Origin of the sequence: Rhizobium sp. 10PS4 (assembly GCF_032464805.1) — a bacterium.
In the GTDB taxonomy this organism is placed as follows: Bacteria; Pseudomonadota; Alphaproteobacteria; order Rhizobiales; family Rhizobiaceae; genus Rhizobium; species Rhizobium laguerreae.
Genome location: NZ_JAWDIW010000014.1, coordinates 1 through 56,296, shown reverse-complemented (window position 1 = coordinate 56,296; position 56,296 = coordinate 1). Strand labels below are relative to the sequence as shown.

Here is a 56,296-nt window from a genome sequence, read left to right as displayed (position 1 = left end):
CAAATGCTGATCGGTTCCCGCTTCGAAAAAGGCACGGAGACGGAAGAGCACATCTTGAACCCGAAGACTGGCGAGACGGTGATCGACCTTGCCGAAGCCTCGCTCTCCCAGGTTGACGCCGCCGTCGATGCCGCCGAAAAAGCCTTCACAAGCTGGTCGCAGACGACGCCGGGCGAACGTTCCGGCTACCTATTGAAGATCGCCGATGCGATCGAGAAGGATGCCGCCGGCTTCGCCACACTGGAGGCTTTGAATTGCGGCAAGCCTATCAATGCCGTGCTGAACGACGAGATCCCGGCGATCGTCGATTGTTATCGCTTCTTCGCCGGCGCCGTGCGCAACCTGCACGCACCGGCGGCCGGCGAATATCTGCCCGGCCACACCTCGATGATCCGCCGCGATCCGATCGGCATCGTCGGCTCGATCGCGCCGTGGAACTATCCGCTGATGATGATGGCCTGGAAGCTGGCGCCGGCCATTGCCGGCGGCAATACCGTCGTCTTCAAGCCTTCTGAGCAGACGCCGCTGACGGCGCTGAAGATGGCGAAGCTGCTCTCCGAAATCCTTCCTGAGGGCGTCGTCAACGTCATCCTCGGCCGTGGTGAAAGTGTCGGCAACGCCCTGATCAATCACGCCAAGATCGGCATGGTCTCGATCACCGGCGATATCGCAACTGGCAAGAAGGTGCTGCAGGCCGCGGCCAAGACGGTCAAGCGCACCCACCTGGAACTCGGCGGCAAGGCCCCGGTCATCGTCTTCGACGATGCCGATATTGATGCGGTCGTCGCCGGCATCCGCACCTTCGGCTACTACAATGCCGGTCAGGACTGCACCGCTGCCTGCCGCATCTATGCCGATGCCAGGGTTTACGACAATTTCGTCGCCGATCTCTCCTCGGCCGTATCGAGCATCCGCTTCAACCAGACCGACGATACCGAAAACGAGATCGGTCCGCTGATCTCCAAGCGCCAGCGCGACCGCGTCGAAAGCTTCGTCGCCCGCGCTTCCGAGCACAAGCACATGGAAATCACTGCCGGTGGCAAGGTCTCCGGCGACAAGGGCTTCTTCTTCACGCCGACTGTCATTGCAGGCGCCACACAGGACGACGAGATCGTCCGGCGCGAGGTCTTCGGCCCGGTCGTCTCGGTCACCCGCTTTTCCGATGCCGACGAAGCCGTTGCCTGGGCAAACGACAGCGACTACGGCCTGGCCTCCTCCGTCTGGACCAAGGATATCGGCCGCGGCATGAAGACCGCCGCCCGCCTGCAATATGGCTGCACCTGGATCAACACACATTTCATGCTCACCAACGAGATGCCGCATGGCGGCCTCAAACAGTCAGGCTACGGCAAGGACATGTCGGTCTACGCGCTGGAGGACTACACCGCCGTACGCCACGTGATGATCAATCACGGCTAACCGGCAAAAGGGCAGGATATTCCGTGGATATAAGGCGCGCCGATAGCAACCAGACAACTTTTGTTGAAACGGAACATTCAGCCGATAAATATCGCCTGCTATTGTCTTATTTTGTTGTTGCGGCAATACGGGCACTCCATAGTCGACCTCCGGCTCGAAAGCCGGGTCGGCAATAGCTTCGGTCAGGCAGTCTTTGTTCATGGCGACGCGCATCGATATCCCTGAGCTCGAAAAGGCCATGGACGGATTGCTGGAATCCGCCCTCGTCCCGGAAAGATGGGCCGGCACGCTGGAAGCGATCTCTCGGGCGACCGGCTCAGTGGGCGCCCACATCATGCCGGCGGTCGGCAAGTTTTCTCCGGGGTTCCTGACAACGCCAAACCTGCTCGAAGCCTTCGACGTCTATTTCGCCGAAGACTGGTACAAGCGGGATTTCCGCGAGCGCGGGCTTTCGGTCGCGCTTGCCAAGGGCATCGTCATCGAGCACGACATCGCCTCGGAAGACGAGTTCCGGCGCCAGGAATTCTACACCGAATTCCTCGCTCGCTTCGGTCTGCGTTATTCCGCGATGATCGGCTTTGCCTCGGGTGATACGCTGCTCAGCCTCAACCTGCAGCGCCGCGTCGACGATCATCCTTTCGACCGGGAGGAGGAGCGGATCCTACTTGCCATGCGATCGAAGCTGACCGCCTCGGCCGAGATCATCCGCTCGCTGCAAGCTGCAAAGATCGAAAGCATGAGCGAGGCCTTCGAGCTCAGCGGCACCGCCTCGGTCTTCTTCGACCGCACCGGCCGCGTCAGCCATCTGAACAGTCGCGCCGAACGGCTGCTCGACGGCGATATCCGCATCGTCGATCGCGAACTCACGTCCGGCAGCCAGGAGGAGACCGGCCTGCTGCGACGACATCTGAAGGCGGTTCTCGGCGGCGACACCTTCCTCAGTCCTGCCGTGTCGACGCCGGTGCTGTTCTCACGCCCCGGCAAGGCACCGCTTGTCATTCGTGCCCAGCTCCTGCGAGGCCTGCCGGCGGATCTCTTCGCCCATTCGCACGCTGTTGCAATCGTTACCGACCTTTCCGAACGCGCAAGAGCGGACGGCGATCTTCTGCGGCGGCTCTTCGCCCTGACGCCGCAGGAGGCGACCGTCGCACGCCTGCTGATGGAAGGTTCCTCCCCTCGCCAAATCGCCGAGATCTGCGGCCTAACCTATGAAACGGGGCGCGGCTACGTCAAGAAGGTGCTCTCCAAGACCGGAACGCAGCGCCAGTCGCAGTTGATCTCGCTTCTCTTCGGCCTGAAGATCTAATGGGAATATCTCAGACCGTGTGGCCGGAAATCGTATGCTGGTCCAGAAAGGCTAGCATGATGACGGAGCTTTCATCGATGGGGCAAATCGATAGTTCCTTGAAACAGATCATGCGGGTTTTGAAGACCTGCACTTCTTCCGCATTTCTCCGAATTGAACGCCATCCCGTTTCAAACGATCTGGAACAATTTCCCGGTTGCCGCGTCTTTCTCAGGCAACGCAAAGGATGACGTCATGCTGAAATGGGCTCTGATATTTTTCGTGATTTCGATCATCGCCGGCTTCTTCGGTTTCTCCGGCGTCTCCGCCGCCACCGCGACGATCGCCCGCGTTCTCTTCGGCATCGCCCTGGTGATCTTCCTAATCTTCCTCGTCCTTGCGCTGATGGCCGGCCAGGCGATCTTGTAGTGGTCGCGCGGCCGCTTGAAAATATTGAGGCGCATCTTGCACTTGCGGCTTCGCCGTCTGGTATGGCCAGCCCTTTTGAGCCTGCAGCCTATTTCAGCTCGGCAAGGAGAGCGTCGGCACCGTTGCGGACGCCCACCATGGAAGCATCCATCGCCGTGAAGCTTGCGCCGATATTCATCGCATTGGGATATTGCTTGGTGACATAGGAAGACAGGAGACGATTGCTCGCAGCATCATAGATCTCCACGGCATAATTCACCGAGCCGGTCATCGAACCTTCTCGGCCGAGCTCGAGCCCGGAACCGCCTTTCGCGCCGATCTGGCGAGATTTATCCACTTTGAAGAACGGCTCCAGAACTTTCGCCTTGGCCTCATCGGTCAAACCGGGGCCGTTGTCGCCCACCGATATTCTGATCCCGCCATCGCCGTTCTCTTGCAGATCGATTTCGACTTGCTTTGCATAACGAGACGCATTGTCGATCAGATTGGTAATTGCGCGCGTAAGGGCCTGAGGTTTGCAGACAAACGCCAGTCGCCGCGGGCCGGTGAAACTCACATCGACGCCCATGTCGGAGAAGTCTGTCGCAATCGTCTGCAACAGGCTTGAGATATCGACCTTTCGATCGGTCTCCGCAGTGGTTGCAGGATTTCCGACACCGGGTCCGGCGTCAAAACTGGCTTTCGGGATCGCCACTGATTTCCACCTTGTCACCTTGGATGGCGCTGTCGATGATGACGGTGGCGATGAAACACATCCGGACGACCAGCAGGCAAAAAAACACCAGAGAGACGATCGCCGTCGTATAAAACTTCAACGCCGAGCGCTTCGGGAGCCGTGCGGTGAGTCTATCGAGACCGTTTCTGGCGAGACGACCAATCGCCACGAGCAGGAGCAATAGCGTGATGATATATCCGCTTGCCGATGCTGCACCGAGCAACTGAAACATGAGAAGACACCCGCACCAAGTAAAAAGCTCTGGTCTCGGAATGATGCTTTCAAGCCGCCGAAACCCGGTAGAAATATGCTCATAGGAATCGTTCGGAACGAGGCGCAGCGTGGCCGACCGGAGAGACGGGACCGGGTCATCGGGATCTGAATCAGGCGAAGACCGGTCCGTCGGCGACGGGAATTCGGCCACCTCTAATCGGCCCGTTCTGCGCTGGGCGCGGAGCGGCGGCTTAAAAGAAGGGATATGGCGGCACGCCAACGGGATGCCTTCGCCGTGCCTGCAATCAGCGTCTCGTTCGCAGCAGGGGCTCTCTGGACCGCAGCAATTCTGCCTGTCCTTGACCCGGTAAGGGCCGCGATCCTTCTTAGAAATGCGTCGCTGTCGAACTCCTTCGAGGAGCGGACGGACTTCGTGGCCGAGTGGACAGTATGGAAAAACACCTCGAGATTGATGACCGGTATCGGCTTGATGTTTCGGACCATGTCGATATCCGATCGCATCGTTACGGCCAGAAAATATCGGTCCGAACGCAAGGCGTCGAAGAGTTCCGGCACCGAGGATACAGCCGCCGCGACATATCCGTTCTCATTCAATTTCGAGACGATATCGCAGGCTGCGTCTTTTCCGAGAAAGACGAGAATTGGCTTTTGCTGATTGTTTTGCGCGGAAGACATTACTGGCACACTCCTGACCTGTCGCCAAAAGTGTAGCCCGCATCGACGCTTCTGTTTGTTCGGTTTTATTCGGTTTTATTGCGCCAGGGCGCGCCCGCGAAATTCATCAAATTCAGCGCCGAAGACCTTCGAATTTCGGGGGCATTCACGACAACACCGCCCTGAGCCAGGGAGGCATTTTGTTCGTTCGCTTTCTCAGCAGCTTGTCGATCGATATCGATCCCGCACCCGAAGCAGCCAGGACGAACATGCCGCCGGCAATCGCCAGGTCCTTCTCGAAATGCAGCAGTTCGTTCTGGCTCGCCAAATTTGTGTGAAAGAGCAAGGCGGTCGCCAGGCAGAAGAGTGCCAGCGCCGATGCGCCAAGCCGGCTGAGGAAGCCTGCCGCAACGGAAAGGCCGGCGCCGATCTGAAGGGCAATGGTGGCAAGCGCCACCGGCGCCGATAGCCCCAGTTTTGCGAAAATGTCGACGGTCGCCGTGATATCTGCCGCGAGCGACCAACCTTCGTGCAGGAAGATCAGCGACAGCAGAAGCCTGCCGAGGAGAAGAATGAGATCGGCAAGTCGGGGCCGGCTTGAGGCGCTTTCCATCATATCCTCCGGTTTGAAAAGCAGGCAGTTAGCCGCTCATGACAAGATGCATTATAGCAGGCTCGCCCCGACATTGATCGCCAGCGCCAGGATCGTCGTATTGAACAGGAACGACAGCACGGCATGCAACAGCGTCAGCTTGCGCATGCTGGTCGAACTGACCGCGACATCCGCCGTCTGTGCGGCAACGCCGATGGTGAAGGAGAAATAGAGGAAATCCCAGTAGCCGGGCTCTTCGATCCCGTCCGGAAACTTCAGCCCACCCTCCTCGTCCGCCCCGCCGTAGAAATAATGGGCATAGTGGATGGTGAAAAGCGTGTGCAGGAAGATCCAGGAGATCAGGATCGTCAGAACCGCAACACCTGCCCGCGCCAGCGCGACATCAGGTGCAGCCTCCTTGATCGAATGAAGCTCGAGGCCGATCCCGGCAATGCTGGCAAGTGCGGCACCGATCGACAGAGCCAGCAGGACGGTATCGGAGAAATCGAGATCCTCGGAACGTTTCCGGATGCTTTCAACCGTCGCCCGCAGCATCTTGCGCCAACTGAGCGCGACAAAAACGCCGGCGCTGACATTCCAGCCGAACAGGATATTGCCGGCGCTGACTTCGCGTGAGGTCAGCGCCAAGAAGACCACCAGTCCGGCAATAACGGCGATGATGAAGCTCGCATGCTTGTAGGCAAATACCGCAAGCGAATTTGCCCGTTCCTCATCCGCCATATCGGTCTCCGACAGCATATGCCCTTGATAACAGCATGAAAAAGGCGCGCCTGCCAGCCGGCAGCCGCGCCTCCGATTGTGGCCGGGCCTTATCAGGCGGCGGCGAGCTGCAGTTCTTTCTGCACCATGGTGCGCAGCGTTCCGAGATCCTTGGCGAAGGCGCGGATGCCTTCGGCGAGTTTTTCCGTCGCCATCGCGTCTTCGTTCATCATCCAGCGGAAGGTCTTCTCGTCGACGGAGACCTTCGGATCCGGCTTGCGGCTCTCCGGCGAGAGCTTGCGCTCCAGCTTGCCTTCATCCTTGGCCAGCTCGTCGAGCAGGTTCGGGCTGATGGTCAGGCGGTCGCAGCCGGCAAGGGCTTCGATTTCGCCGGCGCTGCGGAAGGAGGCGCCCATGACGATCGTCTTGATGTCGTTCACCTTGTAATAGTTGTAGATTTCACGGACGGAGATGACGCCCGGATCTTCCTCGGCAGTGTAGTCCTTGCCGGTCGACTTCTTGTACCAGTCGAGGATGCGGCCGACGAAGGGCGAGATCAGGAACACTTTGGCGTCGGCGCAAGCGATCGCCTGGGCCTTGCTGAAGAGAAGTGTCAGGTTGCAGTCGATGCCTTCCTTCTGCAGCACTTCCGCAGCACGGATGCCTTCCCAGGTGGAAGCGAGCTTGATGAGGATGCGGTCCTGGTCGATACCGCGATCCTTGTAGGCGGCGATGATTGCGCGGGCCTTGGCTAGCGAAGCCTCGGTATCGAAGGAAAGATCGGCGTCGACTTCGGTCGAGACGCGGCCCGGGACGAGTTTCACCAGGGCTGCACCGACGGAGATGGCGAGGCGATCGGCGACGGCGGAAGAAACGGCTTCGGGATTGCCGCCCTGCTTCTTGCCCCAGGCGACGGCTTCCTTGATGGCGTCGGCAAACATCGGCGTGCCGAGAGCCTTGAGCACGATGCTCGGGTTCGTCGTGCAATCGACCGGCTTCAGGCGGGCGACGGCTTCGATGTCGCCAGTATCGGCGACCACGGTGGTAATCTCGCGAAGTTGGTCAAGCTTGGATGTCATGGTCAATAATCCTTGTTGAACTTGGGCTGCGACCGGCGCGAGTTCCGCCGGGCAAAGGTGATCTACCGACAGGTTGTTTGCATGCTGCAGGCGAAAATGCGCGCATCCGTCACGGATGATTCATAAACGTGAAGGACAGTGGCCGTGTTCCGGCCGCGAACGAACGGCTGCTCGCACGCAAGCGATACCGCTTGCGGCTGGAAGGCCGGTCGTGATTTTCGGCATGCCCGCACTATGTCCTCCTCGGACGGACAAGAACGACGTGTGTCACCCGGACTATCGCCATTCGCCTTACGAAAAGTCAAGGACATTTGTGCATTTCAATTGACATAAGTGTCACACTCGTCATTATCCCCGGCAACAAAAGCGTCGCTAAGGCCTTTCATCCCATCAGGGATCTAGGGCAGGAAATCGTGCGGAGGAGATGTGGTCAAGCTCAAACGCGGCACGCACACGGCCTATTCGGAGGCATCCTCGCTGCGGCTAAGGGCGGCGTGGCTCTATTACAACGAGGGTCTGACTCAGAAGGACGTCGCCGAACAGCTCGGCATCAGCCGCACCACGGTGATCCGTCTGCTTGACGAGGCGATGAAGCGCAGCGAAGTCCAGATCTGGATCAACGATTCCATCGGCGACTGCGTTGAACTTTCGGTGAAGCTGGAGCACGCCTACGGCCTCGACGAGGCGATCGTCGTCCCTGCGCCGGTCAATGGCGACGTCAATTCGCTTGCTAAAAATGTCGGTCTGGCGCTTGGCCAGTTCCTGTCCGAAGCCATCCCCGACGATTACACCATCGGCGTCGGCTGGGGCCGCACCATGACCGCCTCGCTGTCGAGCTTCCGGCCGCCGCGCCGCGCCAACTGCAAGGTCGTCTCGCTGCTGGGCGGCATCGTTGCAGTGCACCAGACGAACCCGATCGATTACACATGGCGGCTGGCAAACCAGCTCGGCGCCGAATGCTACATGTTCCTGGCGCCGCTTCTGGTCGATTCCATCGAGACCAAGCGCAATCTGATCGAGAAATGCGGGCTGGATACGATTTATCGTCTCGCCGAAAACCTCGATCTGGCGATCGTCAGCTGCGGCGATATCGGCCCGCATTCGACCTCGCTGTCGGAGGGCTGGATCTCGAAGGCCGAGCTGCAGGAACTGATCGATGCCGGCTGCGTCTGCGACACGATGTTCAACTTCCTCGACAAGGACGGCAATTCGGTCGACCATTCGATCAATCGGCGCGTGATGTCCGTCGATCTCGACACGCTGAAAGAGGCAAAACACATCGTGCTCTCCTCCGGCGGCGCCCATCGGGCAGTGGCAATCCGTGCGACGATCAAGCGCATCGGCTGCAACACGCTGATCACCGATGAAAGCGCTGCACGCGCGTTGCTGGAATTGGCAGAAGCCTCGCCGCCCGTCTCTTCTCCCCAGCGAGGAGAAGTGCCGGAGCGATAGCGAGGCGATGAGGGGGTGAGCGACGCAAGGAGCGAACGGTCGGAGCGTCAAGCGACGAAACGAGCTACGTCACCGCCCTCGTCCATCCCTTCTCGTTACCTTTGCCGCCCGAGGAGGCGGCACGCTATCAGGCGTGCGCCGATTCCCAGCCGAGCATCGCCCGCTTGCGGGTGAGGCCCCAATGGTAGCCCGTCAGTGCGCCGTTCTTGCCGAGCGCCCGATGGCAGGGCACCACGAAGGAGATCGGGTTTGCCCCGACCGCCGCACCCACGGCGCGCTGCGCCGTCGGCCGGCCGATATCGTTGGCAATATCGGAATAGGTGACGGCCTTGCCGAACGGGATTTTCAGCAGGCTCTGCCAGACGCGCACCTGAAAATCCGTGCCGATCAGCACGACACGCAGCGGCTGGTCGGAGGACCATTTGCCGGGCTCGAAGATGCGGGCAGCGTAGGGAACCGTCGCCTGCAGGTCTTCGACATAACAGGCGTTCGGCCAGCGGCAGGTCATATCCTCGAGGCAGGCCCTCTCGTCGCCGGAATCGCTGAAGGCAAGGCCGGCAAGGCCGCGGTCGGTCACCATGATCAGCGCCACGCCGAAGGGGCAGATGTGGAAGCCGTAGCGGATGATGAGACCACCGCCCTTGGCCTTCCATTCGCCGGGCGACATCGCCTCATGGGTGACGAAAAGATCGTGCAGGCGGCTCGGCCCGGAAAGGCCGACCTCGATCGAGGTCTCGAGCAGCGGCATGTCTTCCTTGCGCAGCAGCCGCTTGGCGTGGTCGAGCGTCACCGCTTGCAGGAAGCCCTTGGGCGACAGCCCGGCCCAGCGGGTGAAGGTCTTCTGCAGCTGGGTCGGCGACTGGTTGAGCCGCGCCGCGATCGTCTCCAGCGAAGGCTGGTCGCGGTAATCCTCAGTGATGAGTTCGATCACCCGACGGACAATGTCATAATCAGGGCCGTCAGGCGTGATGTCTGTCTGCAGGTTGGCAATCATATTCATCGTCTTTCTCCTTGTAACTAGGAGATAGTCAAGTGGGGGTGAGCAAACCACCCGATTCTTGCGTAGTCGCTGGATAGAGCAATGCCCGGAAAAGTGCGAAGCGGTTTTCCGTCCGGAATTGCGTAAAAACAAAAGCTAGAGCGGTTCTGCGCTTCTGTGAAAAGCTGAAACCGCTCTAGCTCAGATCCGCTGCTTGACCGTCGCCAGCGCTCCCTTGAAGGCCTTGGCGAAGCTTTCGCGATCATCGGGATTGAGGAAGGAGCCGATATCCGTGCGCCGGCCTTCGCCGAAGATATGCATGGAAAGAATACCGATCTCCTGGTGCCGGCGAACGAGGAAGCGCGTCCAGAACGGATTGAAATGATGCTCCACCATCCGTCCCGATGGCGCAAACTTGCGCACCGACACGTCCGTGCGCGATACCGTCACCAGTTCGCGCGCTTTCCCGGAGCGGTAATTCAGCCAGAAGGCGCCGTAGAGAAGCAGAAAATCCACTCCGAAGAACAAGCCGATCGGCCAGGCCCCCGTCGCGATGAAGAACGTGCCGTAAAGCAAGCAGACGGCACCGGATAGGGCAAGCAGCACCTTGAAGCCCCGGCGGCCGAGCGACCGGTGGGGAAAGAGCTCGGCGGCGAAAACAGGCTGCTCGTTGAAGCTGTCGGCGTTGCTTTCCATCATGGCTGCTGAGTATAGAGTTTCCATGGCAAATCCGAAACTCAAATCCGTTACCAAGATGCCTCAGGACACGAATGTGATCGTCCGCCGCAAACCGGCGGCTGCGGTGCGCACGGCCTATTCCCTGGCCGAGCGCGAGGAGATCTTCCGCCGCTTCTCGGTGCAGCGGCCGGAACCGAGGGGCGAGCTCGAGCACACCAACCCCTTCACGCTCGTCGTTGCCGTCGCACTTTCGGCGCAAGCGACCGATGTTGGTGTCAACAAGGCGACGCGCGCGCTCTTCAAGGTTGCCGATACGCCGGAAAAGATGCTCGATCTCGGCGAGGAGCGGCTGCGCGATTACATCAGGACGATCGGCCTCTACCGCAACAAGGCGAAAAACGTCATCGCGCTCTCACAGATGCTGGTCGACCAATTCGGCGGCAAGGTGCCGGAGACGCGCGACGAACTGGTGAGGTTGCCGGGCGTCGGCCGCAAGACCGCCAATGTCGTGCTTTCCATGGCCTTCGGCCAGGCGACGATGGCCGTCGACACGCACATCTTCCGAATCGCCAATCGCATCAGGCTTGCCCCCGGCAAGACGCCCGACGAGGTCGAGGCGCGGCTGATGAAGGTGATCCCCAGCCATTACCTCTATCACGCCCATCACTGGCTGATCCTGCATGGCCGCTACACCTGCAAGGCGCGCCGCCCCGAATGCGAGCGCTGTGTCATCGCCGATCTCTGCAAATCGCCGGAGAAGAGTTGGGATATGCCGGCACCGCTCGTCGAGCTACCGCCGCAGGTGATCGGCGAGGCCGTTGAATAGGTCGATCGCATGGACGACGTCTCCGCCCTGCCCGGTGTAGCTCAGGCTCGAAGACCGGGATCCTTAGCGGAAATCAGCTTGTGTAGATGCACCATCATGCCGGCGGCAAAAAGCGGCGTTAGAAGATTGACGATCGGGATCGCCAGGAAAAGGGCGATCATCAGCCCGCCGAGAAAGACGGTGGAGGCGTGCTTGGCGCGAAAGAGCCGCGCCTCACCCGGCGAGCGGAAGCGCATGGCGGCGAATTCGAAGAATTCCCGTCCGAGCAGATAGCCGTTCACCAGAAAGAACGCGACCAGATTGACGCCGGGGATGAACAGCAGCAGCAATGCCACAATGTTGCCGAGGATCACCACACCGAGGAACTTGATCGAGCTTGCCATCGCCGGACCGAGCGGCATGGCCGTGCCCGGAGTGTCCTTGGGATAGTCGCGCTTTTCGATGACATCGGCGACGTCGTCGAGAAACAGGCCGGCGATCAGCGCCGTCACCGGCGACAGCAGCAACGCCAGCATGAGGGCAAGGCCGATACCGGCAAGAATTGCGAAGATGAGAGCGAACCACCCCGCCCAATCCGGCATATCGGGAAAGAAGCTCGTGAGCCAGGGAAAGAGAAAGGTCATGAAGGCTCCGCGCAGCGCGAACCAGAGGCCGACAAGCACGAGGATCGTCAGGCCGAGCACCTTCCAGAAGACAGAACGCGTTTCCGATGCGAACAGATTGGCGAGCGAAAGTCGAGCGGCGTCAAGAATCATGTCTCAGGCGTCTCCGGTTGCGCCGAAGATGTAGGAAAGATGCAGGCCACCGACAAGAGAGAATAAAATTGCATTCAGTAATAGAAAACTTGTCGAAAACTAAATACTAATATAATATTGTGACATACATGAAATACGCACGGGCCTGAGAAGCAGCTTCCGAAATAGTTGCAAAGACAAGGGGTCGCAACAGCGCATCCACGGAACGCCTCTGAGGAAGACGGGGAGGCTGACGTGGAAGACTTTGTGCAAAAACTCAGGCAATACGCAAAAACCGGCACACCGGCCGAGCGACGTATCGCGAAATATTTCACCGAACATCTGAACGACCTGCCGTTCGAGACGGCTGCGTCCGTTGCCGACAGACTGGATCTCTCGCCGATGACCGTCGGACGCTTCCTGCGCTCGCTCGGTTATCAGGGATTGGACAGCGTCAAGGTGGAGATTCGCGAGACCGTGACGACATCGCCGGCGCAGTTGCAGAGCGCCATGAGCGAGCTGCATGCCGACGCCGCGGCGGGCAAACCGCTCGCCGTGCTGGTTGCCGAACAGATCCAGGCCCTCCATCATATCTATCATCTGACGGCGCAGCCGCACTGGTCGGAAGCCGTCGGCTTGATCAGCACTGCGCGCGAAGTGTCGATCGCCACTCATGCGCGGCTCGCAAGCCTGGCCAATCATTTCTGCCAGCGGCTGACGCAAGCCCGTGACGGCGTGCGCACGCTCGACGCCGCCGACAACCGTTTTGCGGAACTCTTCGCGCGGCTGGCGGTCGACGACGCGCTGCTCGTCATCATCGATTGTCGCCGCTTTGCCAAGGCGCGGCTGCTTGCCAGAACGGCGCGGCGCTATGGCTATAAGGTGGTTCTCATTTCGCCGCAGCAGGCGGACTGGATGGCGGACCAGTCGAACGTCATGCTGTCTTTGCCGCCCGCGCGCGCCCCCGATCTCGACAATCTTCCGCCGCTGATCGCGCTGCTCGATTGCCTGTCGGAATCCGTCATCCTCCAAGTCGGAGAAGAAGCGGCACTTCGCCGCCGCCGCATGATGGAATTCGCGACCGTCCTCGGCGAGGCGGCGAACCACTAATGTTAAAAGGATTAGGCGCAGATTCAAAGTGATGGAGCGCCCGCGTCTGAAAGACGCGCGCCGCTCTATTGCATCGCTTCCAGTTCAGCCCGGTGCCGGTGCATGGCGAGAAGGCGGCGGTAGTCGCGGTCGTATAGCGCCTGCTTCGCCTTGTTGGGAAGCCGTTCGTCGGCGCCTGGATACATCGCCTCGCCGGCCGCCGCCAGATCCTTGTACAAGCCGCAGGCGACGGAAGCTGCGATCGCCGTGCCGAGCAGCACCGCCTCGTTCATCTTCGGCACCACGACCTTGCAGCCGGTCGCATCGCTATAAAGCTCCATCAGCACCGGGTTTTTCACATGCCCGCCGGCGATATGCAGCGTATCGGTCATGTAGCCATATTCCTTCATCATTTCCAGGATATGGCGGATGCCGAGCGCAATCCCCACCGCAGAGCGCCAATAAAGCGCGCAGAGCCCGTCGAAGGACGTATCGAGCGTCAGTCCGCTGACGACGCCGACCGCATGCGGATCGGCGAGCGGCGAGCGGTTGCCATGGAAATCCGGCAGCACGAAGATACGCGCACCGAAGGCATCGCCCTCATCGGCCCGCAATTCGGCGATGCGCGCGACGATCCTCTGATGCAGCGACGCCGTCGGCTCACCGCCGGCCACATGCATGCGCACGATGTGGTCGAGCAGCGCGCCAGTCGCCGATTGCCCGGCCTCCACCAGCCAGGATTGCGGGAAGACGGCCTCGTAATAGGGACCCCACATGCCATGGCTCGGCTTGCGTTCGCGCGAGAAGGTAACGATGCAGCTCGACGTGCCGGCAATCAGCACCAGTTGGTGTTCGCGTTTGACAGGATCAGCGACATAGCCGCCGAGCGCGCCGAGTGCGCCGGCATAGGCGTCGATCATCCCGGCAGCGACACGGCAGTCCACAGTCAGCCCCAGCGCTTCCGCCGCTTCCTCAGTCAGCCGGCCGACGCTGCCTCCGACAGGCGTGGTCTCATCCGGCAGGTGGCCGCGCGCCTGAAGGTCCTCGAGGCCGATCCACTCCAGGAAATCCTGCTGCCAGCCCTTTTCGAGATGGGCGAGATAGTTCCATTTCGCCGTCAGCGTGCAGCGCGAACGGGCAGGCGACCCCGTCGATTTCCACGTCATGAAATCGGCGAGATCGAAGAAGTATCCGGCCTTCTCCCATGTGGCAGGCAGTTTCTTCTTCAGCCACATCAGCTTCGGCATTTCCATTTCCGGCGACATCACCTGGCCGGAATGTTCGAGCACCCTGTGCTCCGTCGCCGTGCAGAAATCGGCTTCCTTCAGCGCCCGGTGATCGAGCCAGACGATCGTGTCGAAGCGCTTCTCGCCGCCTGTGGAAACGCTGAGCTGCCGGCCCTCGACGTCACGGACGACGAGCGAACAGGTGGCGTCGAAGCCGATCGCCCCGACCGAGGCGGCGGCGATGCCGGATTGCTCCATCGCCCTGCGCACCGCCATGCAGGCGGCCGACCAGATGTCTTCGGAATCATGCTCGGCATGGTTTTCGCGCGGCCGGTTCATCACGATCGGATGCTCGGCCTTGGCGAGCAGACGGCCGCGTGCATCGAAGACGCCGGCGCGCGCGCTGCCCGTGCCGATATCCACCGCAACCACATGATCACGCATCAAGTCTTGGTCCCGTCCAGCTTATGGTTGCGGACAAGGTGTATCAAATCCGGCATGGCGTCAAACACCACTTCCGGCGAAAGGCGGTCGAGTTCGGCACGATATCCGGCGAAATTCGCGTGTGATCCACCGGTGAAAGCAAAGACCGTCATGCCTGCCGCCTTGGCGGCGGCAATGCCGGCCGGGCTGTCTTCGACGACAAGGCAATGAGCCGGCTCGACCTGCATTTCACGCGCCGCATGCAGGAAGAGATCGGGCGCCGGCTTGCCGCGCTTGACCATCGTTGCGCTGAAGATGTCGGGCAGCCTATCGAGAAGCCCGGTCACCGACAGCGACAACCGGATTCGCTCCATCTGGCTGGAGGAGGCAACGCAGCAGCGAACGCCCAGCCCGTCGATCGCCGCGGCGATACCGTCGATCGGCTTCAGTTCCGTGCGAAAACGGGCGTAGAGTTCGATGCGGATACGCTCGAGGAATTCCTCGTCGGCATGGACGTTGAATTCGGTTTCCAGCGTATCGATGAGGGTCGACAGGCTACGGCCGAGAAAACGCTCATAGGCCTGGTCCTCGGTGATCGAGACCCCGAGATCGTTCATTGCCCCGACGAGCACGCTGATTGAGATCGGCTCGCTGTCGACGAGTACGCCATCGCAATCGAAGATCACCAGCTGTGTTTCAGCATCAGCCATGCAAGACCCAACCTGAGTTCAATTCGGACGCGTTACCGTCCCGCTTCACTCGCAAGGCCGGATGAATGGCGGCAGTAGAGACCGCCACCGAATTCCTTACACTGCGAGCTTGCCGTCGAGATAGAGCTGCAGCGTCTCTCGCGTGCCTTTTTCCCACAGGGTTTTGAGAGCATGGCCGAAACGCTTGCGGAAAAGTTCGGATTTCGCCACTTCGCCGAAAATATCGTCGAAGACGAGGAAGGCCGACGGATCGTCCTTGGCTTTCAGCGCTGCCGCATGCAGGCGCTCTGCGCTCGCGTCGTTGAAGACGATATCCTTGCCGCTGTCGGTGTTGCCGGCAAAATAACGGCACCAGAGTGCTGAAACCAGCGCCAGACCGACGACGTCTCTGCCCTGACGCAGATTGTCGAGCGTCGACGGCAGGATGAATTTCGGTTGGCGGTTCGAGCCATCCTGCGCCAGCCGCGGAATGGTATCGGCAATCTTCGGATTGAGCAGGCGATGTTCGATCAGCGCGAAATAATCCGTCAGCGACGTGTTCGGCACCGGCGGCACGATCGGAATGATCTCGTCTTTCTCGAGTTTGGCGAGGAAGGCGCGGATCAACGGGTCTTCCATGGAATCATGCACGAAATGAATGTCCATCAGCGCCGCCGGATAGGCGATCGCGGCATGCCCGCCGTTGAGGATGCGAATTTTCATATGCTCGTAAGGCGTGACATCGGCAACGAAGGTGACGCCGACCTTTTCCAGCGCCGGCCGGCCGGCGGTGAACTTATCCTCGAGCACCCATTGCTTGAATTCCTCGCAATAAACCGGCCAACTGTCCTCGATCTGGAAATTGTCCCTGAGGAAATCGATCTCGCGCTGGCTGGTTGCCGGCGTGATGCGGTCGACCATAGCGTTCGGGAAGGCGACATTCGCGCGGATCCAGTCGGCAAAGGCGGGGTCCCAAAGTGCCGCCGTGCCGACGACGGCATTGGCGGTGACGATGCCATTATGGGGAATGTTGTCGCAGGACATGACGGTGAAGGGGCCGATGCCCTTGTCCTTGCGCGCCTTCAGGCCGGCAACGATCAGGCCGAACACCGTCTTCGGCGCGTTGGGGTTCTCTCCGTCTGCGGCAATCGCCGGGTGGGCAGGATTGAACGTGCCTGATGCATCGATGAAATAACCGCCCTCGGTGATCGTCATCGAAACGATGCGGATCTCGGGATCGGCAAGCCTGGCGATGATCGCAGCGGCATCGCCGACCGGCAGGATGTCGATCATCGGTGCGGTGACGCGCGCCGCCGTCTTGTTGTTGTCCTGTTCGACCACCGTCGTCAGAAAATCCTGCGCCGCAAGCTTTTCGCGCATCGCGGCATCCGACGGCAGCACGCCGGCGCCGACTATCGCCCAGTCGTGATCCGTGCCGGCGTTGAAGAGATCGTCGAGGTAGATCGCCTGATGGGCACGGTGGAAATTGCCGACGCCGAAGTGCACGATGCCGGCTTTCAGCGACGCCCTGTCATATCCAGGGATGGCAGCAGTGCGCGCCACATCCGAAAGCGTTGCCAGCGATAGTTTGCACGTCATGTTTCAGTCCTCTTGAAGGTCTTGCCGAGACGGCCGGGCGATATCGTCCGGCTCGCATGCCTGCCCCCAGCCCGGCCGCCTGCCTCAGATGGCAAGGCCGCCCTCGTTGAATTTGTGAATACGCGAACGGTCCGGCGTCAGGAAGACCGTATCGCCCGCTTTGGCGGCGAAATCGCCGCTTCCGCGCGCCGTCAGCATGCCGATGCCATCAGCATCGATATGCAGGAAGGTGTCGGAACCGAGATGTTCGGCGACCACGACCCTGCCCTTCCAGTCGCCGCTCTCCATCGACAGCAGCACATGTTCTGGCCGGACGCCGATAGTATGAGCATTGAGCGCGGCGGCGTTTTGGCCGGTGATGAAGTTCATCTTCGGCGATCCGATGAAGCCGGCGACGAAGAGGTTGCGGGGACGGCTGTAGAGTTCGAGCGGCGATCCGACCTGCTCGATATTGCCCCGGTTCAGGACGACGATCTTGTCGGCCATGGTCATCGCCTCGACCTGATCGTGGGTGACGTAGACCATCGTCGTCTTCAGCTGCTGATGCAACTCGCTGATTTCGAGGCGCATGTTGACGCGCAGCGCCGCATCGAGGTTCGACAGCGGTTCGTCGAACAGGAAGGCCGAAGGTTGGCGCACGATGGCGCGGCCGATCGCCACGCGCTGGCGCTGGCCGCCGGACAGCTGGCGCGGCTTGCGCTCGAGATAGTCGGTGAGATTAAGCACCCGGGCGGCATCGCTCACCTTGCGGTCGATCTCCGCCTTGTCGATGCCCGCCATCTTCAGCGGGAAGGCGATGTTGTTGCGCACGCTCATATGCGGATAAAGCGCATAGGACTGGAACACCATGGCAAGGCCGCGCTCAGACGGCGCCTTTTCGGTGGCGTCCCGGCCGTCGATGACGATCTTGCCGCCGGAGACGTCCTCGAGCCCGGCGATCAGCCTGAGCAGCGTGGACTTGCCGCAGCCCGACGGGCCGACGAAGACGACGAACTCGCCGTCCTTGATGTCGAGATCGATCGAAGGGATGACCTTGGCTTCGCCGAACACCTTGGAAACCTTCTGAAGGGTAATGCTGCCCATGTTTCTCTCCCTTTTATGTTATTTCACAGCGCCGAAGGTCAGGCCGCGGACGAGTTGTTTCTGGCTGAACCAGCCAAGGATCAGGATCGGCGCGATCGCCATCGTCGATGCCGCCGAGAGCTTGGCGTAAAACAGGCCTTCGGGGCTGGAATAGGAGGCGATGAAGGCCGTCAGCGGCGCCGCCTTCGAGGCGGTGAGGTTGAGCGTCCAGAACGCCTCGTTCCAGGCAAGGATGATGTTCAAGAGCAGCGTCGAGGCAATGCCGGGCACGGCCATCGGCGTCAGCACATAGACGATCTCCTTCATCAGCGACGCACCGTCCATGCGGGCCGCCTCGAGGATCTCGCCGGGGATTTCCTTGAAGTAGGTGTAGAGCATCCAGACGATGATCGGCAGGTTGATCAGCGTCAGCACGATCACCAGGCCGGTGCGCGTGTCGAGCAGGCCGAAATTGCGGAACATCAGATAGATCGGGATCATCGCGCCGACCGGCGGCATCATCTTGGTCGACAGCATCCACATCAGCACGTCCTTGGTCCGCTTGGTCGGCGAAAACGCCATCGCCCAAGCGGCCGGAATGGCAATGATCAGGCCGATCAGCGTCGAGCCGAAGGAGATGATAACCGAGTTCATGAAGTGGCTGAGATAGTTCGACCGGCTCTGCACCTCCGTATAGTTCTCCGTTGTCCAGTGGAAGAACAGGAACTGCGGCGGCGAGGCGATGGCGTCGGCTTCCGACTTGAAGCTGGTGAGAAACGTCCACAGAATCGGGAAGAAGATCAGGATGCCGAGCGTCCAGGCGATCGCGGTGACGATGAGCTTGCGCTTGGTTGTGACTTTTCTGGCCATCTCAAGCCTCCAGATTCTTGCCGACGAGGCGCACGAGGAAGATCGCGACGATATTGGCGAGGATCACAGCCACGATCCCACCGGCCGATGCCCCGCCGATATCGAACTGCAGTAGCGCCTGGGCATAGACGAGGTAGGTGAGGTTGGTACTGTCGGTGCCCGGCCCGCCATTGGTGGTGACGAGGATTTCGGCAAAGACCGAAAGCAGGAAGATCGTCTGGATCAGGATCACCACGGTGATGGCACGCGCCATGTGCGGCAGGATGATGTAGATGAATTTCGAGATCGGCCCGGCGCCGTCCATCTCGGAGGCTTCCTTCTGCTCCTCGTCGAGCGACTGCAGCGCCGTCAGCATGATGAGGGTGGCAAACGGCAGCCACTGCCAGGCGACGATCAGAATGACGGAAAACAGCGGCGCATTGGCCAGCCAGTCGATCGGCTGCAGGCCGAGCGCCTTGGCAAGATGGGCAAACAACCCGTTGACCGGGTTCATGAACATGTTCTTCCAGACGAGTGCTGCCACCGTCGGCATGACGAAGAACGGCGCAATCACCAGGATGCGCACGATGCCCTGGCCGTACATCGGCTGGTCGAGCAGCAGCGCAAAGGCGATGCCGCCGATGACGGTGATCAACAACACGCCGGCGACAAGCAGCAGCGTGTTGATCAGCGCGGCGAAGAAGGCCGGATCCGTCAGGAAGTATTCGTAGTTCAGAAAACCGACGAAGCTTTCCATGCCGGGGCTGAGCAGATTGTAGTTCAGCAGCGAGAAATAGATCGTCATCGCCAGCGGGACGATCATCCACGCAAAGAGCAGCAGCACGGAGGGCGCAATCATCAGGCGCGCGGAGGAGCGGGTGTGTAAGGTTGCCATGGCAATCACCGATCTGGACTGAAGCGGGGAGCGGCCGCAAGGCAGCTTTGTCTGAAAAAAGCGGCCGCCGATGCAGTTCGGGCAATCGGCGGCCCAGAGAGGCGGATTGTCAAGGATCCGCCTCTTGCTCGGGAGGTTTTACTTAATGTAGCCGGCCTTTGTCATTTCGCGGGTTGCCAGCTGCTGTGCGCTCTTCAGGGCCTGGTCGACCGAAAGCTGGCCGGCAAGGGCTGCCGAGAACTGCTGACCGATCGCCGTGCCGATGCCCTGGAATTCCGGGATCGCCACGAATTGGACGCCGACATAGGGCACCGGCTTGACGGTCGGCTTGGTCGGGTCGGCGGAGTTGATGCTGTCCAGCGTCATCTTCGCAAACGGAGCGGCCTTCTGGTAATCGGCATTCGCATAGAGCGAGGCGCGGGTACCCGGAGGTGCATTCAGCCAGCCTTCCTTCTCGGCAACGAGGCTGCTGTAGTCCTTGCTCGTCGCCCAGGCGACGAACTTCTCGGCGGCTTCGGCCTTCTGCGAACCTGCCGGGACGGCAAGGCTCCATGCCCACAGCCAGTTGCCGCGTTTACCGAGACCCTTGTCGGGAGCCAGCGCGAAGCCGACCTTGTCGGCGACGGTCGATTCCTTCGGGTTGCTGACGAAGGATGCGGCGACGGTCGCATCGATCCACATGCCGCACTTGCCGGTCTGGAACAGCGCCAGGTTCTCGTTGAAGCCGTTGGAGGAAGCGCCCGGAGGGCCGGCATCCTTCATCAGCTTGACGTAGAAGTCGAGCGTGTCCTTCCACTCCGGCTGATCGAACTGCGGCTTCCAGCTTTCATCGAACCAGCGCGCGCCGAAGGAGTTGGACATGGCCGTCAGGAAGGCCATGTTCTCGCCCCAGCCGGCCTTGCCGCGCAGGCAGATGCCGTAGACTTCCTTGTCCTTGTTGGTGATCTTGCGGGCAGCGTCGGCAATGAAGTCCCAGGTCGGGGCGTCCGGCATTTTCAGGCCGGCGGCGTCGAACAGGTCCTTGCGGTACATCACCATCGAGCTTTCGCCGTAGAACGGCGCCGCATAGAGCTTGCCGTCCATGGTCAGGCCGCTGCGGATCGCCGGCAGCAGGTCGTCGACGTCGTAATTGGCGCCGAGATTGTCGAGCGGCACCAGCCAGCCCTGCTTTGCCCAGATCGGAACTTCATAGGTACCGATCGTCAAGACGTCGTACTGGCCGCCCTTGGTCGCGATGTCGGTCGTGACCTTCTGGCGCAGCACGTTCTCTTCCAGGGTGACCCATTCAAGGTCGATGCCGGGATTCTTCGCCTTGAAATCATCCGTCAGCTTCTGCATCCGGATCATGTCGGCGTTATTCACGGTCGCAATCGTCAGCGTTTCGGCCGAAGCCATACCGGCAAACGCCAGTGCTGAGCAGGCGCCCAGCAGAAAAGTTCTCAATGTCATAATCTTCCTCCCAGAAGATGGGGTGTGAGCATTCGCTTCGCTCATGGGCAATTACTCAACAAACAACAAAGAATGTCAATCGACAATCGTTGCTGCGATGCCGAAGGCGATGGTCATCCGGTTGATTTTATTATAATATTTTTTGCTCAAGTCCTGAGCAAAAACTCAGCAGTCTCTTCGTCGGTGATCAAAGCATTGATTTGATGGCCGACAACGGCAGCCCTGATCGCCTTGAATTTGCGCTTGCCCTTGGCCAGCCCAATGACCATCGATGCGTCGCGGGACGGGATCGGCGCCGACGCGACGCGCTCGTTGATCGGGTTGTCGATCAACCTGCCGTCGACATCGAAGATCCAGCCGCAGATCTCGCCGACGGCACCCCCGCGCATCAGCTCCATCATCTCGTCCTTCTCCAGAAAACCGTCGACGCAGAGCGGCCCATCGATGCCGAGCTCGCCGATGCCGACGAAGGTGACATCGGCTTGCGCGCTCATATTCAGCGTCGAGCGCACCAGCTGTTGGCCATGCAGCAGCTCCCGTTCCTCGGCCGAGGTGACGAGCACCGGCAACGGCATCGGATAGTGCCGCGCCTTCACGGCGTCGGCCATGCTGAAAATGACGTTGTAATAGGCGGCCGATCCGTCCGGGGCGATATTGCCGGTCAGCGAAACGATGCGATGATTGGGACATTCGATCGCCGGCAGCTGGTCGACGGCCGCCTTCAGCGTGCGGCCGGTGCCAATGGCCAGCACGATCGGCTCGGCCCGTTTCAGCCATCGCTCGATCTCGGCCGCGGCCGCCTCGGCGATTCCGACCGTCGTCGACGACGACGCGGGATCGCTCGGCACCACCTCCACATGTTTCAGCCCGAATTTCCGCCGCAGCTGACTGCCGAGCTCCAGGCAGGCGGCGATCGGATGATCGAGCCGCACCTTGATCAAGCGCTCGGCGACCGCCAGCGACACCAGCCGCTGCGCCGATTGCCGCGAGATGCCCATCGCAGCGGCGATTTCATCCTGCGTACGCCCGGCGACGTAATAGAGCCAGCCGGCACGCGCCGCATCGTCGAGCCGTGCGGGTGTCTCGGATCTTTTTGCCATCTAATGCCTATCGCGCGAAGTGAGCCGGCGTGCCGCCGCCGAACATGATTTGAAACTGTATCGCGCCAGATCAAAACAAAATTCCGGCAAATGTCGAGCCTGTTGCAAAGAGGTCGGCCAAATAATCGCCATCACTCAAGCAAACTCCGTTTAGGCAAACCATTGTACGACGAGATAGATCGCCGCCTTCACGAGACCGTAAATCACCCCGCCGGCAACGACGAGCGACACGGCCGTCATCACAAAGCCGATGAGTGCGAAGAGCCCGTCACGGCCCAAGATCCCGAACGCGAAGACCGAGATCGTGAGCGCCGGCAGGATATTGCCGAGCGGGACCGGCAGCAGCAGCACGATCGACAGCAGCAGGCATGCCGCCCCTGCAAGATATTCCGCCGGCGGTTCGGCGAACATCGCAAGCCTGGGCTTCAGCATGCGCTCGGCCCAGGCGAGCCAGCGGTGGATGCGGCCGACGATGGTCTCGAAATCCTCCCGCCGCATCGAACGGTCGGCAATCACCTTCGGAAGCCAAGGTTTCAGCCCGAAGGTTAGCTGCGCTGCCAGGAAGACCAAGGGCGCGCCGAGCACGGCAGAAGTGCCGGGCGGAGTGGGAAAAGCGTTCGGCAACGCGAAGATCAGCATCAACGCGCTGATCGCCCTGTCGCCCATCGTTTCGAACAGATCGCCGATCGAGATCCGCTCGCGGCTCTGGTCGGCGGCCATCTGCCGCAGGATGGATGAGAGGCGACGGCCTTTGGGACGTGGTCTTCGGCTTCTGCGTCTGTCGGTGTCGGCGTTTTCGATCGTCATGGGTCCGGGAACTGATGGAAGTCTAGGGTCGAATTCTGGCGATGCAATATGCCATTTGAATGACTTGCCGGGTTAGAAATTGAGCTGCCACACGGCATGACCCTAAACCCGACGACACCGCAGCCGAATGAAGGCTTGAAATTCCCCGCCAACAGTGCGAGCAGACGCTCGAAGACCAGAAAAACGGCAGGGTGGCAATGATCATTTCATTCGACATCGGCGGCACCGCGATCAAGGGCGGCATCGCCCGCTCCGAGACAGACATCCTTCCCCTCGGCCGCCGCCCGACGCCCAGGGATGATTTTGCCGCTTTCGTCGAGACCCTGCGCGGCATCATCGCCGAGACTGGCGAGCAGCCGAGCCGCATCGCCCTTTCCATCGCCGGCGTCGTCGATCCCGATACGCAGCGCCTGATCTGCGCCAACATTCCCTGCATTCACGAACGCACGCTTGGCGCCGACCTCGAAGCCGAGCTCGGCCTGCCGGTGCTGATCGCCAACGACGCCGACTGTTTCGCCATGGCCGAAGCCGGTCTCGGCGCCGGCCGCGGCCACCGCATCGTCTTCGGCGCCATCCTCGGTACCGGCGTCGGCGGCGGCCTGGTTGCCGACGGACGCCTCGTCAATGAGGCCGGCGGCTTTGCCGGCGAATGGGGTCACGGGCCGATCATCGCATCTGCGGCAGGCAATCCGCCCGTCGCCATTCCCGCCTATGCCTGCGGCTGCGGCCAGAGGGGCTGCGTCGACACCGTCGGCGGCGCCCGCGGCCTGGAGCGCCTGCACAAGACGCTGCACGATCTCGACCTTGCCAGCGAGGAGATCATCGCCCAGTGGCGCCATGGAGAGAAGAAGGCGGCACGGACGATCGACGTCTATGTCGATCTCGTCGCCTCGCCCCTCGCGCTGACGATCAACATCACCGGCGCGACCATCGTGCCGGTCGGCGGCGGGCTTTCCAATGTCGAGCCGCTACTTGCCGAGCTCGACCACGCCGTGCGCGCCCGCATCCTGCGCAAGTTCGACCGCCCACTGGTGGTGCGCAGCGAATGCCGCATCGAACCCGGCCTGATCGGCGCGGCACTTTTGGGGCTGAAGGCGGAAGCCGCGGCTCTTTAAAGCACCGGCCACATCCGGACGATCGCGGCGAATCGATCCCAGTCCTTGCGTGCAGAAGGCGTCCAGGCAGCCTCGGCGATTGCCGGGAGCCGCGGAAAAACCAGCCGGTTGAAATAGGCGCGGGAAAGGAAATTTTCGGTCCAGATGCAGGCCTGGATACCGCGGATCTTTTCCTGCAGCGCCTCCGGCAGCTCGCCCTCGGCCTCGTAAGCGTAGGTATATTCCGGCGGCGCGTAGCCCGCCCAGCTGGCGCCGGGCTCGGCCCAGGCCTCGGCCTGCGCCATGTCGAGATAATAGGCTTGCCCCGGCGTCATCACCACGTCGTAACCTTCCTGCGCGAGCTCGATGCCGACGGCGGGCTTTTCCCAGGCCATCAGCAGCGTGCCGTCGCGGTCGACACCGCCGCCGTGCGAGACCTCGTTCCAGCCGACGAGTTTCTTGCCGCGCTCCGACAGCATGGCCTTGATACGTTTCAGGAAATAAGATTGCAGCTCGGCAGTGCCGGCAAGTTTCTCCCGCTCCATCAGTGCCTTGCAGAGCGGCGAGGCAAGCCAGGCGCCATGCGCCACTTCGTCGCCGCCGATATGGAGATATTCGCCGGGAAACAGCGTCACCATCTCGTCGAACACCTTGCCGAGAAATTCATAGGTGAATTCCACCGCCGGATTGAGGGCGTTGTTCGGATAACCCTGCACCGAGCGGTAACTGTCCGGCGCCTCCTGCCCGTCGACAAGCTCGGGCAGTGAGAACAGCGTCGCCATGCTGTGGCCTGGAATATCGATTTCCGGCACCACTTCGATATGCAGCGAGGCTGCATGCGCAACGATCCGGCTGGCGTCCTCCTGCGTGTAGTGGCCGGCGCGCGTTTGCGCTCCGTCGCCAAGCTGCGGCACGAGCACTTCATCCGGCCCGCGCCGGGCGCCGATCTCCGTCAGCGCGGGATAGGCCTTGATCTCCAGCCGCCATGCTTCGTCGTCCGTCAGATGCCAGTGAAAGATGTTGAGCTTGTTCCAGGCGAGAATATCGATCAGCCGCATGACGTCTGTCACTGGATAGAACTGCCTGGACACATCGAGATGGCAGCCGCGCCAGTCATAACGCGGCTGGTCGGCTATCGTGCCGAAATTGGGAAATTTGAAGCGCTCGCGATCGGCGCGGGCACCGTGCAGCAGTTGCGCCAGGCTGATCAGCCCGTAATGCCGCCCGGCGTCACCCGCACTCGAAAGCACGATCTCATGCGCCGTAAAGCGCAATTCGTAGGCAAAGGCGGCGATCGACGATTCGGTGACGAAACGAATGGCCCGCCCACCTTCGACGGCACTGAGGGAAAACGGCATATTGTCGGCCGGGTAGAGCCGCTGGTAAAGCGCAAGAACCAGCGAGAGTGCCTTGACCGCATCGGCCCGCGTCCGCGCAACCGGATAAAGGACGACCGGCAGCTCTCCAGCCTTCAGCCCGAGCGCCAGCGGCCAGGGCAGCAGCGAATAGGGTTCCTCGGCCCGGCCCGGCGGCAGAAGCGCCGGCGCTACGCCACCATCCCGGCCTTCGAGCATGAGATCGCCGAAACCAACAGGAACGTGGCGTCCGTCGCCAAGTGTAAGATAGGCCGATTTGACGCCCGATGTCGTATGTTTCGGCGCCCTGGTCAGCCCCTCGACGGTGAACCGCCAGCGCCCGCCGGGCGGCACGCTCAGCCCCTCGGGCGGCAGGAATTCGTGGAAATGCGCGACCCGCCGCTTCAGGCTGCCGCCGTCGCAGACATGTTTGTCGGCAACCCGCGTCTCTGACGTATAGGCGAGCAAGAAGCCGGACAGCGGCTCGGTCGAAAGATTGAAAAGCGTGACGGTGAGGCGCCCGAAACTGCCCTCGATCGGGCTCCAGCTTGCGTCCAGATGGTAATCGGCCATGGTCGTGCGCTGCCTCGTCGCTGAGTGGCCGGGATCGCGGTTGGTCTCCCGGCATGCGTTCGCAGCTTAGCTTTTTCGAGGCGGCAATGGAATCGGCGCGCAACTCCAAGACGGAGCAGGCAGTAAAGAGTGCGCGGCGCTGAGGCAGCGACGCGCTTTGATGAGGAAGCTTTGACCTGGAAGGAAAACGGCGCGGCTTTCGCCGCGCCGTCCTCACTCTGCTGCCAACGCCGGCGGATGTCTGTCATCCGCCTCTTCCTGGATGGCGTCGGCATGCTGGCCTGGCTCGTCCCTTGCTTTCGGCTCCCGGCCGAAGAAAAGGGCGTAACCGGCGGGCAGAACCAGAATGGTAAGCACGGTCGCAACCAGGATGCCGCCCATCATCGCGTAGGCGAGCGGACCCCAGAAGACACCGCGCGAAATCGGAATCAGCGCCAGCACGGCGGTCAGCGCCGTCAGCATGATCGGCCGGAAACGCCGTACGGCCGCGCCGACGATCGCCTCCTGCCGGTGCATGCCGGCCTTGATATCCTGGTCGATCTGATCGACCAGGATGATCGAGTTGCGCATGATGATGCCGAGCAGCGCGATGACCCCGAGGATCGCCACGAAGCCGAAGGGCGCGCCGCTGATCAGCAATGCGGCAGCAGCACCGATGATCCCGAGCGGACCGGTGGCGAGCACCAGCATCGCCTTGCCGAAATGCTGCAGCTGCACCATCAACAGCACGATGATGACGGCGAGCATGATCGGCGCCTTGGCGGCGATCGACATCTGGCTCTCCGCCGCATCTTCGGCGCCGCCCTGGATCTCGACATTGTAGCCGGCAGGCAGGCTGTCGCGCAGGTCCTTCATGTCGGCATACATCTTCATCACCACGTCGTTCGCCTGCACATCGTCAGGCAGCGTGGCGCGCACGGTGATCGTCGGCAGGCGGTTGCGCCGCCATTCGATGCCCTGCTCCATGACGGGCACGACCTTGGCGACCTGCGAGACAGGCACGAAGCCGCCGAAATCCGTCGGCACATAGACCGAGTTGACCGCCGACAGCAGCGAGCGGCTGGCATCCGGCTCGCGGGCGACGATCGAGACCGTCTCCTCGCCGTCGCGGAAATCGTCGAGCGCAGCCCCCGACATGGCGGTCTGCAGCATCTGGCGCACGCGCTGCGAGGTGACGCCGAGTGCTCGGGCGCGGTCCTGGTCGATCACTAGCTTCATCCCCGGCACCTCTTCCAGCCAGTCGTCATGGATGGCGCCGAGCATCGGATTGGCCTGGAAGCGCGCCTTTACCTGATCGGCGATCTCCCTGACTTCCTGGCGGTCGGGCCCCATGACGCGCATCTGCACCGGCCAGCCGGTCGGCGGACCGAGGAAGAGGCGGTCGACCTTGCCGCGAATATCGGGGAAGTCTTCCGCAAGGATCGTCCGCAGCCTGACGATCAGCCGCTCGCGTGCCGGTTCGTCATTGGCCATGACGAGCAGCTGAGCGAAGTTCGGATTGCGCAGCTGCTGGTCGAGCGGCAGGAAGAAACGCGGCGCGCCTTCGCCGATATAGGTGGCGATGAACCGCTTGTCGGGATCATCCATCATCTTGGCTTCCAGTGCCTTTGCCTGCACCTCGACTTCCTTGATGCTGGTGCCCTCGGGCAGCCAGAGATCGACGAGAATTTCCGGCCGCGAAGATTGCGGGAAGAAATTCTGCGGAATGAACTGGAAGGCCCAGAGGCTGGTGACGAAGGTGCCAAGCGTCAGCAACAGCACGATGACTCGGTGGCGCACCGCCCAGCCGACCGTGCTGCGCAGCCGACGGTAGAAGCCGGTGTCGAAGGCGTCGTGATGCTCGCCAGCGTGATGGCGCTGCTTGAGGATCATATAGCCGAGCCACGGCGTGAAGTAGACCGCGACGAACCACGAGGTGACGAGCGCGATGCCGACGACGTAGAACAGAGACCGCACATATTCGCCGGCCGTCGAGGCGGCGAAGCCGACGGGAATGAAGCCGGCCGTGGTGATCAGCGTGCCGGTCAGCATCGGGAAGGCGGTCGAGGAATAGGCAAAGCTTGCCGCCTCGATCTTGACGAGCCCCTCCTCCAGCTTTCGCTCCATCATCTCGACGACGATCATCGCATCGTCGACAAGCAGGCCGAGCGCGATGATCAGCGCGCCGAGCGAGATGCGCTGCAGGTCGATGCCGAGTTCGTACATCAGCGCAAAAGTGGCTGCGAGCACCAGTGGAATGGCGATGGCGATGACGAGACCCGATCGCCAGCCGATCGACACGAACGAGACGACCAGCACGATGATGAGAGCTTCGCCGAGCGCATGCATGAATTCGCTGACCGCATCCGTCACCACGTCGGGCTGGTTGGCGATCTGATCGACGGCGACGCCGTAGGGCAGCGCCTCTTCGAAACGCTGATAGGTCGCCTCTACGCCCTTGCCGACATCGGTCACATTGAAGCCCTTGGCCATCACGACGCCGACCTGAACGCTGTCGTGGCCGTTGAAACGGTACTTGCGCTGGTAGGGATCTTCGAGACCGGGACTGACGGTGGCGATATCGCCGAGGCGCGTCACCTGGCCGCCGGCGCGAAGGCGCAGCTCGCGGATATCGGCCGCCTTCTTCACGTCGCCTTCGACCGAGATGCGCACCGAGCGCAGGCCGGTATCGACCGAGCCGGCCGGATCGACATTGTTTTGGCCCTTGATGGCGTTCTGCAGATCGAGGATCGTCAGGCCGCGCTCGGCGAGCGCCTTGGATGAGACGTCGATATAGATCTTCTCAGGCTGGTCGCCGATGATGACGGCTTTCTCGACGCCCGGCGTCGTCAGCAGCATGTCGCGCGCCTGGATCGCGAATTTCTTCAGTTCCGGATAGGAATAACCGTCGCCGCTGATCGAATGCAGTGTGATGAAGGTGTCGCCGAACTCGTCGTTGAAATAGGGGCCGAGCAGGCCCTGCGGCAGCTCGCTGGATATGTCGCCGACCTTCTTGCGTACCTGGTAGAAGGCATCCGCCACTTCTTCCGAATTCGTGTCGCCCTTGACCTGCAGGGTGATGATCGCGCTGCCTGCACGCGTATAGGACTTGACCCAGTCGATATGCGGTGTTTCCTGCAGCTTGCGCTCGATCTTGTTGACGACCTGATCTTCCATTTCCTGAATGGAAGCGCCCGGCCAGATCGCCTGAACGACCATGACGCGGAAGGTGAATTCGGGGTCCTCGCGCTGGCCCATGCGCATCAGGCCGAGCACGCCGGTGATGATGATCAGTCCGAAGAGGAAGCGGGCGATGCTCGGATGTCCGATCGCCCAGCGCGACAGATTGAAGGGCCGCTTTTCGGTGGTGGCGTCCATGGTCCTGTTCTCTCTTTATGGCGCGTTCAGCGGACGGTCTGGTCCGTGGCAGCCAGGGCCGACTGCTGGTCCGGCACCTTCACCTTCAGGTTTTCGCTCATGAACTGCGTGCCGGCTGAAACGACGAGATCGCCGGTATCGAGACCCTCAGTCACATGCACGCCGTCGCCGGTGAAATCGGCGACCTTGATGTCGCGGCCATGCACGGTCGCCGTGTCGCGGTCGACGGTCCAGACCATCTGCTTGCCGTCCTTTTCAGCCAGTGCGCTGAGCGGGATCGAGACATAGCTGTTGCTATTGCTGACGTCGGCCTCGATCGTCGCCGTCATGCCGAGCAAGACGCGCGGATCGTTCGGCAGGCTCACGCGGACCGCAAAGGTACGCGACTGCTGGTCGGCGCTTCCGGAAACCTCCCGCACCTTGCCGTCGAGCACCAGCCTGTCGTCGGCCCAGAAGCTTGCCTTGACTGTTTTGCCCGGCTTGAATTCGGCAATGTCGTTTTCCGGAACGGCGATCTGCACTTCCTTTTCGCCGTCGACGGCAACGGCGACGACGGGAGTGCCCGACGCAACGACCTGGCCGACATCGGCATTGATCGTCGTGACAATCCCGTTGTGGTCGGCCTTCAGCTCCGCATAACTCACCTGGTTCTTCGCCTGATCGAGCGCCGAGACGGCGGCATCGCGGCTTGAAACGGCCTGATCGTAACTGAGCGACGCTTGCTCCAGCTGGGATTTCGGCGAAACATTCTTGTCGAACAGCTGCTGATTGCGCTTGTTCACGAGATCGGCGGTTTCCACGCCTTTTTCAGCGGCTGCGAGATTGGCTTCCGCCGTCTTGACCGCCAACTGGTAATCGGTGGAGTCCATCCGAGCGAGCACGTCGCCCGGCTTCACCTTGTCGCCGATATCGACGAGGCGTTCGGTGATCTTGCCGGCGACGCGAAATCCGAGGTTCATCTCCGTGCGCGCCTTGACCGAGCCCGAATAGTCGAGCTTGCGGGTGTCGCCGGCCTTGGCGATCTCGACGACCTTCACCGGCCGGATGACTTGCTTGACCTCAGCCTTCTCTTCCGAGCAGGCGGAAACGCCGATGCCGATGGCGCCGAAGAGCATGAGACTGGCGACGGACGGCATGCGATGGCTGAGGGTCTTGAGCGAAAACATCTTTCGCACTCCTGGATCGTTTGGGGTTTCGGTGGCGGCTGCCGTCCATTATTTCTTCAGCGCCCTGATCACATAACTGATCAGCTCGTCGACGCTTGCGCGGTTCGTTTTGGCAAGACATTGCGCCACCATTTGCGGATGGCAGAGAGTGTTCGTCGCAGCACCAAAGCAGCGCGAGGCAACCACCGGGTCCTGCTCGGCGAATTCCCCGGCTGCAATGCCTTCGGCGATAATTTCGGCAATGAGATCATGAACACGATCCATATGCTTTTCGATGACATGCCAGTCGCGCTCGATGGCGACCACGATCATCTCGTGCACCTTCATCTCGTCCAGCATCAGATCGAGCGTCAACTGATGCTGGGTCTCGACATAGCGGCGCAGCCGCTCGCTGGCGCTGATCGGCTGATGGCGAATGTCGTAGGCAATTTGATAAGCGGTGGCGAGCATGCGCCCGCAGAGCGCCTGGTGAATTTCGACTTTGGAGGCGAAGAAGCGATAGATATTGGCTGGCGACATGCCGAGATCGCGGGCAATGTCGGCCACCGTCGTCTTGCTGTAGCCATAGTGCCGAAACAGCCGCTCGGCCGCGTCGAGAATGCGGGTCACATTCTCCTGCCGCGCGATGTCCAGCGTATTTTCCGCGATGTCGTTCATAAGTTTCGGGACCTGAATTACGACTGACGATTTTCGAATTTCGTCAGTCGTAAAATATCAGGCGTTACTTGTCAACATGCTGTAGCGCAGCATAAGGCTTTGCGAAACGAGCGCAGTCCGGCGGAAGCAACAACTCGAGCCGGAATAGGGGACGCCGACAATGGGTGCACCAAATACAAAGCGCCGCGGCGACAAGCACGCGGCACTTCGTTGATGGAGTGACGAGTCAGACGACCTTGACGTCGAGTGTGATCGGAACGGAGGCGAGAGCCTTGGAAATCGGGCAGCCGGCTTTCGCCTTGTTGGCAAGTTCGGTGAAGGTCGCTTCATCGGCCCCGGGAATACGGCCGGAGAGCGAGAGATGGATGGCGGTGATGGCAAAGCCGCCCTCGACGCTTTCGAGCGTCACCTTGGCGGAGGTTTCCATATGCTCGGCGGTAAAGCCGGCTTCACCGAGGATCAACGACAGCGCCATCGTGAAGCAGCCGGCATGGGCGGCACCTATCAGCTCTTCCGGGTTGGTGCCGGGGATGCCTTCGAAGCGGCTTGCAAAGCCGTAGGGATAGTCCTTCAGGGCGCCGCTCTGCGTCGAGATCAGGCCTTTGCCGTCCTTGAGGCCACCGGTCCAATGGGCCGAAGCCGTGCGATTGATCTGCATGCCGTCCTCCTGTTTTCGATTGTGTTTTCAGAAAGCGGCGGGGCGCCGCTCCATGCCTGCGGGAGATCAGATAGCCTTCCCGATGGGCAATATAATGCTCTATCCCGAGAAGACGACAGGCTTGTAAAAATAGCGGGATCAAAGCCCCTCAGGCGGAATGCTGCAGCACGCTGAGGCCGCCGTCGATTGTCAGGCAGGTGGCATTGATGAACGGGCACTCGTCGGAAATCATGAAAACGGCCGCCATGGCGATCTCCTCCGGCGTCGCGATGCGCCCGCCGGGATGCAGTTTCATCGTCTCGGCCTTTGCCGCCTGCGGATCAGGGAAGCCGTTCCAATAATCGATCACCTTCTGCGTCGAGACATAGCCCGGTGCCAGCGCATTCACGCGGATATTGCGGGCGGCATATTCGAGCCCCAAGGATTTTGTCATTCCGAGCAGGGCGTGTTTTGCCAGCGGATAGGGAAATGTATGCGGGATGATGGTGAAAGCGTGCGTCGAGGCGATGTTGAGGATGACGCCGCCGCCCTGTTCGATCAGGCCCGGCAGCACCGCCTTGCAGCAGTTCCATGCGCCCTTGAGATTGATGTCGAAGCAGCGGTTCCATTCCTCGTCCGTCGTCTCGAGCGGTTCGGCGAAGACATTGACCCCGGCATTGTTGACGAGCGCGTTCAGCTGTCCGATTTCTTCATTCGCCTGCGCGACCAATGTCGTGATCGTCCCGGTATCGGTAATATCGGCCGGCAGATAACCAAGTCGGCCGCCACCGCTCTGAAGCTCTTTTGCCGCCTGCGCCAGCAGCGCCGCATCGCGATCGACGAGAAAGACGGCCGCATCCTCCCGCAGGAAAGCCTTCGCGATCGCAAGGCCGATACCCTGCGCAGCACCTGTTATCAGGATGTTCTTGCCTTGCAGACGGCCGCCCATCTATCCCTCCTCCGACCGAACCGGCAGCGCCGACATCAGGATCGTCACCGTGCCGGCAAGATCCTCCCCCGGCGCAAGTGGCGCGAGCCCACCGAAATCAGGAAGGTGATGGCCGTTCGGCAGGTGGCTCATCGGCTCGAGGCAGAAGAAGTCGCTCCGGTTGACAGGCATATACAGCATGAAACGATCGAGCGCACCATCGGCTTCCAGCGCCGCCTGAATTCCAAGTTCCGGCCAGACGATCGCAGCTCGTCCATTCCAACCCTCGAAGGCATTGTTCATCCATCTCTGCGGCAAGAGCTTTTCGGATCTGAAATCGAAATAGTCCGGCAAAGGGCCAGGCATCTCTGGCAGATGATCCGGCCGCTCGCTCCAATAACGATCAGCCGCAATCGTCAGTCGCGTCTTTGGCGTGCGCGCGAAGAAGGGATGTTGACCGAGCCCGAAGGGAAGAGCCGCTTCGCCGCGGTTTTCCACGGAAAGCCTCAGCACCAGAGCATCACCGGTGAGACGGATCTCCTGCCGGGTGAAATAGGCATAGGGTGAAACGCCGTCGGCACCGCGGGAAAAGGAGAAGCGCGCATGCTCCGCACTGGCGTCTTCAAGCTGCCAGAGGCTGAGCCAGCCATCGCCATGGAGATAGAGCGGATCGGAAGCATTCGCTTGGAAGGCATGGACTTGTCCGGCAAAGGACATGGCGTTGCCCTCTACACGATTGCCGAACGGCACCATCGCGAAATTTGCCATCGCGCCATCCGGCCCGCCGGCCGCCACGAGAAAGGGGATGCTTCGATAGGTCGCGGCGGTGACGGCGGCGCCTCGACGGCTGACCCGGACGGCGAGATCGCCGTGCCTCAGTTCGATGTCATCGCCGGCTTGTCCCTGGTTCATCCGCGCCGTCCCGCAGCCGAAGACCTCAAATTGTCGAGCAACACTGCGATCAGCAGGATCAGCCCGCGGACCACATACTGATAGAACGCCTGGATATTCAAGAGGTTCATCACGTTTTCGGCGATGCCCATGATCAGCACGCCGACAATGACGCCGCTCATCGCCGCCCGGCCACCGGCCAGCGAAACGCCACCGAGAACGCAGGCCGAAATGACTGAAAGCTCAAGCCCTGTCGCCGCATTCGGCTGGCCGGAGGTGATACGTGAGGCAAGCAGGATGCCAGCAACGCCGCAGACAAGCCCCTGCAGCGCAAAGATCCAGACCCGCATGTTGACGACATTGACGCCGGCAAGCCGCGAGGCCTCGGGATTGCCGCCGATTGCCAGGGTGTTCTTGCCGAAGACGGTGCGGTTGAGCACGAAACCAAAGAGTATGAAAAGGATCAGCATGATCCAGATGGGCGTCGGCACAGTCAGAAATCGCGACAGGGCAAGCTGGTAGAAATCGGGATCATTGATGCCGACGGCGCGGCCATCGGACGCGATCAGCGCCAGCCCGCGCACAATCTGCATGGTCGCAAGCGTGGTAATCAGCGCATTGATGCGGAACCGCGCAATGACGATACCATTGACGAAACCGACGACGGCGCCGCACAGCAGGGCGGCGAGCAGCCCGACGGGAATGGAGCCTGTCGCATTCGAGACCATCACCGCGATCATGCCGGAGAAGGCGACGATCGATCCAACCGAAAGATCGAAATCGCGCGAGGCCAGGCAGAACATCATCGTGCAGGCGACGATGCCGATCGTGACGACCGACTGTAGCAGCCCCAGCATGTTTCGCTCGGTCAGGAAGTTCGGAACGAAGAGCGAGACGATCACGAAGGCGGCAGCAAAGATCACCACCAGCCCCTGTTCGCCAAGAAGAATTTTTTTCAACGAATTCATCGTCCGTATTCCTGGTCCTAAAGGGTGCCTGCGGCGTTCTTGTCGGGAAGTGCTGCCGTCAGGATGTTGCGCTCGTCGAAATCCTGGCGGGCGACATTGGCCGCCACCCTGCCCTGGCACATCACCATGATGCGATCGGAGATGCCCATGACTTCGGGCAACTCGCTTGATATCACCACGATCGCCATGCCGCCGGCCGCAAGCTCGTAGAGGATTTCATAGATTTCCGTTTTCGCTCCGACGTCGATGCCCCGCGTCGGCTCGTCGATGACGAGGACCTTGATCCCCTGCTCGGACAGCCAGCGGCCGAGAATGACCTTCTGCTGGTTGCCGCCCGAAAGGTTGATGATGTCCTGCTTGCGCGACGGCGTCCGCACCCGAAGCTTGGCGATGAACCGATCTGCCAGCGCCGCCTCTCGTCTCGGGCTCAGAATGCCGAAAGGCGAAAAATGCCGGCGCGATGAGATCGCGATATTCTCCTCGATTGATCGCCCTTGGATGATGCCGTCGAACTTGCGGTCCTCGGGGCAGAGCACCATTCCGGCATTGATCGCCGCCTTCGGATTATTCGGCGAAACGGCAACGCCATCGATCGTCACCTGGCCCTGATGCCTGGTGTCGGCGCCGTAAAGCAGCCGCGCCATCTCGCTGCGGCCGGCGCCGATCAGGCCGAAGAAACCGAGGATCTCGCCCTGGCGGACGGAAAAGCTGATCGGATGGCGTAGCCTCGGTCCCGACAGGCCCTTGACCTCCAGACGTATGCCGCCGAGCGGACGTTCGCGCCAGCCCCAGACATTGCTGATCTCGCGTCCGACCATTTCCGAGATGATCTGCTCTCGCGTGGTTTCAGCGATGTCAGGATGGTGGGCGGCAAGTTTACCGTCGCGCAGCACCGTCAGGCTGTCGCAAAGACGGAAGATCTCGTCGAGACGATGCGAGACGTAGAGGATGACCGTTCCCTTCGCCTTCAGCCTGTCGATGAGTGAAAACAGGATTTCGCTTTCACGCGAGGAAAGCGAGGAGGTTGGCTCGTCCAACGCGATCACCCGCGCATCGAGCATGACGGCCTTGGCGATCTCGACCATCTGCCGCGCACCGATCGAAAGGGCGGCCACCTTGGTCTGTGGATCGACATCGATGCCGATCTCCTCGAGCTTCGACCGCACCGTCTCGATCAGCGCCTTCGAATGGATGATGCCGCCCTTGGCGGGAAAGCGTCCAAGCCAGAGATTTTCGGCGACCGTCAACTCCGGAACGAGCTGTAGTTCCTGATGGATGACGATGACGCCGGCATGGAAAGCGTCGCGGACGGACCCGTATTTCTGCTCCTTGCCGTCGATGAGGATGTTGCCGCCATCGGTGGCCTGATCGCCTGACAGTACGCGGATCAGCGTTGATTTGCCGGCACCGTTTTCGCCCATCAGGCCGTGGACGGCGCCCTTCTCGACCGTGAAGGAAACATTCGCCAGCGCCTGCACGCCGGGATAACCCTTGGAGATATTGCTGAATTCGAGGAAAGCCATCATCGCTCCGTCGAGAAAGACCCGACGGCACGCTGAGCGGCCGCCGGACGATATCATCTTGGAAGGACGATCACTCGATGCCAAGATCCTTGCGGACCTTTTCGTAATCGTCGCGCAGTGCCAGGGAACCGGAGGTCAGCGTCAGCTTTGCCGGCTCCTTGTCGTTGGCAATCCAGTCGTACATGTTGAGCGCCGTCTCGTAGCCATGACGCTTCGGCGAGATGATGACGGTGCCGAAGAAGCCCGTCGGCGCCGGCTTCTTGAACTCGTTGATTGCCGACTCCGCGCCGCCAATGCCGACGCCGATGACGTTGGCCGCCGGAATGCCGACCGATTCGGAAGCACGGACGGCGCCGAGGACGGCTTCGTCGTTGAGGCCGAAGGCGACCCAGTATTTCACGTCGGCATGCTTGTTGAGAACGGTGGTCGCCGCGTTGAGCGCCGCTTCCGTATCCGTCTTCGCCTGTGGCGCATCATAGATGTTTTCGACCGGGAAGCCGGCGGACTTCAGCACCGACATCGCGCCTTCGACGCGGTCGACGGCCGTCGGCAGCTGGTCATAGGAGACCCGCACGGCGCCGACATTCTTCATGTCCCACCCGCGCTTTTTGATTTCGTCGACGATCGCCTGGCCGACGGTCTCGCCGATCTTGGTGGCTGAAATGCCCATATGTGGCACGTCTTCCAGCGGCTTGCCGTCGGCGCTGACGAGGCGGTCGTCGACCGTCATCAGCTTCAGCTGGTTGGCTTCGGCCTTGGCGACGATGCCGGGGCCGAGCTTGACGTCGGGCGTGCAGATGATGAAGCCCTGCGCACCCTGGGCGCCGAGATTGTCGATCGCCGACTGGACCTTCTCGCCGTCTTCGGCGCCGATCTTGACGACGGTGAAGCCTTTTTCCTTGGCGGCCTGGTCGGCGAACTTCCATTCGTCCTGGAACCACGGTTCCTCAGGCTGCTTGACGATGAACCCTATCTTGACGTCCGCGGAAAATGCCGAGCCGGCTGCCAGAATGGCGAAAGTGCCAGCCAGAATGGCTGCTTTGAACAAGCGCATGTCTCTCTCCCTAAACTCTCAAAAACCGAGCAGCTGCCTCCCAGGCAACGTCCAATGAATTATGATAAATCATCATACCAGTCAATTGCCAATGTATGATGATTGGAATAATAGGATTATTGACGAGATGCCGGGAGGAAGCGTCGCAAAGCGGATCGAATTCGGATAATCAGGTTCGATTGCTTCGCACGCGAGACAGAGCGGAGAGGTGAGTTGGAAACAATCGAGCGACAGAGCGGGGCCGAAAGCCGCCGCATCGAGCGCCGCCCGCGCGTACGCCGGAACGTCACGGCGGCGATCGCTCAGGATATCTGTGCGGACCGCTATCCCGCGGGCTCGCCGCTGCCCCGTGAAAACGACCTCTGCGAACTCTATGGCGTCAGCCGCACCGTCATTCGCGAATCGCTGAAAGTGCTGGAATCCAAAGGCCTCGTCCGCGGCAAGCCGCGCATCGGAACCACCGTCTGCGACAAGGACGACTGGAATATCCTCGACGCCGACGTGCTCGAATGGATGGGTCCCTATATCAAGGATTTCGACCTGCTCGGCTGCATTCTCGAAGCCCGCCGCACCATCGAGCCGGCAGCGGCCGAATATGCCGCCGAGCGCGCCAGCGCCCAGGAGATCGCCGATCTCGACAATGCCTGGCGGCAGATGCGCGACAGCGCCCGCGACCCTGAAAGCTTTACCGATGCCGACGTCATGTTCCACACGGTTCTGCTCACAGCCAGCCACAATCAGGTTTTCCGCCGCCTGTCGAGCGCCATTCACGCGGCGCTGAAATATGCGCTGCATGCCTCCAATATCGGCGTCGAGAACCGCGAGGATGCGGTGCTGGTTCACGGTCAGCTGGTCGAGGCGCTACGCATGCGCGACAAGGCTGGCGCCCGCGAATGCGCCAACCGCATGCTCGATCTAGCGGTGCGCGATCTTGCCGCCGCCGAAAAAGCGATCGGCAGAACGAAATAACCGATCACGACAAATCTACGGACGCGCCGCCGATCGCAAACCCGGGAAGAGACTGAAAGAACAGCGATGAAGATCACCAAACTCACCACTTATATCGTCCCCCCGCGCTGGCTGTTTTTGAAGGTCGAGACCGACGAGGGCATCGTCGGCTGGGGCGAACCGGTCGTCGAAGGCCGTGCGCTCACCGTTCAGGCCGCCGTACATGAGCTGGAAGACTACCTGATCGGCAAGGATCCTTTCCTGATCGAAGACCACTGGACCGTGATGTATCGCGGCGGCTTCTATCGCGGCGGCGCCGTCCACATGAGCGCGATCTCGGGCATCGACCAGGCGCTGTGGGACATCAAGGGCAAGGCACTCGGCCAACCGATCCATTCCCTGCTCGGCGGCCAGCTTCGTGATCGTATCAAGGTCTATTCCTGGATCGGCGGCGATCGGCCCTCGGATGTCGCCAACAATGCCAAGGAAGTGGTTGCCCGTGGTTTCAAGGCGATCAAGCTCAATGGCTGCGAGGAAATGCAGATCGTCGACACCAATGAGAAGGTGGAGAAAGCGGTCGAGACCATCGCCACGATCCGCGAGGCGATCGGCCCGCACATCGGCATCGGCGTCGATTTCCACGGGCGCGTGCACAAACCGATGGCGAAGGTTCTCGCCAAGGAGCTCGATCCCTACAAGCTGATGTTCATCGAAGAGCCGGTGCTTTCCGAAAACAAGGAAGCCCTACGCGATATCGTCAACCACACCTCGACGCCGATCGCGCTCGGTGAACGCCTCTTTTCGCGCTGGGACTTCAAGCAGGTCCTTTCGGACGGCTACGTCGACATCATCCAGCCGGATCTCTCCCATGCCGGCGGCATCACCGAATGCCGCAAGATCGCAGCGATGGCCGAAGCCTACGACGTGGCGCTGGCGCCGCATTGCCCGCTGGGTCCGATCGCGCTTGCCGCCTGCCTGCAGGTCGATGCCGTCAGCTACAATGCCTTCATCCAGGAACAGAGCCTCGGCATCCACTACAACAAGGGCAACGACATCCTCGACTACATCTCCAACAAGGAGGTGTTCCAATATGCCGATGGTTTCGTCTCGATCCCGCAGGGGCCGGGCCTCGGCATCGAGGTCGACGAGGCCTATGTCATCGAACGCGCCAAGGAAGGCCACCGCTGGCGCAACCCGATCTGGCGGCATGCCGACGGCAGCTTCGCCGAATGGTGAGAGCGCATAACCCGAAAATCGGAACCGATTTTCGGAAAGGATTTGTGCGCAATTCAAAGTGATAGGGTCGCGCAAGCGGCCCTTTTTCATTCACCGTGTCGGATACCGTGGGTCTCGTCCGTCATAGTGGAAACTCAAAGAGGAGATTTCACGATGGCCAGAGCAATCGCAATCATCGTCGCCCGCATCATCTTCAGCTTCGTCTTCTTCATGGCCGCCGGCTTCAAGTTCGCCGATATCGGCGCAACGGCGGGCTATATCACCGCTGCCGGCTTTCCGATGGCGACATTCCTTACCTGGGTCGCCGCCTTCTTCGAGATCGCGCTGGCACTCGCTTTCATATCAGGGGCCTTCTTCACCGAGGCCAGCCTGCTCGCAGCCGTCTATGTGATCTTCCTCGCTTTCGCCTTCCACGGTCCGTCCCATTGGAAACAAAACCAGGCCGAATTCGGCTTCTTCATCGATCACTTTACCTTCCTCGCCGGCCTGCTCTTTGCCGCCGTCCACGGGCCGGAGAGATGGGCGTTGCAACACAGCCTGCTCAGGAGGCTCTAACGATCCGCTCTCCTTTCGGAACCAACAGCCCGTTCCGAACATTGGCTTAGCGGCAAAACGGCAAGGAGAGCCTGCCCATGGAGCTGAAGGGAAAGATCGCATTGGTGACAGGCGCCGGTTCCGGCATCGGCAAAGCGGCAGCGTTGCGGCTCGCTGCCGAAGGTGCAAAGGTCGCAGCATTGAGCCGCACCGCCGACGAGGTCGAAAAGACCTGCGCCGAAATTGAGGCCGCCGGCGGCGAGTCGATCGCGTTGACCGCAGATACCAGCGACGAAGCTCAAATGCGGAGCGCGGTCGCGCAACTGACCGACACCTTCGGCGGCCTCGACATCGTTGTCGCCAATGCTGGGATCAACGGTGTCTGGGCGCCGATTGACGATCTGAAACCGGATGAATGGGACAAGACCATCGCCGTCAATCTACGCGGCACCTATCTGACCCTGCATCTGACGGTTCCGTATCTGAAGCGCCATGGCGGTTCGATCATCGTCGTCTCTTCGATCAACGGCACCCGTACCTTCACGACGCCGGGCGCCACCGCCTACACCGCGACCAAGGCGGGGCAGGTGGCCATGGTCCAGCAGCTCGCCCTCGAACTCGGGCGCCATGGCATCCGCGTCAATGCCGTCTGCCCCGGCGAGATCGAGACCAATATCAGCGCCAATACCGATAGCCGCCATCGCGAGGAGACGGAGGTTCCGGTCATCTGGCCGGAGGGCGATATCCCGATTGCCGGCGGCAAGGCAGGCAAGAGCGAGGACGTCGCCGAAACCATCCTCTTCCTCGCCTCCGACCGTGCCCGACACATCACCGGTACGCCGATCTGGATCGACGGCGGCCAGGGTCTGCTGCGATAGCCTTGCAGTCAGGAACTCAGCCGTTCAGCCGGGCGCTGTCGAGCGTATACAGTTCCTGCGCGCGCTGGACGCCGCGCAACGCATAGCGTCCAACGCAGGCAAGTGCGATGCGCTGCTGCTCCGGTATCGCCGCGGCGAAATCGGAGGAGATCAACAGGTTGAGATCGACGGAACGACACATCGAGGCGATCCGGCTGACCTCATTGACGGCAGGTCCGATGACGGTGAAGTCCAACCGGTCCTGGCTGCCGATATTGCCGTAGAAGACATCGCCGATATGCAGGCCGATATAGACGTCAGTCGTCGCCCGGCCGTCGGCCGCACGCGCGGCATTCAGCGTGGTGAGCTTTTCCCGCAGCAGCGATTCGGCACTCAGCGCCGCACGACATGTCTCCGCCGGCACCTCGCCCTTAAAGATGGCGAGCACACCGTCGCCGATCAGCTTCAGCACGTTGCCGCCGGACTCGTGGATCGCCGTGATAACCGCCTCGCTATAGTCGTTGAGCAGCGGGATGATCTCCTCCGGCGGCACGCTGTCGGAGATCTTGGTGTAGTTCAGCAGGTCGGAAAACCAGAGTGCCGCGGAAATCCTTTCCGATTTGCCGCGGCTGATCTTGCCTTCCATCACCTGGCGCGCGGCGTCCTCGCCGAGATAGACCTCGGCGATGGTGCGGGCGATACGCCCGAGCGCGATGCATTTGATGGCCAGCCCCAGCACCGGCACCAGCTTGCGGAGGATGGCGAGATGGTGATCGGAAAAGCCCTCAGGATGTTTCGTCGCGAAATGCGAGAAGAAGCAATCCATCTCGCCGATCGTGCCGGCCTCGGAAAAACGATGCATCATCGCCACGAAATCGGTGTGACCGGCTTCAGCGATCGTATCGAGCATGGAGAAATCGATCGGATCGCCGAAGCCGAGACGCCGGCGTATCTCCCGTTCGTTGCGAGACCAAAGATGATAGAAGGCCGAACGCTGCCAGTTCGACGCCGCCTCCCCCGAGATCGTCGGACCATATTCGAACTCGGTCTGGATTTCCTCGATGCTGTCCCAGCGGAAGGCGCGGCCCTCATGCACCGGATGCAGCGTATCCATCAGCGCCAGGCCGCGGTCGAGCGGCAGGCCGGCATTACGGCAGGCCGCGCAGAAACCGGTCATCAGCTCGGCTTCGGAAACACCCTTCAGTCCCTGCTCGGTCACCCAGGCTGCAATCGTGCTGACGTCGCTATAATCCATGCCGCTCACCTCGTGTCAAAGCTGTAGCCCGATTTCGGCATCGAAGGAAAGCCAATTGGCTCAATCGGCCGCGGGCATATTGTGGGGCGTGACGATTTCAACTGATGAAAGCGAGGGCGTAACCGCGCGCGGCAAGGCAGTCGCCCGGCTCATAATCGCCCGGAAGGCCGAACGCGCATCGCTTCTGAGATCATGATGCAGCACGAAGCTGATCCGACGCGCCGCAAGCAGGGCGCGATTATCCGCGTCGAGATCATGGGCGACGAAAACGCGGACGGGGCGTTTGGCCATGTCGAAAGCTGCAAGCACCGCCCGGTTGCCGCCGCCGATCGAATAGACGGCGTTGATGGCGGGATCGGCCGCAAGCGCTGCCGCGGCAAGCGTTCCCGTCGCAGCATCGGTGCCGTGCCCTTCGCTGATTTCGGTAATGCGGATGTTGGGATAGCGGGCGCGGATGACGCGGCGAAAGCCGATTTCGCGCTCCTCCTCGCCGCGGAACCGTCCGCTCGACAGCGTTACCAGCACCTTGCCACCATCACTCCCGAGGAATTCGCCGACCAGGTAGGCGGCGGTCTCTCCCGCCGCCCGGTTGTCGGCGCCGGCATAGGCGATGCGGGCCGAATTCGGCAGGTCGGTCACTAGCGTCACGACGGGAATGCCGGCCGCATCCGCCCGCGCGACAGCGGCAGCCACCTCGGGGACGTCAGGCGCCTTGAGTACGATGCCATGCGTGCCGCGCAGCCGGATGCGATCGAGAAGCTGCACCAGCTCGGCCGGCTTCATCACCTCGGCAAAATGGAAGCGACAGCGGAAGACGCCCGGCAGAAAGGTCGCCATCTCCGCCTCGAAGGCGGCCCGCACCGCATCGCTGAAACGCTGCGGCGTCTCCATGACGATATCGATCGCCAGCATGCGGCCGCTGCCCATTGCCCCTGGCTGCTGCTTCTCCAGCTCCGCGATCGCCGCCTTCACCCGCATCTCGGTCTGCCGGCGCACACCCGGTCTGCCGTTCAGCACCCGGTCGACGGTCGCGGTGCTGAGCCCGGCCTGGAAGGCGATATCCTTGACGAGAAAGAGGTGCGCCATGCGCCCGGCCTGATGGTTTTTTGATGGATTTCTGATCTATATCACCTGGCATCGCGGCGTATAGTGCCTCCATTGGAAAGAGGGAGGAGCCCGCCATGAAAACCGACAACCAGCAGAAACTGCGCGCCGACCGCGTCTGGCTGAGCGAAGACGCCTGCGATCTCGATGAGTTTCGCGCCCTTGCGGAAAAGACGACGGCGCTTGCCGATTACCCCTCGGCGTCTGCGGTCGAAAAAAACGTGCTGATCTATGATAGCCGCAAGGTGATGACGGCGGCTGCAACGCCAGAAGGCCGACGCGCCGTGCTGGCGGAAATCTGCGAGGCCTTCGGCGAGGGTCCTGGTGTCGTCGTGTTCAAGCGCGCTTACGAAGACACCGGAATCATCGACCGCGCCAGCACGATCTTCAATGCGATCATCGAGGAACAGCACCGCACCTCGACCGGCGGTGGCGACCACTTCGCCAAGCCTGGCGCCAACGACCGTATCTGGAACTCGCTGGAAAAACATTGCCTCGCCGATCCGGTAAATTTCGCCGAATATTACGGCAACGCCATCATCGCCCTGGCAAGCGAAGCCTGGCTCGGCCCCAGCTACCAGATGACGGCGCAGGTCAACCGCGTCAATCCCGGCGGTTCGGCGCAGTCGGCTCATCGCGACTACCATCTCGGCTTTCAGTCCACAAAGGTCATCGAGCAGTTCCCGGCACATGTGCATCGGCTCTCGCCGGTGCTGACATTGCAGGGCGCGGTCGCCCATTGCGATATGCCGCTCGAAAGCGGCCCGACGCTCTTCCTGCCGCACAGCCAGACCTATGTACCGGGCTATCTCGCGCTGAAGCGGCAGGAGTTCCGGGATTATTTCGCGACCAACCATGTCCAGCTGCCGCTCGAAAAAGGCGACGTCGTCTTCTTCAATCCCGCCCTCTTCCATGCCGCCGGCACCAACCGCTCGACCAACATCAAACGTGTCGCCAACCTCCTGCAGGTCTCTTCCGCCTTCGGCCGGGCAATGGAAACCGTCAATCGCGAAAAGATGAGCGCCAGCTTGTTTCCCGCTTTGAAGGCGTTGCAGGGCAGACTCTCGCCTGACGAAATCGCCAACGCCGTCGCCGCCTGCGCCGAGGGCTACTCCTTCCCGACCAACCTCGACCGCGACCCGCCGCTCGGCGGACTGGCGCCGAAGACACAGGCGCAACTGATGCACGAGGCGCTGAAGGAAGGCTGGAGCGATGCAGTCTTTACGGCAGCACTTGCCGAGCAAGCGCAGAAGAAGTTGAGCTGATTTGGAAGCTTGAGCCTCTTACATCCGCACAGACATACAAGCCTCCCGCACCCGCGGGAGGTCATTCGTACGTCTCACAAAGGAGGAACCACATGAGCACAGACCACGGCCGCCTCGACGGCAAGATCGCCATCGTCACCGGCGGCACGCAAGGATTGGGCGCGACCATCGCCCGCCTCTTCGCCGAACGCGGCGCGGAAGGCATCGTCATCTGCGGCCGCAACGAAGCCAAGGGCAAGTCGAAGGCGGCGGAGATTTCGGCTGCGACCGGCGCCAGGATCGTCTACGTCAAAGCCGACCTCGGCAAGGTCGAGGATGCACAGAATGTCGTGCGCACCTGTGACGAGACCTTCGGTCGTGTCGATGCGCTGGTCAATGCCGCCGCAATCACCGATCGCGGCACTATCCTCGACACCAGCCCGGAACTCTTCGACGCCATGTTCGCCGTCAATGTGCGTGCGCCATTTTTCCTGATGCAGGAAGCGGTGAAGGTCATGCGCCGCGAAAACATCGAGGGCACGGTCGTCAATATCGGCTCGATGTCAGCCAAAGCCGGCCAGCCCTTCATCGCCGCATATTGCGCCTCCAAGGGCGCGCTGGAAACGCTGACGAAGAACACTGCCTACGCGCTCCTGCGCAACCGCATTCGCGTCAATGGTCTGAACATCGGCTGGATGGCCTCCGAGGGCGAGGACCGGATCCAGCGCGAATATCACGATGCCCCCGCCGACTGGCTGGAGAAGGCGGCGGCAAGCCAGCCCTTCGGCCGTCTCGTCGATCCGCACGAGGTGGCGCGCGCCTGCGCCTACCTGTCGTCGTCCGAATCTGGCCTGATGACCGGCTCGGTCATCTGCTTCGACCAGTCGATCTGGGGCGCTTACGACGGCTCGCCGCATCCGGTCGCGGCCCTCTGATGAAACCGGAGTCCGGCATTTCCATCGCCGGGCTCTGGCACCTCCAGCTTTTTGCCGCTAGGAAAAGAACGGCAGCATTCAGGGAGGAACTGGCATGGGCGACAATCCGATTTATGAGATCCGCGACGAAGGCTTCGGTGCAATGGTCATCGGCAGCGCCGCCATCGAGGAGCTTTATTCCGGCTGCCGCTGGACGGAAGGTCCGGTCTGGTTTTCCGACCTGAACTGCCTTCTCTGGAGTGATATCCCGAATGAACGCATGATGCGCTGGACACCGGATGGGACCGTCTCCGTCTTCCGCTCGCCCTCCAACTACGTCAATGGCAATACCCGTGACCGGCAGGGCCGGCTGGTCTCCTGCGAACATGGCGGTCGCCGCGTCACCCGCACCGAGACGGACGGCACCATCACCGTTCTCGCCGACAGCTACCAGGGCAAGCGGCTGAACTCGCCGAACGACGTCGTCGTGCACTCCGACGGCGGGGTCTGGTTCACCGATCCGACCTACGGCATCCTGTCGGATTACGAGGGCCACAAGGCCGAGCCCGAGCAGCCCACGCGCAACGTCTACCGGATCGATCCGGCAAGCGGAGCGATCGACGCCGTCGTTGCGGATTTCATCCAGCCGAACGGCCTTGCCTTCTCGCCCGATGAGACGAAGCTTTATATTGCCGATTCCGGCTCCGCAAAACATGAAGTACCGCGCCATATCCGCGTTTTCGACGTCATCGACGGCAGGGCGCTTGCCAACAGCCGCTATTTCTGCAGCCTCGATGTCGGCCATCCCGACGGCTTCCGTTTCGATCTCGCCGGCAATCTCTGGACGAGTGCCTCCGACGGCGTGCACTGCTTTTCGCCCGAAGGAACGCTACTCGGCAAGATCAGGGTGCCGCAGACGGTGTCCAACCTCACCTTCGGCGGCCCCAAGAAAAACCGGCTTTTCATCACCGCGACGCGTTCGGTCTATTCGATCTATATCAAGACGACCGGCGCGCAATATCCATAAATCAGGCCTTCGCCTTGTCGGGGCGGCCGTGCAGCGGCTCGGCGCGGTGCCAGTTTTCCAGGATGCGGCCATCGGTATGTTTCTGCCGCGCCCAGCGGATGCCGTTCGAGATCACCTTATGCACGGTCTTGTCGTGATAGATCGGGTACGTCTCGTGGCCGGGGCTGAAGAAGAAGATGCGCCCGCGGCCGCGCTGGAAGGTGCAGCCGCTGCGGAACACTTCGCCGCCGGAATACCAGGAAATGAACACCAGCTCGTCCGGTTGCGGAATGTCGAAGGGCTCGCCATACATTTCCGAGGCATTGACCTCGAAATAGGGCGGCAGCCCCTGGGCGATCGGATGCGAGGGATTGACCACCCAGACGCGCTCTAGGTCGCCTTCCGGCGTCTCGCGCCAGGAAAGGTTGGCATTGGTCCCCATCAGCCGGCGGAAGAGCTTGGAATGATGGCCGGAATGCAGGACCAGCAGGCCCATGCCCTTCAGCACACGCTGCTGCACGCGGTCGATCAGCCCGTCGCTGACTTCGTCATGCGCCATATGCCCCCACCAGAGCAGCACGTCGGTATCATCGAGCACGCTGTCCGGCAGGCCTTCATCAGGATCATCGAGCGTGCCGCGACGAATTTCGAAATCCGGATGGGCAATGCCTGACGCGATCGCTCCGTCGATACGATCGGGGTAGATCTCCTGAACTTGCCTGTGGAGTTGTTCGTGGCGTCCCTCGTTCCAGATGGTGACCTTGATTGTCATGGCATTCCTCGATGTCTAGGCTTTGATGTTTAGATCTTGATGTCTCGGGCGAAACTGTCAGGCGGTTGCCGGACGGATGACCCGGCCGGCGGAATCGAACAGATGGCAGGCGGCGGGATCGGCCGTCAGCGGCACGCGGTCGCCCGGCCGCACCGCGATATCGCCTTCGGCGCGCACCACGATCGGCTGCTGCTGCGAACCGACGGTCATGTAGGTCTCGACGCCGAGCCGCTCGACGATGACGACCTCGGCGGTGAAATGTCCCTGGCCCTCGGCTGCGATCTTCAGATGCTCCGGCCGGATGCCGAGCTTGGCCTCGCCCTGCGGCACCGCGCCACCGGCATCGGGAAGATCGAGCGAAAGCCCGATCGGGCTGTCGAGATGCAGCTTGCCCGCCGACGGCCGCGTGGCGGTGACGGGAATGATGTTCATCTTCGGCGAGCCGATGAAGGTCGCGACGAATTCATTGTCCGGCTGATGGTAAAGCGACATCGGCGCGCCCTTCTGTGCCACGAGACCCTTGTTCAGCACGACGATGCGGTCTGCCATCGTCATCGCCTCCACCTGGTCGTGAGTGACGTAGACGACGGTCGCCTTCAGCTCGCGGTGCAGGCGCTGCAGCTCGGCGCGCATCTGCACGCGCAGCGCCGAATCGAGGTTCGACAGCGGCTCGTCGAACAGGATCAGCGCCGGTTTCTTGATGATGGCGCGGCCGATCGCCACGCGTTGACGCTGGCCGCCGGAAAGGGCGGCCGGGCGGCGGTCGAGGTAATCGGTGAGCTGCAGGATTTCGGCCACGCCTTCCACCTGCCGGCGGATTTCCGCCTCCGGCACCTTCTTCAAGCTGAGCGAAAAGCCGATGTTTTCGGCAACGCTCATATGCGGATAGAGCGCATACGACTGGAACACCATGGCAATGCCGCGCTTGTCGGGCGGCACGTCGTTGATGCGTTTGCCGTTGAGGATGAGGTCGCCCTCGTCGATGCCTTCGAGGCCGGCGATCATCCGCAGCAGCGTCGACTTGCCGCAGCCGGACGGACCGACGAAAACCGCGAATTCGCCGTCTTCCACGGTGATGTCGACGCCCTTGATGACCTCGAGCGCGCCGTAGAATTTGCGAACGTTTCTGAGATTGATCATCTGTTTCTCTTTCTTGATCTCAGCCCTTCACGCCGCCCGAAAACGTCTGGACGAGGAAGCGCCGCGCAAAACCGAAGGCGACGACGGCGGGCAGCAAATAGATGAATGCCAGCGCGGTCAGCAGGCCGTAATCGATCTCGTTGATGCGCAGGAAGGCGCGGAAAAGACCGAGCGGCAGCGTCTGCAGCTCCGGCGACGACAGGAAGATCAGCGGCAGCAGGAAATCGCCCCAGGCCGACATGAAGGCGAAGAGCCCAGCAGCAGCAAGCCCTGGCAGCGCCAGCGGGATCAGCACCCGGCGGATGCGCTGGATGAGTGTCGCCCCATCCATCAGTGCCGCCTCCTCGTAGTCCCTCGGCAGCCCGTCGAAGAAGGTCTTCATGATCCAGAGCGCCAGCGGCAATTGCATCGTCGCCAGCACCAGGATCAGCCCGAGATAACCGTCGATGAAGCCGGTCCAGCGCATGATGTCGCGCGCATAGCTGCCGAAGATCGGCCTGAGCACTGCTGCTTCCGCATTGTTCAGCGTCAGCAGGAATTTGTAGAGCGGCACGACTAGCGCCGTCGGCGGCAGCACCCGGATGAGCAGGATCGCGTAGAGGAAGGTTAGCTTCCACCAGGCCCGGGTGCGCGACAGCGCATAACCGCCGAGCCCTGAAAGCACCATGACGAGCAGCGTCGCGCTAGCGACCACGAAGAGCGAGTTGAACAGCCACTTCGCCCCGTCTTCCTTGGCGAAGACTCTGATATAGTTAGCGAAGGTCCATTGCTCCGGCCAATGCAGGAAGAGCTGCGCGTTGCCGTCGAGCGAGGCGAGCAGCACCCAGAAGAAGGGCACGGCGCAGAAGATCGAGATCAGCGACAGTGTCGCATAGGCAATGAGGTCGGAGCGACCCTTGTTTGCAGTTTCGCTCGGGGAAACGACGGCCATGTCAGACCTCCACCTTCATGGCTCGGACATAGGCGATACCTAATATCAGCGAGATGACGAGCGCGACGACGGCGACCGCAGCACCATAACCCAGCTGGAACGCCGTGAAGGATTGGTTGTAGATATAGATGCTGACGACCTCGGTCGCCCCGCCCGGCCCGCCGCGCGTTAGCGCATAGACGAGGCCGAAGACGGCGATGGTGGAGACGGCCGAGATCAGCATGTAGAGCAGGATCGTCGGCATCATCAGCGGCAGGGTGATGCGGCGGAACATCTGCGATGGGGTGGCGCCGTCCATGCGGGCCGCCTCGTAGATCTCCGCCGGAATGGTGCTGAGGCCGGCCGTCAGCAGGATCATCGCCGTGGCGATGCCGCGCCAGGTGTTGACGACGATGATCATCGACAGCGGGAAGACCTGCAGCCAGTCGGCCGGCGTGATGCCGAAAAAACTGACAATGCGGCTGAGTGTGGCATTGTCGCCGCCCGCCAGCATTGAGATCCACATGAAACCGGCGACGACTTCAGGGGCTGCATTCGGCAACAGGATGATCGACGAGAACACCCGCCGAAAGCGGATCGGCCGGCGCAGCGCAATTGCCGAGATCAGGCCGAGCACGAACTGGCCGATCACCGCTGAACCGATGACGAAGACGAAGGTGACGAACAGGGAATTCCAGAACTTCGCGTCGTTGAAAAGCCGCGTGTAATTCCTGAGACCGACGAAGCGGGGCCGAAGGGCCGCGGCCCCGGTCAGCGCTTCATTGGTAAAGCTCAGATAGATCGAATAGAGGGCCGGATAGATGACGAAGGCCAGAAGCAGCACCAGCGATGGCAGCAGGATCAGCAGCCATTGCCGCTCGGCGCGCTTTTCATGAGAGTTTCGGGCCATGGAAGCTCACAAACCTTATCGATGGAACCGGCTTATCGAATGAAAGCGGGAAGACGCGGGCGTTGGCGCCGCGTCCCCGTCGTGGCGGAAGAGAGGGTGCCGGAACTTACTTGACCATGTCGTCGCCGAGCGTTTCCTTGACGTAGTCGACAAGGATCTTCTGGGCGCCGGCGGCATCGGTTTCCTTGCGCAGCAGCGCTTCGGTAGCGCGCGCCACACCTTCCGAGACCGTGCCGAAACCGGAGGCCTGTTTCAGAAACACGCCATTTCCGGCGGCGGCATGGATCGGAACCAGCTCCGCCAGCTTCTGGAACTCGGCATTGTCAGCCGCATCCTTGCTGGCCGGGATGTTGCCGATGCGGGCGGCGTAGGAAACCTGCGTCTCGATCGAGCCGATCTCCATCAGCGCCTTGATCGCCAATTCCGTATTGGCCGACTTGGAATTGACGGCCCACGGCGCAGCGAGATTGGCAAGTACGTACTGGCCGCTGCTCTGGCCGGGAACCGTCCAAGTTCCCACAACCTTCGTTACGTCAGGGATCGGGTTCTTGCTCTCGCGACCCCAGTCGAAAATATAGCACCAGGAGCCGCAGGTGGTCGCGCCGAGCTTGCCTTCCGGGAACATCTGGTACTTCGGCACGACCCAGGGCTCAGGTCCGAGCAGCGGCTGCGTCGGCATCAGATCCTTGTCGATCAGTTCCTTGTAGACGTTGAAGACATCCTTGATGCCTTCGCCATTCAGATCGAGCTTGCCGTCGGCATCGACCAGCTGCGGCGTCTTGGAACCGACGAGCAGGTGCTGGAAGCCTTCGTCAAAGGCGCCGCTTCCCCAGGAAACGCCGGCCGGAAAGAGCAGGCCGTAGGCGCCGGTCTTCTGCTTGATCTCGGCCGCGCGGTCGAGAAGTTCCTGCCAGGTCTTCGGCTGTTCGGTCGAGATGCCGGCTTTTTCGAGAACGTCCTTGCGGTAATAGATTTCCTGAATGCCGAGCATGAACGGCATCACATAGGTTTCGCCATCCGGGCTGACAGCAAGCTCCTTGGCGACGTCATAGAGGTTGGCGTAGCCGTCCCAGGCCTTGAACTCCTTGGTAACAGGCGCGAGGTAACCGGCTTCCACCATGTCGGCGACGGCAGCCGTCGTCGGGATGGAGAACAGGTCGGGCGCGTTGCCGGCGCCGAGCTCGGTCAGGAGCTTGGTCAGATAATCCTTGTCGGGTGCCGGATATTCGATGACCTCGACGGTGACGCCATATTTCTTTTCGATCCGCTCGACCGTCGACTTCATCGCATCGATGCCGGCCTGACCATGATTTGCAATTCGGATTGTTTCTGCCTGTGCCAGCGTCGAAACCGCGCTCAACAGAATGGCGCATAGGCCGCCAAGAACCATTTTCTTCAACGGAAGTCCTCCCTTTTGTAGAGACACGGCGCCCTCCAGCACCGGTCGTGAAAATGTACACGCATTCCAAATGCTGACAAGACGGTTTTTGAAAAGATTCGAATTCGAGTTTTAATACGCTGATATTGCTTATTTATTTAGATATTGCCATCGCTATACTGTTTGTGTAATCGTGTGCACAATGCATTCAGGGAGGAATTTTCATGACTAGGAAATTACGCCTCGGCGTCATCGGCGCTGGCTTGAAGGCGGCGGAATATGCCGAGAGCTGGGTCAAGATGCCGGAGATCGAATTTGCCGCACTTGCCGACACCACGGCGGCGTCGCGCCAGCGCCTGATCGACGTCTGCCTCGCCGCCGGCGCACCCGAACCGAAGGGCTTCGAGGATTATCGTCAGATGCTCGCGGAATGCCGGGGCGAACTCGACATCGTCTACGTCTCGACCCCGCACGCCTTCCATGCCGAGCAGGCAACTGCCGTCGCCGAGGCCGGCCTCGACCTCTTCCTGGAAAAGCCGATGGTGACGACAGTCACCGAGGCCGAGAGGCTGATCGCCGCGCAGAAAAAGAGCGGCGTCACTATCGTCACCGCCTTCCAGGGCGGGCTCTCGCCGCTGGTGCTCGACACGCGCCGGCGGGCTCTCGCCGGCGAATTCGGCGAGTTGATCGCCATATCGGGCATGATCTGGGAAAGCTGGTCGTCCAATTACGACGGCCACTGGAAGCAGCAGCCTGATATCTCCGGCGGCGGCTTCATGTTCGACACCGGCGCCCATATGATGAACACGGTCTGCCTGCTCGCCAATTCCGATTTCGACAGCGTGTCGGCCTACATGAACAATCACGGCAGACAGGTCGATATCGCCACCGCCGTCTCCGCCCGGCTGAAGAACGGCGCGCTGGCGACATTGACGGCCGCCGGCGAAGGCCCTCCGGGCTGCGCTTCCTACATCACCTTCTTCTATTCGAAGGCAATCGTGCGTATCGACGCCTGGGGCGGCTGGCGCGAGATCAGTATCGGTCGTACCGCCGAGCCGCGCGAGCAGGCTGAGATTCTCGGCAACCCGATGAAGAATTTCCTCGCCATTCGCGAGGGAAAGATGGAAAACTCCGGCTCCGTTGAAATGGGCCTCAGATTCGCTAGGCTATGGGATGCAATCAAGGAATCGGCAGCGGCCGACGGCGCTTCCGTCAGGATCGTCGCCCAATAGGCGCTGAAGATGAGCGGAATGAACAGACGGCGGATCACTTCGAAGGAACTGGCGAAACTCGCCGGCGTCTCTTCCGCCACCATTTCCCGCGCCTTCTCGCCGGATTCGCGCATCGGCAGCGCCACGCGCGACCGCATCCTCGCCGTCGCCCGTGAACATGGCTACCAGCCGAACGCGATCGCCCGCTCGCTGAACAACCAGCGTTCGCGGCTCGTCGCCCTGGTCGTCAATGCGATCGGCAACCCTTGCGAGGCCGAGGAGCAGCAGCTTCTCGTCCACCGCCTGCAGGCGAGACAATTGCTGCCGATCATCCTCTGCTGCGCCGATCATTCCGACCGGCTGCAGCTGATGCGCCTTGCCTCTACCTATCAGGTCGATCACGTCGTGGTCTTCTCCGACATGGTGTCGATGCAGGATGCCGTCGACATCTTCCACACGACGAAGCCAATCATCGTCTCCTTCGAGCCGCTCGACAACGAAAACGTCTCCAGCATCCGCATCGACGGCGCTGAGGCCGCCGACGAGATCATCGACAAGCTCGTCCGCGACGGTAAGAAGCGCTTCGCCTACCTCTCCGGCACCAATTCAAGCTGGATCGACAAGCTCAGACGCAAATGGTTCGCTGACGCGCTGGCCAAGCGCGCCCTTGCCTTCGAGGCACAGGCCTTCGGCGACTACTCCTATGATTCCGGCTTCAAGGAAGCCGTGCTCCTGCTGCACCGGGACAAAGTCGACGCCATCATCTGTGGCAACGATGTCATGGCGATCGGTGCGCGCGATGCAGCCCGCCGGGTGCTCGGCAAGAACACCCCTGATGATATCGCCATCGTCGGCCAGGACGGCATTGCCATGGCTGCCTGGGATTGCAATGACCTGACCACGCTGAGTCTCGACCACGTTGCCTTCATCGATGCCGTCGTCGAACTGATCGAACGCCATGACGCCGAGGTCGAAGGCCCGCACAGCATCACGCTCACCTGCACCGCCCGCTGGGGCTCGACCGCCTGACAGCTCGCATACCCATTGCATCAAGGAGGAATAGTATGACTCAATTTTCACGCGCCGAAAGGCGCCGCGCGGTCCCTGATGCCGTAACCGGGAGAGCCTGAAATGCGTTCCGTCGTTTCCTTCAATGAAGGCTGGAGTTTCCACGAGGGCTTCGGCCAGCGTTTGCTCGAAGCTTTCGATGCGGCCAAGTCGGTCAGCCTGCCGCATACCGCCGTCGAACTGCCCTTCAGCTATTTCGACGAGACCAGTTATCAGCGCGCCTTCACCTACCAGAAGGTGCTGCGCTGGCTGCCAGAATTCGAGGGCCGCGAGGTTTCGCTCGTCTTCGACGCCGCCATGGCCGACAGTGTCGTCTATCTGAACGGCGAAGAAATCATTGCCCATAAGGACGGCTACACCCCCTTCGAGGCCCGCCTCACCGGCAAGCTCGTCAAGGGCGAGAACCTCGTCACCGTCAAGATCGACGGCAGCGAAAACCCCGACATTCCGCCTTTCGGTGGCCGCATCGATTATCTGACCTATGCCGGCATCTACCGCGATGTCTGGCTGAAGGTCACCGACCCGGTCTCGATCCGCAATCTCAAGATCGAAACCACAGACGTTCTCCGCCCTGAGAAATCGGCGACCATACGCGTCGACATCGCCAATCCCGAGGGCCGCAGCTTCTCGGCGACCGTCACCGCCACGCTGAAGCAGGCCGACGGCACGGTGGTCGCCACCGCCGCAACCGAAACGATCGGCAGCCGCACCACGCTCTCCTTTGGCGGCCTCACCGGCATCGCCCTCTGGGACATCACCGATCCCACGCTCTATGACGTCACCGTCGAGCTCAGGACCGAACACGGCTCCGACCGTGTCTCGACCAGGTTCGGCTTCCGCACCGCCGAATTCACGCCGGAAGGTTTTCTCCTCAACGGCAAGCCATTGAAGCTGCGCGGCCTCAACCGCCACCAGGCCTTCCCCTATGTCGGTTATGCCGCCGGCCGCTCCGCCCAGGAGCGCGACGCCGACATCATGAAGACGGTGCTGAAGTGCAATATCGTCCGCACCTCGCATTATCCGCAGTCGAAATGGTTCCTCGACCGATGCGACGCTATCGGTCTGCTGGTTTTCGAGGAGATCCCAGGCTGGCAGCATATCGGCGATGCCGACTGGCAACAGGAATCGATCGAAAACGTCCGCCGCATGATCGAGCGCGACTGGAACCATCCCTCGATCATCATCTGGGGCGTGCGCATCAACGAATCGCAGGATAATCACGATTTCTACGCCGAGACCAATCGGTTGGCCCGCGAACTCGACAGCACCCGCCAGACCGGTGGCGTCCGTTATCTCACCGAGAGCGAACTGCTCGAAGACGTCTATACGATGAACGACTTCATCCTCGGCAACGAGGAACTGCCGGGCGCCAACCGCCCGCGCACCGCACTGCGCGCCCAGCAGGAAAATACCGGACTGTCCCACAAGGTGCCGTACCTCATCACCGAGTTCAACGGCCACATGCACCCGACGAAGATTTATGACCAGGAGCAGCGCCAGGCCGAGCATGTGCGCCGTCACCTGGAAGTGCTGAATGCCGCCTATGGCGATCCCGATATCTCCGGCGCCATCGGCTGGTGCATGTTCGATTACAACACCCACAAGGATTTCGGCTCCGGCGACCGCATCTGCTATCACGGCGTCATGGACATGTTCCGCGAGCCAAAATTCGCGGCCTATGCCTATATCAGCCAGTGCGACCCTTCCGAGGAGATCGTCATGAAGCCGGTGACCTTCTGGGCGCGCGGCGAACGCAATATCGGCGGCGTGCTGCCGCTGATCATCCTGACCAACTGCGACGAGGTGGAGCTGCAATATGGCTCGCTTTCCAAGCGTATCGGTCCGGACCGCGAGAACTACCCGCATCTGCCGCATCCGCCGGTCGTGCTCGACCATCGGCACTTTACCGCCGACGAGCTCGGCACCTGGGGTCTCGAATGGATCGACGGCACATTCACCGGTTATATCGGCGGCGAGCCGGTGGCCAGCCTGACGCTGGCGGCCGATCCGTTGCCGACGACGCTGGAGGTGGTTGCCGATAGCTCGACGTTGAAAGCCCGCGAACGCGACAGCACGCGCGTCGTCATCCGCGCCCTCGACCAGCGCGGCCAGCGCCTGCCTTTCATGAACGACAGCATTTCGCTGAAGGTGCACGGCCCGGCAAGGATCGTCGGCCCGACCAACGTGCCTCTGCAGGGCGGCACCGCCGGCTTCTGGCTGGAGGCGACGGGGTTCACCGGCGAGATCACCGTCGAAGCAGTCTCCTCGCGTTTTCCCCCGGTGAAGGTCGGCGTGACGGCCGCCTAGCGCATAACCCCGAAAATCAAGATCGATTTTCGGAAAGGAATTATGCGCAAACTCAAAGTGTTAGAGCGTCCTTAGCGCGTCTTTCGAGACGCGCGGCGCTCTAACGGTCGTCAAGCGATGCGCGCCTGTGTTTCGGGATCGAAGAACACGGCCTTATCGAGATTGAAGGCGAGGCGGGTGTTTTGTCCGGGTGCGATGCCGGTATCGGCGCGCAGGCGGGCGACGACGGATTTGCCGCCGAGCTTGGTGACGGCGAAGGTGTCGGAGCCTGCCGGTTCCACCACCTCGATCAGGCAATCGCCCTCGGTCAGCGAA

General features: G+C 61.4%; 51 protein-coding genes and 2 pseudogenes (1 of these 53 cut by a window edge). 17 read left to right on the top strand and 36 right to left on the bottom strand.

Annotation, left to right across the window (positions count from 1 at the left end; translation table 11 throughout):
* From RWJ89_RS25370 to RWJ89_RS25360, 3 genes are all read left to right on the top strand, one after another.
* Window positions 1-1,419 carry the 3' portion of a gamma-aminobutyraldehyde dehydrogenase gene (locus RWJ89_RS25370; RefSeq protein ID WP_168283066.1) on the top strand. 9 nt of this gene lie to the left of the window's left edge, so the window shows 1,419 of its 1,428 coding nt (coding positions 10-1,428); the start codon falls outside the window, past its left edge; its stop codon occupies window positions 1,417-1,419.
* Between the two features lie 199 nt (window positions 1,420-1,618).
* Complete coding sequence (locus tag RWJ89_RS25365) at window positions 1,619-2,725, top strand: helix-turn-helix transcriptional regulator (RefSeq protein WP_316031648.1); 1,107 nt, start codon at window positions 1,619-1,621, stop codon at window positions 2,723-2,725.
* A gap of 234 nt (window positions 2,726-2,959) precedes the next feature.
* Window positions 2,960-3,133, top strand: coding sequence for a DUF1328 domain-containing protein (locus tag RWJ89_RS25360; protein WP_003552965.1), 174 nt, complete (start codon window positions 2,960-2,962; stop codon window positions 3,131-3,133).
* A gap of 88 nt (window positions 3,134-3,221) precedes the next feature.
* Here the strand turns inward: RWJ89_RS25360 and RWJ89_RS25355 are convergent.
* The 6 genes and pseudogenes from RWJ89_RS25355 to tal all read right to left on the bottom strand — a co-directional run.
* Window positions 3,222-3,776: pseudogene (locus RWJ89_RS25355) on the bottom strand (ATP-binding protein); the annotation flags it as partial.
* 25 nt (window positions 3,777-3,801) lie between these two features.
* Window positions 3,802-4,080 (bottom strand): hypothetical protein, encoded by a 279-nt coding sequence (locus RWJ89_RS25350; protein ID WP_131664468.1) that lies wholly within the window; start codon window positions 4,078-4,080, stop codon window positions 3,802-3,804.
* 194 nt (window positions 4,081-4,274) lie between these two features.
* The gene (locus RWJ89_RS25345) at window positions 4,275-4,766 is read right to left on the bottom strand and encodes a hypothetical protein (RefSeq protein ID WP_131664469.1); all 492 of its coding nucleotides are present in this window, start codon (window positions 4,764-4,766) and stop codon (window positions 4,275-4,277) included.
* Window positions 4,767-4,902: 136 nt separating this feature from the next.
* Entirely contained in the window at window positions 4,903-5,352 is a 450-nt protein-coding gene (locus RWJ89_RS25340; protein ID WP_020051715.1) for a DoxX family protein, read from the bottom strand.
* 48 nt (window positions 5,353-5,400) lie between these two features.
* Complete coding sequence (locus tag RWJ89_RS25335; RefSeq protein WP_131664470.1) at window positions 5,401-6,069, bottom strand: DUF1345 domain-containing protein; 669 nt, start codon at window positions 6,067-6,069, stop codon at window positions 5,401-5,403.
* A 92-nt stretch (window positions 6,070-6,161) separates the two neighbouring features.
* Window positions 6,162-7,127 (bottom strand): transaldolase, encoded by a 966-nt coding sequence (gene tal, locus RWJ89_RS25330; protein WP_029871806.1) that lies wholly within the window; start codon window positions 7,125-7,127, stop codon window positions 6,162-6,164.
* A gap of 426 nt (window positions 7,128-7,553) precedes the next feature.
* Here tal and RWJ89_RS25325 point away from each other — a divergent pair, with 426 nt between their 5' ends.
* Entirely contained in the window at window positions 7,554-8,579 is a 1,026-nt protein-coding gene (locus RWJ89_RS25325; RefSeq protein WP_131642932.1) for a sugar-binding transcriptional regulator, read from the top strand.
* Window positions 8,580-8,706: 127 nt separating this feature from the next.
* On the opposite strand, the gene RWJ89_RS25320 is transcribed toward RWJ89_RS25325, so the two are convergent.
* Together RWJ89_RS25320 and RWJ89_RS25315 are read right to left on the bottom strand one after the other, a co-directional pair.
* Window positions 8,707-9,579 carry a methylated-DNA--[protein]-cysteine S-methyltransferase gene (locus tag RWJ89_RS25320; RefSeq protein WP_168283063.1) on the bottom strand — a complete coding sequence of 291 codons (873 nt, stop codon included), beginning with the start codon at window positions 9,577-9,579 and terminating at the stop codon, window positions 8,707-8,709.
* A 180-nt stretch (window positions 9,580-9,759) separates the two neighbouring features.
* Window positions 9,760-10,257, bottom strand: coding sequence for a DUF2244 domain-containing protein (locus RWJ89_RS25315; protein ID WP_168283152.1), 498 nt, complete (start codon window positions 10,255-10,257; stop codon window positions 9,760-9,762).
* On the opposite strand from RWJ89_RS25315, the gene nth reads away from it, so the two are divergent.
* Window positions 10,256-11,062: an endonuclease III gene (gene nth, locus RWJ89_RS25310; RefSeq protein ID WP_020051721.1), complete on the top strand. Its 807-nt coding sequence runs from the start codon at window positions 10,256-10,258 to the stop codon at window positions 11,060-11,062. The two genes, RWJ89_RS25315 and nth, sit on opposite strands and share 2 nt — an antisense overlap.
* A 41-nt stretch (window positions 11,063-11,103) precedes the next feature.
* On the opposite strand, the gene RWJ89_RS25305 is transcribed toward nth, so the two are convergent.
* Entirely contained in the window at window positions 11,104-11,817 is a 714-nt protein-coding gene (locus tag RWJ89_RS25305) for a sulfate transporter family protein (RefSeq protein ID WP_222061784.1), read from the bottom strand.
* A 234-nt stretch (window positions 11,818-12,051) separates the two neighbouring features.
* Between RWJ89_RS25305 and RWJ89_RS25300 the strand changes: the two genes are divergently transcribed.
* Window positions 12,052-12,906: a MurR/RpiR family transcriptional regulator gene (locus RWJ89_RS25300; RefSeq protein WP_221984343.1), complete on the top strand. Its 855-nt coding sequence runs from the start codon at window positions 12,052-12,054 to the stop codon at window positions 12,904-12,906.
* Between the two features lie 65 nt (window positions 12,907-12,971).
* Here the strand turns inward: RWJ89_RS25300 and RWJ89_RS25295 are convergent, their stop codons facing one another.
* From RWJ89_RS25295 to RWJ89_RS25255, 9 genes are all read right to left on the bottom strand, one after another.
* Entirely contained in the window at window positions 12,972-14,555 is a 1,584-nt protein-coding gene (locus RWJ89_RS25295; protein WP_316031646.1) for an FGGY-family carbohydrate kinase, read from the bottom strand.
* Window positions 14,555-15,244, bottom strand: a complete 690-nt coding sequence (locus RWJ89_RS25290) for an HAD family hydrolase (protein ID WP_131664478.1) — start codon at window positions 15,242-15,244, stop codon at window positions 14,555-14,557. The genes RWJ89_RS25295 and RWJ89_RS25290 overlap by 1 nt, the downstream gene beginning before the upstream one ends.
* A 96-nt stretch (window positions 15,245-15,340) precedes the next feature.
* Window positions 15,341-16,822: a mannitol dehydrogenase family protein gene (locus RWJ89_RS25285; RefSeq protein ID WP_131664479.1), complete on the bottom strand. Its 1,482-nt coding sequence runs from the start codon at window positions 16,820-16,822 to the stop codon at window positions 15,341-15,343.
* 84 nt (window positions 16,823-16,906) lie between these two features.
* Window positions 16,907-17,905 (bottom strand): ABC transporter ATP-binding protein, encoded by a 999-nt coding sequence (locus tag RWJ89_RS25280; protein ID WP_064650896.1) that lies wholly within the window; start codon window positions 17,903-17,905, stop codon window positions 16,907-16,909.
* A gap of 18 nt (window positions 17,906-17,923) precedes the next feature.
* Window positions 17,924-18,754, bottom strand: a complete 831-nt coding sequence (locus tag RWJ89_RS25275) for a carbohydrate ABC transporter permease (RefSeq protein WP_168283060.1) — start codon at window positions 18,752-18,754, stop codon at window positions 17,924-17,926.
* 1 nt (window position 18,755) lies between these two features.
* Window positions 18,756-19,628, bottom strand: coding sequence for a carbohydrate ABC transporter permease (locus tag RWJ89_RS25270; protein WP_072640497.1), 873 nt, complete (start codon window positions 19,626-19,628; stop codon window positions 18,756-18,758).
* 138 nt (window positions 19,629-19,766) lie between these two features.
* Window positions 19,767-21,077: an ABC transporter substrate-binding protein gene (locus RWJ89_RS25265; RefSeq protein ID WP_168283059.1), complete on the bottom strand. Its 1,311-nt coding sequence runs from the start codon at window positions 21,075-21,077 to the stop codon at window positions 19,767-19,769.
* A gap of 146 nt (window positions 21,078-21,223) precedes the next feature.
* Complete coding sequence (locus RWJ89_RS25260; RefSeq protein ID WP_168283058.1) at window positions 21,224-22,177, bottom strand: sugar-binding transcriptional regulator; 954 nt, start codon at window positions 22,175-22,177, stop codon at window positions 21,224-21,226.
* Window positions 22,178-22,327: 150 nt separating this feature from the next.
* Complete coding sequence (locus tag RWJ89_RS25255) at window positions 22,328-22,906, bottom strand: exopolysaccharide biosynthesis protein (RefSeq protein WP_221946932.1); 579 nt, start codon at window positions 22,904-22,906, stop codon at window positions 22,328-22,330.
* A gap of 275 nt (window positions 22,907-23,181) precedes the next feature.
* On the opposite strand from RWJ89_RS25255, the gene RWJ89_RS25250 reads away from it, so the two are divergent.
* Window positions 23,182-24,099 (top strand): ROK family protein, encoded by a 918-nt coding sequence (locus tag RWJ89_RS25250; RefSeq protein ID WP_316031645.1) that lies wholly within the window; start codon window positions 23,182-23,184, stop codon window positions 24,097-24,099.
* On the opposite strand, the gene RWJ89_RS25245 is transcribed toward RWJ89_RS25250, so the two are convergent.
* The 10 genes from RWJ89_RS25245 to RWJ89_RS25200 form a co-directional block, all read right to left on the bottom strand.
* Window positions 24,096-26,006: a beta-N-acetylhexosaminidase gene (locus tag RWJ89_RS25245; protein WP_316031644.1), complete on the bottom strand. Its 1,911-nt coding sequence runs from the start codon at window positions 26,004-26,006 to the stop codon at window positions 24,096-24,098. The two genes, RWJ89_RS25250 and RWJ89_RS25245, sit on opposite strands and share 4 nt — an antisense overlap.
* A 213-nt stretch (window positions 26,007-26,219) precedes the next feature.
* Window positions 26,220-29,363 (bottom strand): efflux RND transporter permease subunit, encoded by a 3,144-nt coding sequence (locus tag RWJ89_RS25240; protein WP_316031643.1) that lies wholly within the window; start codon window positions 29,361-29,363, stop codon window positions 26,220-26,222.
* A 26-nt stretch (window positions 29,364-29,389) separates the two neighbouring features.
* On the bottom strand, window positions 29,390-30,529 hold the full coding sequence (locus RWJ89_RS25235) for an efflux RND transporter periplasmic adaptor subunit (protein ID WP_316030039.1): 1,140 nt from the start codon (window positions 30,527-30,529) through the stop codon (window positions 29,390-29,392).
* Window positions 30,530-30,577: 48 nt separating this feature from the next.
* Window positions 30,578-31,186, bottom strand: coding sequence for a TetR family transcriptional regulator (locus RWJ89_RS25230; RefSeq protein WP_072640492.1), 609 nt, complete (start codon window positions 31,184-31,186; stop codon window positions 30,578-30,580).
* A 226-nt stretch (window positions 31,187-31,412) separates the two neighbouring features.
* The gene (locus RWJ89_RS25225; RefSeq protein ID WP_316031642.1) at window positions 31,413-31,844 is read right to left on the bottom strand and encodes an OsmC family protein; all 432 of its coding nucleotides are present in this window, start codon (window positions 31,842-31,844) and stop codon (window positions 31,413-31,415) included.
* Between the two features lie 148 nt (window positions 31,845-31,992).
* Window positions 31,993-32,772 carry an SDR family oxidoreductase gene (locus tag RWJ89_RS25220; RefSeq protein WP_316031641.1) on the bottom strand — a complete coding sequence of 260 codons (780 nt, stop codon included), beginning with the start codon at window positions 32,770-32,772 and terminating at the stop codon, window positions 31,993-31,995.
* Window positions 32,773-33,663: an aldose 1-epimerase gene (locus tag RWJ89_RS25215; protein ID WP_316031640.1), complete on the bottom strand. Its 891-nt coding sequence runs from the start codon at window positions 33,661-33,663 to the stop codon at window positions 32,773-32,775.
* A complete protein-coding gene (gene araH / locus RWJ89_RS25210; protein WP_131718789.1) occupies window positions 33,660-34,610 on the bottom strand; it encodes an L-arabinose ABC transporter permease AraH in 951 nt (316 codons plus the stop codon). Before araH ends, RWJ89_RS25215 begins: the two co-directional genes overlap by 4 nt.
* A gap of 17 nt (window positions 34,611-34,627) precedes the next feature.
* On the bottom strand, window positions 34,628-36,133 hold the full coding sequence (araG, locus tag RWJ89_RS25205; RefSeq protein ID WP_316031639.1) for an L-arabinose ABC transporter ATP-binding protein AraG: 1,506 nt from the start codon (window positions 36,131-36,133) through the stop codon (window positions 34,628-34,630).
* Window positions 36,134-36,203: 70 nt separating this feature from the next.
* Complete coding sequence (locus tag RWJ89_RS25200; protein WP_077979410.1) at window positions 36,204-37,187, bottom strand: arabinose ABC transporter substrate-binding protein; 984 nt, start codon at window positions 37,185-37,187, stop codon at window positions 36,204-36,206.
* A 213-nt stretch (window positions 37,188-37,400) separates the two neighbouring features.
* Between RWJ89_RS25200 and RWJ89_RS25195 the strand changes: the two genes are divergently transcribed.
* From RWJ89_RS25195 to RWJ89_RS25180, 4 genes are all read left to right on the top strand, one after another.
* Window positions 37,401-38,156 carry a FadR/GntR family transcriptional regulator gene (locus RWJ89_RS25195; RefSeq protein WP_003543153.1) on the top strand — a complete coding sequence of 252 codons (756 nt, stop codon included), beginning with the start codon at window positions 37,401-37,403 and terminating at the stop codon, window positions 38,154-38,156.
* A 66-nt stretch (window positions 38,157-38,222) separates the two neighbouring features.
* A complete protein-coding gene (dgoD, locus tag RWJ89_RS25190) occupies window positions 38,223-39,371 on the top strand; it encodes a galactonate dehydratase (RefSeq protein WP_024322962.1) in 1,149 nt (382 codons plus the stop codon).
* Window positions 39,372-39,524: 153 nt separating this feature from the next.
* On the top strand, window positions 39,525-39,926 hold the full coding sequence (locus tag RWJ89_RS25185) for a DoxX family protein (RefSeq protein WP_316031638.1): 402 nt from the start codon (window positions 39,525-39,527) through the stop codon (window positions 39,924-39,926).
* A gap of 77 nt (window positions 39,927-40,003) precedes the next feature.
* The gene (locus RWJ89_RS25180; protein ID WP_168258616.1) at window positions 40,004-40,783 is read left to right on the top strand and encodes an SDR family oxidoreductase; all 780 of its coding nucleotides are present in this window, start codon (window positions 40,004-40,006) and stop codon (window positions 40,781-40,783) included.
* Between the two features lie 16 nt (window positions 40,784-40,799).
* Here RWJ89_RS25180 and RWJ89_RS25175 read toward each other — a convergent pair whose 3' ends face one another.
* Window positions 40,800-42,017, bottom strand: a complete 1,218-nt coding sequence (locus RWJ89_RS25175) for an adenylate/guanylate cyclase domain-containing protein (protein ID WP_168258615.1) — start codon at window positions 42,015-42,017, stop codon at window positions 40,800-40,802.
* A 60-nt stretch (window positions 42,018-42,077) separates the two neighbouring features.
* Complete coding sequence (locus RWJ89_RS25170) at window positions 42,078-43,103, bottom strand: LacI family DNA-binding transcriptional regulator (RefSeq protein WP_131623679.1); 1,026 nt, start codon at window positions 43,101-43,103, stop codon at window positions 42,078-42,080.
* Window positions 43,104-43,198: 95 nt separating this feature from the next.
* Here RWJ89_RS25170 and RWJ89_RS25165 point away from each other — a divergent pair, with 95 nt between their 5' ends.
* The 3 genes from RWJ89_RS25165 to RWJ89_RS25155 all read left to right on the top strand — a co-directional run bounded on the left by RWJ89_RS25165 (window position 43,199) and on the right by RWJ89_RS25155 (window position 46,306).
* Window positions 43,199-44,386: a phytanoyl-CoA dioxygenase family protein gene (locus RWJ89_RS25165; RefSeq protein ID WP_131664491.1), complete on the top strand. Its 1,188-nt coding sequence runs from the start codon at window positions 43,199-43,201 to the stop codon at window positions 44,384-44,386.
* 92 nt (window positions 44,387-44,478) lie between these two features.
* Window positions 44,479-45,300, top strand: a complete 822-nt coding sequence (locus RWJ89_RS25160) for an SDR family oxidoreductase (RefSeq protein WP_168258613.1) — start codon at window positions 44,479-44,481, stop codon at window positions 45,298-45,300.
* 94 nt (window positions 45,301-45,394) lie between these two features.
* Entirely contained in the window at window positions 45,395-46,306 is a 912-nt protein-coding gene (locus tag RWJ89_RS25155; protein ID WP_168256427.1) for an SMP-30/gluconolactonase/LRE family protein, read from the top strand.
* Window position 46,307: 1 nt separating this feature from the next.
* Here RWJ89_RS25155 and RWJ89_RS25150 read toward each other — a convergent pair whose 3' ends face one another.
* The 5 genes from RWJ89_RS25150 to RWJ89_RS25130 form a co-directional block, all read right to left on the bottom strand.
* Entirely contained in the window at window positions 46,308-47,057 is a 750-nt protein-coding gene (locus tag RWJ89_RS25150; RefSeq protein ID WP_168256428.1) for a ThuA domain-containing protein, read from the bottom strand.
* 57 nt (window positions 47,058-47,114) lie between these two features.
* Window positions 47,115-48,197, bottom strand: a complete 1,083-nt coding sequence (locus RWJ89_RS25145; RefSeq protein ID WP_316031637.1) for an ABC transporter ATP-binding protein — start codon at window positions 48,195-48,197, stop codon at window positions 47,115-47,117.
* A 19-nt stretch (window positions 48,198-48,216) separates the two neighbouring features.
* The gene (locus tag RWJ89_RS25140; protein WP_316031636.1) at window positions 48,217-49,128 is read right to left on the bottom strand and encodes a carbohydrate ABC transporter permease; all 912 of its coding nucleotides are present in this window, start codon (window positions 49,126-49,128) and stop codon (window positions 48,217-48,219) included.
* 1 nt (window position 49,129) lies between these two features.
* Complete coding sequence (locus RWJ89_RS25135; protein WP_018243685.1) at window positions 49,130-50,017, bottom strand: carbohydrate ABC transporter permease; 888 nt, start codon at window positions 50,015-50,017, stop codon at window positions 49,130-49,132.
* 106 nt (window positions 50,018-50,123) lie between these two features.
* Complete coding sequence (locus tag RWJ89_RS25130; RefSeq protein WP_316031635.1) at window positions 50,124-51,416, bottom strand: ABC transporter substrate-binding protein; 1,293 nt, start codon at window positions 51,414-51,416, stop codon at window positions 50,124-50,126.
* Window positions 51,417-51,619: 203 nt separating this feature from the next.
* Between RWJ89_RS25130 and RWJ89_RS25125 the strand changes: the two genes are divergently transcribed.
* The 3 genes from RWJ89_RS25125 to RWJ89_RS25115 all read left to right on the top strand — a co-directional run bounded on the left by RWJ89_RS25125 (window position 51,620) and on the right by RWJ89_RS25115 (window position 55,981).
* Window positions 51,620-52,627, top strand: a complete 1,008-nt coding sequence (locus RWJ89_RS25125) for a Gfo/Idh/MocA family protein (protein ID WP_168256432.1) — start codon at window positions 51,620-51,622, stop codon at window positions 52,625-52,627.
* Window positions 52,628-52,636: 9 nt separating this feature from the next.
* A complete protein-coding gene (locus RWJ89_RS25120) occupies window positions 52,637-53,635 on the top strand; it encodes a LacI family DNA-binding transcriptional regulator (protein WP_168256433.1) in 999 nt (332 codons plus the stop codon).
* A 102-nt stretch (window positions 53,636-53,737) separates the two neighbouring features.
* Complete coding sequence (locus tag RWJ89_RS25115) at window positions 53,738-55,981, top strand: glycoside hydrolase family 2 protein (RefSeq protein ID WP_316031634.1); 2,244 nt, start codon at window positions 53,738-53,740, stop codon at window positions 55,979-55,981.
* A gap of 110 nt (window positions 55,982-56,091) precedes the next feature.
* Here RWJ89_RS25115 and RWJ89_RS25110 read toward each other — a convergent pair.
* Window positions 56,092-56,296 (bottom strand): annotated as a pseudogene (locus RWJ89_RS25110) (sugar ABC transporter ATP-binding protein); the annotation flags it as partial.

What these genes read in the sequence shown, in the direction of transcription:
- RWJ89_RS25365 (WP_316031648.1), top strand. Translation starts at nt 1,619, where the DNA reads ATGGCGACGCGCATCGATATCCCTGAGCTCGAAAAGGCCATGGACGGA.
- RWJ89_RS25360 (WP_003552965.1), top strand. Translation starts at nt 2,960, where the DNA reads ATGCTGAAATGGGCTCTGATATTTTTCGTGATTTCGATCATCGCCGGC.
- RWJ89_RS25350 (WP_131664468.1), bottom strand. Translation starts at nt 4,080, where the DNA reads ATGTTTCAGTTGCTCGGTGCAGCATCGGCAAGCGGATATATCATCACG.
- RWJ89_RS25340 (WP_020051715.1), bottom strand. Translation starts at nt 5,352, where the DNA reads ATGATGGAAAGCGCCTCAAGCCGGCCCCGACTTGCCGATCTCATTCTT.
- RWJ89_RS25335 (WP_131664470.1), bottom strand. Translation starts at nt 6,069, where the DNA reads ATGGCGGATGAGGAACGGGCAAATTCGCTTGCGGTATTTGCCTACAAG.
- tal (WP_029871806.1), bottom strand. Translation starts at nt 7,127, where the DNA reads ATGACATCCAAGCTTGACCAACTTCGCGAGATTACCACCGTGGTCGCC.
- RWJ89_RS25320 (WP_168283063.1), bottom strand. Translation starts at nt 9,579, where the DNA reads ATGAATATGATTGCCAACCTGCAGACAGACATCACGCCTGACGGCCCT.
- nth (WP_020051721.1), top strand. Translation starts at nt 10,256, where the DNA reads ATGGCTGCTGAGTATAGAGTTTCCATGGCAAATCCGAAACTCAAATCC.
- RWJ89_RS25315 (WP_168283152.1), bottom strand. Translation starts at nt 10,257, where the DNA reads ATGATGGAAAGCAACGCCGACAGCTTCAACGAGCAGCCTGTTTTCGCC.
- RWJ89_RS25305 (WP_222061784.1), bottom strand. Translation starts at nt 11,817, where the DNA reads ATGATTCTTGACGCCGCTCGACTTTCGCTCGCCAATCTGTTCGCATCG.
- RWJ89_RS25295 (WP_316031646.1), bottom strand. Translation starts at nt 14,555, where the DNA reads ATGCGTGATCATGTGGTTGCGGTGGATATCGGCACGGGCAGCGCGCGC.
- RWJ89_RS25290 (WP_131664478.1), bottom strand. Translation starts at nt 15,244, where the DNA reads ATGGCTGATGCTGAAACACAGCTGGTGATCTTCGATTGCGATGGCGTA.
- RWJ89_RS25285 (WP_131664479.1), bottom strand. Translation starts at nt 16,822, where the DNA reads ATGACGTGCAAACTATCGCTGGCAACGCTTTCGGATGTGGCGCGCACT.
- RWJ89_RS25280 (WP_064650896.1), bottom strand. Translation starts at nt 17,905, where the DNA reads ATGGGCAGCATTACCCTTCAGAAGGTTTCCAAGGTGTTCGGCGAAGCC.
- RWJ89_RS25275 (WP_168283060.1), bottom strand. Translation starts at nt 18,754, where the DNA reads ATGGCCAGAAAAGTCACAACCAAGCGCAAGCTCATCGTCACCGCGATC.
- RWJ89_RS25270 (WP_072640497.1), bottom strand. Translation starts at nt 19,628, where the DNA reads ATGGCAACCTTACACACCCGCTCCTCCGCGCGCCTGATGATTGCGCCC.
- RWJ89_RS25265 (WP_168283059.1), bottom strand. Translation starts at nt 21,077, where the DNA reads ATGACATTGAGAACTTTTCTGCTGGGCGCCTGCTCAGCACTGGCGTTT.
- RWJ89_RS25260 (WP_168283058.1), bottom strand. Translation starts at nt 22,177, where the DNA reads ATGGCAAAAAGATCCGAGACACCCGCACGGCTCGACGATGCGGCGCGT.
- RWJ89_RS25250 (WP_316031645.1), top strand. Translation starts at nt 23,182, where the DNA reads ATGATCATTTCATTCGACATCGGCGGCACCGCGATCAAGGGCGGCATC.
- RWJ89_RS25245 (WP_316031644.1), bottom strand. Translation starts at nt 26,006, where the DNA reads ATGGCCGATTACCATCTGGACGCAAGCTGGAGCCCGATCGAGGGCAGT.
- RWJ89_RS25240 (WP_316031643.1), bottom strand. Translation starts at nt 29,363, where the DNA reads ATGGACGCCACCACCGAAAAGCGGCCCTTCAATCTGTCGCGCTGGGCG.
- RWJ89_RS25235 (WP_316030039.1), bottom strand. Translation starts at nt 30,529, where the DNA reads ATGTTTTCGCTCAAGACCCTCAGCCATCGCATGCCGTCCGTCGCCAGT.
- RWJ89_RS25230 (WP_072640492.1), bottom strand. Translation starts at nt 31,186, where the DNA reads ATGAACGACATCGCGGAAAATACGCTGGACATCGCGCGGCAGGAGAAT.
- RWJ89_RS25225 (WP_316031642.1), bottom strand. Translation starts at nt 31,844, where the DNA reads ATGCAGATCAATCGCACGGCTTCGGCCCATTGGACCGGTGGCCTCAAG.
- RWJ89_RS25220 (WP_316031641.1), bottom strand. Translation starts at nt 32,772, where the DNA reads ATGGGCGGCCGTCTGCAAGGCAAGAACATCCTGATAACAGGTGCTGCG.
- RWJ89_RS25215 (WP_316031640.1), bottom strand. Translation starts at nt 33,663, where the DNA reads ATGAACCAGGGACAAGCCGGCGATGACATCGAACTGAGGCACGGCGAT.
- araH (WP_131718789.1), bottom strand. Translation starts at nt 34,610, where the DNA reads ATGAATTCGTTGAAAAAAATTCTTCTTGGCGAACAGGGGCTGGTGGTG.
- araG (WP_316031639.1), bottom strand. Translation starts at nt 36,133, where the DNA reads ATGGCTTTCCTCGAATTCAGCAATATCTCCAAGGGTTATCCCGGCGTG.
- RWJ89_RS25200 (WP_077979410.1), bottom strand. Translation starts at nt 37,187, where the DNA reads ATGCGCTTGTTCAAAGCAGCCATTCTGGCTGGCACTTTCGCCATTCTG.
- dgoD (WP_024322962.1), top strand. Translation starts at nt 38,223, where the DNA reads ATGAAGATCACCAAACTCACCACTTATATCGTCCCCCCGCGCTGGCTG.
- RWJ89_RS25185 (WP_316031638.1), top strand. Translation starts at nt 39,525, where the DNA reads ATGGCCAGAGCAATCGCAATCATCGTCGCCCGCATCATCTTCAGCTTC.
- RWJ89_RS25180 (WP_168258616.1), top strand. Translation starts at nt 40,004, where the DNA reads ATGGAGCTGAAGGGAAAGATCGCATTGGTGACAGGCGCCGGTTCCGGC.
- RWJ89_RS25175 (WP_168258615.1), bottom strand. Translation starts at nt 42,017, where the DNA reads ATGGATTATAGCGACGTCAGCACGATTGCAGCCTGGGTGACCGAGCAG.
- RWJ89_RS25170 (WP_131623679.1), bottom strand. Translation starts at nt 43,103, where the DNA reads ATGGCGCACCTCTTTCTCGTCAAGGATATCGCCTTCCAGGCCGGGCTC.
- RWJ89_RS25165 (WP_131664491.1), top strand. Translation starts at nt 43,199, where the DNA reads ATGAAAACCGACAACCAGCAGAAACTGCGCGCCGACCGCGTCTGGCTG.
- RWJ89_RS25160 (WP_168258613.1), top strand. Translation starts at nt 44,479, where the DNA reads ATGAGCACAGACCACGGCCGCCTCGACGGCAAGATCGCCATCGTCACC.
- RWJ89_RS25155 (WP_168256427.1), top strand. Translation starts at nt 45,395, where the DNA reads ATGGGCGACAATCCGATTTATGAGATCCGCGACGAAGGCTTCGGTGCA.
- RWJ89_RS25150 (WP_168256428.1), bottom strand. Translation starts at nt 47,057, where the DNA reads ATGACAATCAAGGTCACCATCTGGAACGAGGGACGCCACGAACAACTC.
- RWJ89_RS25145 (WP_316031637.1), bottom strand. Translation starts at nt 48,197, where the DNA reads ATGATCAATCTCAGAAACGTTCGCAAATTCTACGGCGCGCTCGAGGTC.
- RWJ89_RS25140 (WP_316031636.1), bottom strand. Translation starts at nt 49,128, where the DNA reads ATGGCCGTCGTTTCCCCGAGCGAAACTGCAAACAAGGGTCGCTCCGAC.
- RWJ89_RS25135 (WP_018243685.1), bottom strand. Translation starts at nt 50,017, where the DNA reads ATGGCCCGAAACTCTCATGAAAAGCGCGCCGAGCGGCAATGGCTGCTG.
- RWJ89_RS25125 (WP_168256432.1), top strand. Translation starts at nt 51,620, where the DNA reads ATGACTAGGAAATTACGCCTCGGCGTCATCGGCGCTGGCTTGAAGGCG.
- RWJ89_RS25120 (WP_168256433.1), top strand. Translation starts at nt 52,637, where the DNA reads ATGAGCGGAATGAACAGACGGCGGATCACTTCGAAGGAACTGGCGAAA.
- RWJ89_RS25115 (WP_316031634.1), top strand. Translation starts at nt 53,738, where the DNA reads ATGCGTTCCGTCGTTTCCTTCAATGAAGGCTGGAGTTTCCACGAGGGC.